This is a genomic window from Acidiphilium sp. AL (assembly GCF_025499445.1).
GTDB classification, from domain to species: domain Bacteria; phylum Pseudomonadota; class Alphaproteobacteria; order Acetobacterales; family Acetobacteraceae; genus Acidiphilium; species Acidiphilium iwatense.
In genome coordinates, this window is sequence record NZ_JAIMBZ010000001.1 from 231,916 (window position 1) to 287,821 (window position 55,906).

Here is a 55,906-nt window from a genome sequence, read left to right on the forward strand (position 1 = left end):
CATACGCGGTGCCGTCGGCGCAGCTCGTTGATGCCGAAATAGGTCAGCGCGAGCGCGGGCAGCACCGCGCCGACAATCGCCACCAACGGCCAGCCGCCGCGCAGCAGCAGGGGGCTGGCCATCGCCGAACCGGCCGCTCCGCCCAGAAAAAACGCCGCCATATAGGCGCCGTTGAGCCGCGCGCGCAGCTCCGGCGCCAGCGCGTAGATCGCCCTCTGGCCGAACACGTTGTTCGCCTGCACGCCGAAATCGAGCGCGACGCCCGCCAGCGCCAGCAGCACCACATTATGCGCCGCCGCGCCGAGCGCGGAGAGCGCGAACGAGGCCAGGATCAGCATGAGCGACACCGCGCTGCCCAGCCTGCCATGCCCGGAATCCGCCAGCCGTCCGGCCAGCGGCGCGGACAGCGCCCCCGCCGCGCCCACCAGCGCGAACACCGCGATGCCGCGCTGGGTATAGTGAAACTCGGAGGCCAGCAGCAGCGGCACGGCGGTCCAGTACAGGCTGAATGCGCCGAACGCCGCGCATTGATAAGCGGCCCGGCGGCGCAGCGTCGGCTCGGTGACATACAGCACGAACAGGCTGGCGATCAGCGACACGTAGGAATGATCCGCCTTCGGGGTCAGGCGCGGCAGCCTTGCCCGCAGCAGCAGCGCCAATCCGGCCATGCCCACCGCCGAGAGGCCGAATACCGCCCGCCAGCCGGCCGCGTAGGCGATCAGGCTCGCGAACGGGCGGGCGAGCAGAATGCCGAACACCAGGCCGCCCATGACATTGCCGACCACCCGGCCACGCACCGCATCCGGCGTGAGCGAAGCCGCCATCGGCACCAATATCTGCACCGCGCTGGAACTGATGCCGATCAGCAGGGCCGCGCCGAGAAACATCGCCCAGCCTGAAGAGACCGCCGCCGCCGCCAGCGCGACCACCGTGGCGCCCACCAGCCGCACGATCAAGGTCCGGTTTTCCAAGAGATCGCCCAACGGCACCAGGAACAGCAGCCCGGTGGCATAGCCGAGCTGGGTGAGGGTGACGAGCAGGCTCGCCGCCGGTTTCGGCAGATGCAGCGCGGGCGCGATCAGCCCGACCAGCGGCTGGGAGTAATAAAGATTTGCGGCGATTGCCCCGGTCGCGGCGGCGAACAGGGTAACCAGCCCGGCGGAGGGCGCCGCGCGCGGGTCCGCCCTATCGATCGTTGTGCATTGCAACATGGCGGGGGATATGATCCCGGCGGCCCGCCGCTTCAATCGCGGATCAGAAAATCCCGAGCAGGCGGTTCAGCAATCCCTTGGATTGCGTGGCGCTCTGATGCGGTGTCGCCCCCTTGGTCGCCGGTTCGCCAAGCGCCGCGTTTTCCTGCAGGCGGCGCTGCTCGGCCGAGGCGTTGACCACGCTGCTGGTCTGGCCCGATCCGCCGAACGACATCAGTGAATGCAGGAAATCCGGACTCCGGCTTTGCAGATTGGCCTGCCGATCGACCTCTGCGCGGATGCCCGCCGGCGGGGTCGGTCCGGCTTCCTGCAACAGGGCCTGCTGGCCGGGACCCATGCTGGTATCGGCATTGGCGAGCGCGGTCTGCGGCGCCAGCACTTCCTCGGCCTGTTGCGAAGCGGAAATCTGCTGCGGCCGCGGCGCGCCCGGCTGGGGCGCCGGCAAGGTGCCGAGTTCCGGCGGTATCGACAGCGGTGCCTCGGTCGCCACCTCATAGGCGTTGGGCGGCGTAACCTCCAGGCCGAAGGTTTTCGCCGCACCGCTGCACCCGGCGAGGCCCAGGGTCGAACCGATCGCGATCACCCCAAGCAGAACCGGGGTCGAGGCGCGCAGGGCAGGGCTGGTCGGCCGGAATTTCAGCATCATGGCGCTTCCTTATCGCCGCGCGCGGCGTCCGGCAAGGGAGATGCGCTGCCCGGATTGTCGCGCCGGACCATGCCCTCGACGATCAGCGCCGTCACCCCGCAGACGATCGCGGCATCCGCCACATTGAACACATACCAGTGCCAGGCGCCGATATGGGCATCGATGAAATCCACCACCGCGCCATAGCGGAGGCGCGAAATCACGTTGCCGATCGCCCCGCCGATGATCGCGCCGATCGCCAGGGTGGTGACCAGATGGGTCGCCCGCCAGAGCCAAACCGCCAGCGCCACGATCGCCGCCGCGGCGATCGCGATCAGCAATATCGTCGCATTATCGCCCGCCAGAATCCCGAAGGTCACGCCATGGTTCCATACCAGCGCGAAATTCAGCACCGGCAGAATCCGCACCACGCCGCGCGAAGGCAGATCGAGCCCGTACAGAATCCAGGCTTTCGATAATTGATCCGCCGCCAGCACGACGATGGCCACGACAAGGCCGGCGAAGCGGCGGCTCACCACGCTCATCGTCCCGCACCGTCATTGCGAGCGAAGCGAAGCAATCCGTCGGGAAACAAAATGGACAGTCGCGTCCACGGCATCGCTTGCGGCGCGCTGGATTGCTTCGCCCGCGTCGCGGCCTCGCAATGACGGTGGAGGGATCGCGCCACCCCGATCATTCGACGTAGTCGCAGCAGCGGCGGCACAATGTCGGATGGGCATGGTTCTCGCCAACCTCCGGTAGCACCTTCCAGCACCGTGCGCATTTGGTGCCTGGGGCGATTTCAACCCGAGGAACCGCGCGTAGCGGCGCCGAGTCGCCCGCACCCGCGGCATCCGACGAGATCAGCGTCTCAGCAGCGGAGGTAATGCAGAGTTCGGCCCAGTCGACGCTTTGCAGCGCATCCGGCGCGTCGATCGCGAGGGTGACGGTCAGCTTCGCCTGTAGGGACGATGCGATATCGCCATTGCGGCGGCTCTCCTCCAGTTGCATCGTCGCGAGCTTGCGGACCGCGCGCATCTCCGCCCATCCCGCATCCAGCCCATCATCGCGCCACTCCACCGGCACATCCGGGAAACTCTCCAAATGCACGCAGGCATCTTCGCCGAATCGCGCGCGCCACGCCTCGTCGGCGGTGAACGGCAGCACCGGCGCCAGCCATGTGGTCAGGCAGCGGTGCAAACTATCGAGCACGGTGCGGCATGCCCGCCGCGTGTCGCTCTGCCGGAGCATCCGCCCTTCGGCATCGAGCGCGACATCGCAATACAGCGCGTCCTTGCGGATGTCGAAGTAGAACGCCGAGAGATCGGTGTTGCAGAATTGGTGAATCGCCGGATACACCCCGGTCCAGTCATGGGTGTCGACTGCGCGCTTCACCATCGCGTCGAGTTCGGCGAGCCTGTGCAGCATCAACCGTTCAAGCTCCGGCATCGCGTCGCGCTCGACCCGCTCGGCGTCCGAAAAACCCTCCAGTCCTCCCAGAATCCAGCGCAGCGTATTCCTGATCCGCCGATAGAGATCGGCCTGCTGCTTCAGGATATCCTTGCCGATCCGTAAATCGTTGTGGATGTCCGAATTCATCACCCACAGGCGCAGAATATCCGCGCCATACTGACCGATCACCTCCTGCGGCGCGGTGACATTGCCAAGCGATTTCGACATTTTCCGGCCCTGCTCATCGAGCACGAATCCATCCGTCACGATCGCCTTGAACGGCGCCACCCCGCGCGTCCCCACCGCCTCTAACAAAGATGCCTGGAACCAGCCGCGATGCTGGTCCGACCCTTCGAGATACAGATCGGCCGGCCATCGCATCCCGCGCGCTTCCAGCACGAACGCATGGGTCGACCCGCTCTCGAACCAGACATCGACGATGTCGTACACCTGCTCGAAATCGTCGGGATTATAATCATTGCCAAGGAAATCCGCCGCCGGCCGCGCATACCACGCATCGGCGCCCTCGGTCGCGAAAATCGCGCGAGTCCGCGCGAACACCGCCGGGTCCCCCAGAACCTGTTTGTCGGATTTGCGCACGAAAATCGCGATCGGCACGCCCCAGGCGCGCTGGCGCGAAATGCACCAGTCCGGCCGGCTTTCCACCATCGAGCGGATGCGGTTGCGCCCGGCTTCGGGCACGAACGCGGTGTTATCGATCGCGTCCAGCGCCTTGGCGCGGATTTGTTCGGCGCCGTCCATGCGGATGAACCAGTTCGGCCGAGCCAGATAGATCAGCGGCGCCTTCGAGCGCCAGGAATGCGGATAGGAGTGCAGAAACTCCTCGCGCTTGAGCAAAGCGCCGGCGTCTTCGAGCGCCTTGCACACCGGATCGGCCGCCTTATACACATGGATGCCGGCAAACAGCGGCACATCCGGCGCATAGACGCCGTCATCCTGGACTGTCTCCGGCACATCGATCCCATGTTCGTGGCAGAGAAAAAAATCGTCCTCGCCATGCGCGGGCGCCATATGAACGAACCCGGTTCCGGCCTCCGTCGTGACGAAATCGCCAAGCAGCATAGGCACGTCGAAATCGTAGCCGCGCCCGCGCAGCGGATGCGCGCAAACCGAACCGGCAAGATCGTGTCCCTTTATCGTTCGCAACGTCGAACGCGCGATGATACCCGCATCGGCGCTAAACGCGTCGAGCAGGGCGGCCGCGACGAACAGTGTGTCGCCGACGCGCGCCAGACTTGCATCCGCGACCGCTTCGACCTTGACGAGGACGTAATCGATCTTCGGTCCCGCCGCGACCGCGCGATTGCCGGGAATCGTCCAGGGCGTCGTCGTCCAGATTACGATCGAACTGCCGGCGAAGTCGCCTAAAACCACCGGAAACCTTACCCAGATCGCGGTATCCGTCTTATCCTGATACTCGACCTCGGCCTCGGCCAGCGCGGTCTTTTCCACCGGGCTCCACAGCACCGGCCGCAACCCGCGATACAGCGCGCGATTCGCCGCGAATTTATGAATCTCCGCCGCGATCGCCGCCTCGGAGGCAAAATCCATCGTCGCATAACGGTTCGCCCAGTCGCCCTCGACCCCGAGGCGCTTGAACTCGGCCGCCTGCACCTCCAGCCAGTGCGCGGCATAGGCGCGGCACTCGGCGCGGAAATCCAGCACCGGAACCTCGTCCTTGTCCTTCCCCGCCTTGCGATATCGCGCCTCGATCATCCATTCGATCGGCAGCCCGTGGCAGTCCCAGCCGGGCACGTAATTGGCGTCGAACCCGGCCATCTGGCGCGCCCGGTTGATCACGTCCTTGTGGATCTTGTTCAGCGCGTGGCCGATATGCAGATTGCCGTTCGCATAGGGCGGCCCGTCATGCAGAATGAACGCCGTCCGCCCGGCCGAGATTTCGCGCAGCCGCTGGAACAGCCCCATCGCCTGCCAGCGCGCCAGCGCCTCGGGCTCGCGCTTGGGCAGATCGCCGCGCATCGGGAATTCGGTGCGCGGCAGAAATACGGTGGCGCGATAATCGCGTTGGGTCGTCTGGGCGTCGTTCATGATAAAAATTCCGGCGGAAGAAACTACAGGCGGGCTGACCCGGCCCCTATATCAGGGCCGGGCGGGTAATTCGCCGGGCGATCGCCCACCGGGAAGCATGATCGGTCATGGTTCCGTCTTATGGGAGTGCCGGGATGCGCCGGTCAAGCGCGGCCCTGCTCGCGCGAATGTGCGCTTGCCGCGGTCTGGATTCAGCGTCCAGATCCGGCCCCGATCGCGTATCGATGGTGAAATCGGACCCGAATTTCTCATGACCGCCGCAACCACAACCCGGCCGCGCCGCCACCCGTCGATCTTCGCTCCGCCCTGGCGCACGCCGGCCGGGCGGTTTTCCTGGCTGAAAACCGTCACGCTGGCGCTCTGCGTCGCCCCCGCGCCGTTCATCCTCTGGCAATGGGATACCGGCGATCTCGGCGGCCGTCCGGTGCATCACGCCATGTTGGAAACCGGCTTCTGGGCAATCCGCTTCCTGATCCTCTGCCTCGCCGTCACCCCGGCGCGCTCCCTGTTCGACTGGCCGCGCGTGATGATGCTGCGCCGGATGCTCGGCCTCACCGCCGCGTTCTACACCTTCGCCCATATCATCCTCTACGCCGCCGACGAAGGTTTTGCCGCGGGCTTCGTGCTCGGCCAGATGGTCACCGTGTTCTACCTGATCCTCGGCACCATCGCGACGATCGGCTTCATCGCCCTGTCGCTGACCTCGACCGACGCGGCGATCGCGCGGCTCGGCCGCAACTGGAAAAGCCTGCACCGGCTGATCTACCCGATCGCCGCCTTGTCGCTCTGGCATTTCTTCCTGACCCAGAAGATCGACATCGGCATCGCCATGGTTCCCGCCGGCCTGTTCGTCTGGCTGATGCTCTGGCGCGCCACCCCCCATGCATTCCGCCGTTCGCTCGCGGGGCTGATCGCGCTCGCGGTCGGTGCCGTGGCGATCACCGCCTTCGGCGAGGCCGGGTGGTATGTGCTGAACTCCGGCATCGACCCGTGGCGCGTGCTCGCCGCCAATCTGTCCACCGCGCGGCCGACCGCGGCCATGTTCGTCGCCGCCGACCTCGCCTTCCTGATCGTCATCGTCGCGGCCCGGCGCACCCAGCAGCGTCTCGCTCGAAGCTGACGCGCATCCTTCCGACTCACGCGCCGCCCTGCTACCACGGGGCATGTCCCGCTCCGGCCTGAGACGACTCCTGACGCTGCCGGTCGCCGCCGCGATCGCGCTGATCGGCGCCTTGGCCTGTGTGGCGTTCATCCTGCTGCATGCGGCCCCCATCACCGTCAGCGTCCCGGATCTCGGGGTCTCCGGCACGGTCGGTTTCGCCATCTTTCCGGCGCGCGCCGCCATTCTGGCGCCGGTGCTGCTCGCCGGTGCCGCATCGCTCCTCGCCGCGATCGACATCGAAACCTCACCAGCCGGACGGGTGGGGCTGATCGTCCTCGTCGCCGTCACGACCCTCGCGATCCTGGCGCGGGACGCCTACGCCACCGCCTTCTTCGCCCTGCTGGCATTGCTGATCGCGGTGCGCGTCCGCGCCGCCGAAAGTTTCGCCCTGGCCGCGATCCCCGCCATCGCGATCGGCCTCGCCATCGCCGATCCGCCGCCCGATCCATTGCTCGTTCTTGCCGGCGCGATCGCCGCGGTGGCCGCGGGCTGGCGCGCCGCGACCACGCTCGACCTCGCCAGACTCGCCCGCGCCGTCGCCCTTGGTTTCACCGGGCTGGGATTCATCGCATTCGGCCTTGGATCGGATGGGGCGGCGCGTCTCTGCCTCGCCGCCAATGCGCTGACCGCCCCGCTTCTGGCGATCGCCGCCGCGATGATCTTCGAGGCTACCGGCACGCGTTCGCTCGACTGGCTGGGCGGGCTCGCGCGCGGCATGCCGCGCTTTTCGCTGCTGCTCCTCGCCGGTCTCGGTTTCGCCGCCCCGCTGCCGCCGGGGCCGGGCTTCGCCGCTTTCCTCGCTGTGCTGCGCCCGGCGATCGCGGGAAACCCGATCGGTGCCGTGAGCGCGGTCGCTCTGGCGCTCTGGTTCGCCCTGATGGGCTTCGCCGCGATCCGTGCCTTCGGCCTCGCCTGCCTTGGCCGCCCGCGCAGCCTGCGCGCCGCCGCCGCCGAAGATGCGCCGCGCGCGACCATCACCGCGATGATAGTTCTCGCGCTGTCCGGGCTCGTCCTGGCGCTATTCGAATCAGCCGAAAATGCCTGGATTTGTCTCGTTCTGCTCGGTCTCGCCGCGCTGATCCGCCGCTTTGCGATCGTCTCCGGCCCGCTGGAGTCCGCCGAATTCGGCGGCGGCTTCGCCAAACCGCCCGCCTGGCTGCCGTTCGGCGACCCGGCGACCCAGATCACCGCCACCGGCTTCGCCGCCGCCTTCCGCACCGCACCGTGCCCCTGGACGGCAAAATTGCACGGCGCCTGGGCCCGGCTGCGCGCCACGATCGCGGCCCGATGATCCTCGCCGCCCAGTTCTTTGCCGCGCTGATCGGCCTCGCCGCGATGCTCGCGATGGCTTTCGCTCTCGAAGCGCTCGCGCGATGGATCGCGGTGCGCCGCGCCGGAATCGCGCCCGCGCCGGCGGCTCAGATCGGTCACGATCTGGTCAAACTGCTGCGCAAGCGGCGGCTGCGTCCCGCCTTCGCCTCGCCGCTCTATTCCACATGGCCGATCCTCGCTTTCGCCGCGACCGGCGCGGCGGCTTGTATCCTTCCCGGTTTTGCCGATCATCTGATCACCCAGCCCTTGGCCCGTCTGCCTCTGCTCGTCGGACTTCTCGCATTGGGACGTGCCGCCCGCGTGCTCGCCGCGCTGGAATCGGGGGGGGGCGCGCGCGGCCGCGCCGCCGCCCAGGCGGCAACCGGCGCCTGCCTCGCCGAAGCCGTCTGGCTGATCGCCATGGCGGCACTCGCCGTCACCGCCCAGAGCCTGTCGATCAGCCGGATCGGTGCCGCCGCGCCGGGCGGGCCGCAAGTGCTGGTTCCCGCCGGGTTCGCAGCCCTGATCGCCGCGCGCGGCTTCCGCGATGACGCCGCCACCGACTATGCCGGGCCGGATCGCGCGATCTTCATCGCCGAGTCCATGCTGCGCCAGGTGGTGCTGCTCGCCGCGCTGATCGATGTGGCCGTCCCCTTCGGCATGGCGGATGCTAGGCTCATCCTGTCCTGGCCGCTCGGTCTCGCCATCTGGATCGCGAAACTGGTTGTTCTGCTCCTTGCCGCGACCCTCGCCGCCGACATCGCGCCGCGCCGGACCGCACGCCTTGCCTTGCCGCTCGCGTTCGTCGCACTGGCGATGGTTTTCGCCGACAACTTCTCCTGGGCCGGCCTGCTGATCGCGATCGGTGGCATCTTCGTCGTATTCGGCGTCGTTCGCCTCTGGCGGCGCGCGCCGCCCCTCGAAGCCGCGAGCTTCACCCAGGCGGGCGCGGCGTTGATCGGCTTCGGGCTCGGCGCTGCCGAGGCCGGGTGGCTGATTCTTGCCGGCATCGTCCTCGCCCGGCTCGCCGGGTTCCTCGCCGAACGCCACAAAACCGCGTTTGGGCGCCGTTGGATCGAGGCGGGATGCATGACGGCCCTGGCCGGTCTGCCGCCGTTCGGCCTGTTCGCCGGGGATTTCGCGGTGCTGCGTGCCGCCTTTGCCGCATCCCTCCCGTTCGGCATCTGTCTCACCCTGGTTCTCGCGATCTCGGCGATCCTGCTGATGGCCCGCCTGTCGCCCGGCGCTGCGCCCCGGCAGCCGAAACATGCGCCCGCCGTGCTCGCGGCGGCGGCGCTGCTGCTCGCACTTCTCGTCGCGCTGGGGGTGGCACCTTCGCTGATCGGCGGTGCCGGATGACCGCCGATTTCGCCAAGCTGATCGACTCCGCCGCCACCGAGCCCGCATCCCCGGTCGCATTGCGCGTGCTGCCCCCCGAATCATGGGCGCGTCTCGCCGCAGGCGACGCCACCGCGCGGTTCCTCGGCCTCTGGATCGCGCGCGATCGCGTCCACGCTTTGTTCGAGCACAATGGTTCTCTACTATTTCTGGCCTCACCTCTGGTCGAAGGGCGCTATGCCGCGCTCTCACCGGGTTGGACTCTCGCCGCCTGGTTCGAGCGCCTCGCCCACGACCTCACCGGCGCGATCGCCGACAACGCCGCCGATACGCGTCCGGCGATCCGCCACGGTGTGGCGGGAACCGATGCCGCGTGGCCACGCTTTATCGAAACACCGGGTGAGGGGTTTTATCAGATCGGCCAGGGCCCGGTCTCCGGCCTGATCGCCACCCCGGCGCATCGCCGCTTCACCCTCGACGGCGCGAGGATCGCCCGGCTGGAGCACCGTCTCGGCTACGCGCATCGCGGCATCCTCGCCTTGATGCGCGGCAAGTCGCCACGCGCCGCCGCCCGCTTCGCCGCGCGCATCGCCGGCGGCGCGACGGTCGCCCACGCGCTCGCCTTCGCCCGTGCCGCCGAGGCGGCGAGCGGCACCACCGCTCCGCCGCGCGCCGAAACGTTGCGCGCGATCATGCTGAATATCGAACGGATTACCTCCGATCTCTCCGCTCTCGCCGCAACCGCCGAGGCTGCCGGCCACCTCCGGCGCGCCACCGTTCTGGGCCGCGTGCGGGCGGAGATCGCGGCGGCGCTGGCATTGGTCTTCGGCCATCGGCTGATGATGGATCTGGTGGTACCGGGCGGTCTCGCCGCTGATGCAAGACCGGACGAATTCCCGCGCCTGACCGCCGCGCTGGCAGCGGCATCGCGCGCGGTTCGCGGCATCGGCTGCGCCTCGGTGCGGCGCGATCTGCGCGGCGCGGCGCCGCTCGCGCTGGCCCGCGCCCGCTCGGCGATCAACCTCGCCGCAACCGCGCGCGACGCATTGGCCGCACTCCCCGAAGGCATCATCGCCCATCCACTGCCGGCGGCGACCGGCATGGCGATCGGCGCCGCGGCAAGTGCCACCGGCATGATCCATCATTGGGTCATGCTCGAAGCCGGCCAGATCGCCGATGTTTTCGTGATCGACCCGGCAACACGGCTGCTGCCCGCGCTGGAGGCCGCTTCGGTGGGTATGAATTTCGATGAATTTGCTTTGTTGTCAGAAATTTATGGGATTTCGTTCGGAGCAGTCGATCTATGAACCCCGATCCCGACCCGGCCACGCCCGACTCGACTGTGCGGGTTCTCGCCGAACGCCTCGCCGCCTCCGGTCAGGCGCTGCTCGGCCGCAGCCTCGCCGTCCGCCACGTCGATGCAGGCAGCTGCGGCGGCTGCGAAATCGAATTGGCGGCGGTGCGCGTGCTGCGCGACGGACTTTCGCGCTCCGGGATCACCTTTACCGACGACCCGCGGGCGGCGGATGTGCTCCTGATCACCGGCGTCGCCACGACCAACCTCGCCGAGGCCGCACAGCGCACCCTGGCGGCGATGGCGCCGCCGCGCTTCGTCGTCGCGATGGGCGATTGCGCGGTGGATGGCGGAGTGTTCAAGGGCTCGGCGCCGGTTCTCGGCGGTGCGGAACGCATCCTGCCGGTCGATCTGCTCATCGCCGGCTGCCCGCCGACGCCGCGTCAGATCATCGCCGGATTGCTCGCACTGCTCGAAGCCAACGCCGCCCCGGTCCGCAGAACGCCTCGACGGATCGAACCGAAAGCGTGATGACTATGCATCAAGCACGCTTTCGATTTGTCTTGACGATCAATTTCATGGCTTCTGGCTGGATTGCTGCGCGATTCAACCAGAAGCCATATTGATCTTATGCCTGACTGCCGCCACGAAACCCGGATCGGCGGCGTGGTCGCCGGGGTGGACGAGGTGGGGCGCGGGCCGCTCGCCGGCCCCGTGGTGGCGGCGGCGGCGATCCTGCCGGACGTGCTGCCTGCAGGACTGGCCGCGCTGATCGACGATTCCAAGAAACTCTCCGCCGCCCAGCGCGTGCGTGCTCTGGCCGCGCTGATCGATTCTGGCGCGTTCGTCGCGCTGGGCGCCGCATCGGTCGCCGAAATCGCCCGCCTCAACATCCTGCACGCGAGCCTGCTCGCGATGCGCCGGGCGGTCTCGCGGCTGAAATGCCGCCCGGATCACGTGCTGATCGACGGCCACATCGCGCCGTCGCTGCCGATGCCCTGCACCACGCTGATCGGCGGCGACGGTATTTCGCTGTCGATCGCGGCGGCTTCGATCGCGGCCAAAATCGCCAGGGACCGGCTGATGACGCGGCTGGATACCCGCTACCCCGGCTATTTCTGGGCGCGCAACGCCGGCTACGGCACGCCGGCACACCGCGCGGCGATCGCCTCGCTCGGCATCACCGTGCATCACCGGCGCGGCTTCGGTCCCTTGCTGACCGAGGGCTTGCCCAGCAAGGCGGAAGCGATCGCGGCAAGCGATGCGGTGGCCAGCAGATAGACCCCGGCGGCCAGCTTGCTGCCGGTCACCCCGATCAGCGCGGTCGCGATCATCGGCGCGGTGCCGCCGCCGAACCCCATGCCGAGATTGAACGCCAGCGAATAGCCCGACAGCCGGTAGCGGGGCGGAAACAGTCCCGAGAGCATGGCGGGCGCCGCGCCCATCACCAGCGCGAGCAGCAGCGCGAACCCGATCTGCACTGCCCAGAGGCCGGATGACGCCGCATCGCGCGCGGCGGCGAAGCCGGGCCAGGCGGTCAGCGCCAGTGCCGCGAAAGCGAGCGCGATCAGAGTCGTGCGTCCGATCAGACGATCGGTGCTCCAGCCGGCGAGGGGAATGACCAGGATGGTCAGCGCCTGGGCGATCGTGTTGATGCCGAGCGCGCGCGCCGCGTCCGTATGGCCGAAACTGGTCGCGAAGGTCGGCAGGAACACCATGGCGAGATAGAAGCTGCCGCCATAGCCGAAGGCGAACAGGGTCGCGAGGCCGAGCCCGCGCGGATTTTCGGCGAAAGCCACCCGCAGCGGAGCGATTCTCTCGTTCGGGTCGGGCCGGTAGGGGCTGTCCTCGATATGACGGCGGAGCAGGAACGCGATCGCGGCGAGCGCGCCGCCGGCGAGAAACGGGATGCGCCAGGCGCCGGCATCGAGGGCATGGGCGCCGCCGACCGCCGCGGTGAGTGCCGCGAGCCCGGCCGCCAGCAGCGAGCCGCCCATCGAGCCGATATTGGCGAAGCTGCCGGCGAAGCCCCGGCGATTTTCGGGCGCGGTCTCGACCAGATAGGTCACCGATCCGGTGAACTCGCCGCCCACCGAAACTCCCTGCAGGATGCGCACCAGGACCAGCAGAACCGGGGCCGCGACCCCGGCCTCTGCATAGGTCGGCAGCAGGCCGACCAGAACCGTGGCGCTGCCCATCATGGTCACCGAAAGCAGCAGGACGAACTGCCTGCCGATCCGATCGCCGAGATAGCCGAAAACGATGCCGCCCAGCGGGCGCATCAGAAAACCGATGGCGAATCCGGCGAACACCCCGAGCAGCGAGGCGATGCGGTCATGCGAGGGGAAGAACAGCCGGCCCAGCGTGGGGGCAAGGAAGCCGTATAGCCCGAAATCATACCATTCGAGCACGTTGCCGATCGCGCCGGCGGCGAGAGGCCGCCAGGCCAGCGCGGCCTCAGCCGTATCTCTGCTCGGGATGGCGCAGATGCCAGAGCCGCTCATGGGCGGCGACCAGGCTTTCGATGCTTTTGCGCCGATTGGTGTCGGGGTTGACGGTGCGCCGGGACAGCATCTTTTCCAGGATCACCAGCAATTGTTCCGCGACGTCGTAATCGTCCTGATCGCAGGCATGGTGAAAGGCGATGAGAATCTTGTCGGACAGGCGTCGGCTGTAGCGCGACTGCGATCGGTCCGGTTTTGCGTTGTCGGTCACTTGGTCGACAGAATCCTCATCCACCACGGTTACACCCAATCTGAAGATGAACGGTTCGTCACCTTACTGATTTTTAGTCGTTGCGCCATCCGAAAATCGTCCGAAAATAGCACCAATTGCAATCAACGCGCGATTTTCCGGCAGGCCTGAGCCGGTCAGGCCCGCCGGCGCGCAGATTTTTGGATAGATTTCCAGGTTATAAAGGCATGGTTCCAAAATTTTTACAAGTTTAGTCGCACAATGATTTTCCCGCGGGATCGGCGCGAATCGGTCGGATTTACGAAACCGAGGCCGGCGTTTCGGACGAAAACACGAAATCGGCGAAGGCATCTTCCCAGGAGCCGGTGGTCGAGGCCTTGCTGTATTCGGTCGCCCGGTTTTCGAAGAAATTCGCGTGCTCCACCGCGTTGAGCATCTCGTCGAGCCAGGGCAGCGGGTTCTTCTCGATATGGAACAGCACGTTGAGGCCGAGCTGCTGCAACCGGCGATCGGCGATGAAGCGGATATAGCGCTTGACATCGGCGGCGGTCAGCCCCTCGACCGCGCCGAACTCGAACGCCAGATCGATGAACGCATCCTCGTGATCGACGATGGTTGCGCACGACAGATAGAGTTCGCGCCGCAGCTCCTCGGTCCAGATCTCCGGGTTTTCCGAAATGAAGGTGCGGAACAGGCGGATCACCGAGATGCAGTGCAGGCTCTCGTCGCGCACCGACCAGGAGATGATCTGGCCCATCCCTTTCATTTTGTTGAAACGCGGAAAATTCAGCAGGATCGCGAAGGAGGCGAACAGTTGCAGCCCTTCGGTGAAGGCGCCGAAGGCCGCCAGCGTCTTGGCGATCTCGTGCTTACTGTCGACCCGGAAGCCGTGCATGTAGTCGTACTTGTCCTTCATTTCCTTGTATTTCATGAAGGCCGAGTATTCGAGTTCCGGCATTCCCACGGTATCGAGCAGATGCGAATAGGCGGCGATATGCACGGTCTCGATATTGGAAAACGCCGACAGCATCATCAGCACTTCGGTCGGTTTGAACACCTGCGAATAGTGCTTCATGTAGCAGTTGTTCACCTCGACATCCGCCTGGGTGAAGAAGCGGAAAATCTGGGTCAGCAGATTGCGCTCGCCGGACGTCAGATTCTTGTGCCAGTCCTTCACGTCGTCGGCCAGCGGCACTTCCTCGGGCAGCCAGTGCACCCGCTGCTGGGTCAGCCACGCCTCATAGGCCCACGGGTAGCGGAACGGCTTATAGACCGGATTTTCGGTCAGCAGGTCGTATTTTTGCGCTGTGGACGGGACGGATGACGGGGCGGAAACGATGGCGGACATACTCTTACCTCAGGCTTTGGGATCGACAGAAAGCTTAGAAATTGAAGGCAATGTTTGAAATAAATTTATTTATACGTTAAATGTATAAATCTTGGATCGCATTTATTAATGCTCAATTGAATTATTATTTTCTACCAAAATTCAACCCATATAAGTCATTGAGTGACGATTGAGCCTGACCGATATAATGATCTCCCGTAATAGTATTTGTTGTAATCGTTTGCGGGCTTACGGATCCACTTACAGCAACCGTAGCGCTTGTGACTAATGGCGGCACATGATTTGTCGAAATATGATGATTTTTCTGATAACCAAAGTCACAATAAGTTCCCATCAGCGCAAGGGGAAGGCCGGCATATAAAATTTTATTACGAATTGAGTATTTCACGGCTTTTCCATTCGACTTGCATTTTGTGGTTCCAATTAAATTTTGGAATTTCTGACTTCTCCTATCTCGCGGTCACTGACACGCCAGGCACTCCTCGTAATTGGTCGGGCTCGCCGCCGCAACCAGCGGCAGGGGCGCCGTATCGTTGGCCGCCTCGTCATGGCTGCGCCGTTCGACCTTTTCGCTCACCGTATCGGCGCGCTGGATCGACAGCGACCGGCAATAATACAGCGACTTCACCCCGCGCTTCCACGCCTGATAATGGATCTGGTGCAGATCCCGCTTATGCACGTCGGCGGGCAGAAACACGTTGACCGACTGGCTCTGGCAGATATACGGCGTCCGATCCGCCGCGTGCTCGACCACCCAGCGCTGATCCAGCTCGAACGCGGTCTTGAACACCGATTTCTCGTCGTCGGTCAGGAAATCGAGATGCTGCACCGACCCCTTGGTGACGGTGATGTTCGACCAGGTCTCGTCGTCGTCGCGGCCTTTGGCGGCCAGCAGTTGCTGCAGGTGGCGGTTGCGGACCGAGAAGCTGCCGGAGAGTGTCTTCTGCAGGAACACATTGGCGGCGATCGGCTCGATTCCGGGGCTCGCATTGCCCGCGATGATCGAGATCGAGGCGGTCGGCGCGATCGCCATCTTGTTGGAAAACCGCTCCATGATCCCGTAATCTGCGGCATCCGGGCACGGCCCGCGTTCGGCGGCCAGCTTGTGCGACGCCGCATCGGCCCCAGACCGAATATGCTTGAAAATCCGTATGTTCCACACCTTCGCCATGGCGCTCTCGAAGGGGATGTTCAGCGCCTGCAGGAAGGAATGGAACCCCATCACCCCAAGCCCCACCGAACGCTCGCGCATCGCCGCATACTTCGCCCGGCTCATGCTGTCCGGCGCGCGGTCGATGAAATCCTGCAGCACATTATCGAGGAAGCGCATCACATCCTCGATGAACTGCGGATTGTCGTGCCACTCGAACCAGGTTTCCAGATTGATCGAGGACAGGCAGCACACCGCGGTCCGCTGCGCGCCGTGCTGGTCGAGCCCGGTCGGCAGGGTGATCTCGGAGCACAGATTCGAGGTCTTCACTTCGAGTCCGGCCAGTTTATGATGCTCCGGCCGCGCGTTGTTCACATGATCGGAGAACACCAGATACGGCTCGCCGGTCTCGATCCGCGCGGTCAGCAGCCGCACCCACAGCGCGCGCGCCGACACGCTGCGCACATGCGCGTTATCCTTGGGCGAGGTGAGGGACCACATCTCGTCGCCCTCGACCGCGCGCATGAACGCGTCCGAAATCAGAATGCCATGATGCAGGTTGAGCGCCTTGCGATTCGGGTCGCCGCCGGTCGGCCGGCGGATCTCGATGAATTCCTCGATTTCCGGGTGCGAAACCGGCAGATACACCGCCGCCGAGCCGCGCCGCAGCGAGCCCTGGGAAATTGCAAGCGTCAGGCTGTCCATCACCCGGATGAACGGCACCACGCCCGAGGTCTTGCCGTTCTGGCCGACCTTTTCGCCGATCGAGCGCAGATTGCCCCAATAGGAGCCGATGCCGCCGCCCTTGCTCGCCAGCCAGACATTCTCGTTCCAGAGATCGACGATCCCCTCCAGACTGTCCGACGCCTCGTTCAGGAAGCAGGAAATCGGCAGCCCGCGCGAGGTGCCGCCATTGGAGAGCACCGGCGTCGCCGGCATGAACCACATCCGGCTGATATAGTCGTAGAGCCGCTGCGCGTGCGCCGTATCGTCGCCATAATAGGAGGCGACACGTGCGAACAGATCCTGATAGCCCTCGCCGGGCAGCAGGTAGCGGTCGTCCAGGGTCGCCCGGCCGAAATCGGTCAGCAGCGAATCGCGCGACCGGTCGACCCGCACCTGATGCCGTCCCGGCATCTGGACGATATCGTCGAGGTCGTCGAGCATCGACGGTTCGGTTCGGGTGATCGCGTTCATCGCTGCTTCGTCTCCGCTCGGGTTCGCGTCCACCATAACAACATATAGAGGGGGGCCCACGCAATGACCTACTACATCGGGTTCCATCACAAAATTCGCTTGCACCGAGTCGGGGTCAAGCCGGGATAAACAGTTCATGATTTGTTCCATTATACTCAGGGCGCAATCCCGGCAAGACGCCCCGACTCGATGACATTCATGTGGTGATTGGCCGTCGCGACAACCAGGCGAACCGCTGGTTGTCGCGTGCATGGCAATGCCACGCTCGCCGCGCCCCAGCCCCAGGGCGCGGTCACCTGTGCTGGTGGATCAGCGCATGTCCTTGCAGAAATTCTGGATCCGGGTGCAGGCGTCGCGCAGCGCCTCGGTGCTGGTCGCGTAGCTGACCCGGAAATAGCCGGGATAGACGAAGGCCGATCCGTGCACGGCGGCGACGCCGTGCTCCTCCAGCAGCGCGGTGACGAACGCCTCGTCATCGGTGATTTTGGTCCCGCCCGCGCTGGTCTTGCCGATGCAGCCATGGATCGAGGGGAATACGTAGAACGCGCCCTCGGGCTTCGCACAGGTCAGGCCGGGTGCCGCGTTCAGCATCTCGACCACCAGATCGCGCCGTTCGCGATAGGCCGCCCGCATCGTCGCGATCGCATCCTCCGGCCCGGTCAGCGCCGCGACCGCCGCCGCCTGCGACACCGACGAGGTGTTCGAGGTGGATTGGCTCTGTAGCTTGTCCATCGCCTTGATGAGTGCCACCGGCGCGCCGCAGAAGCCGATGCGCCAGCCGGTCATCGCATAGGCTTTCGAGCAGCCGTTCATCGTCACCGTGCGGTCGCGCAACCGCGGCTCGACCTCGACGATGGTGGCCGGCCTGAACCCGTCATAGACCAGTTTTTCGTAGATATCGTCGGTGAACACCCAGACATCCGGGTGGCGCAGGAGCATATCGCAGATCGGCCGCAGATCCTCCGCCGAATAGGCCGCCCCGGTCGGGTTGGACGGCGAGTTCAGGATCAGCCATTTGGTGCGCGGCGTGATCGCGGCTTCCAGATCCTCGGCGCGCAGCTTGAACCCGTTGTTCTGGCCGCAGGGAACGAAGACCGGCTTGCCCTCGGCCAGTTGCACGATGTCGGGATAGCTCACCCAGCACGGCGTCGGGATGATCGCCTCGTCGCCCGCCTCGATGGTCGCGAGCATGGCGTTGAAAATCACCTGCTTGCCACCGGTCGAGACGATGATCTCCTCCGGCTTGTAGTCGATTCCGCTGTCGCGCTTGAACTTTTCCGCGACCGCCTTCCGCAGGGTCATGGTGCCGGCGACATCGGTATATTTGGTCTCGCCCGCCTCGATCGCGGCAATCGCGGCGCGCTTGATGTGGTCGGGCGTGTCGAAATCCGGCTCGCCGGCCGAAAGGCTGATGATATCGCGTCCCGCGGCCTTGAGCTGCCGCGCCTTGGTCGAAATCGCGATGGTCTGGCTCGGGCTGATGCGGTTCAAACGCGCGGCGATCAGGTCCATTTCTGTTTCTCCCCGGAAAACGCACGTCATCTAACGTGGATTGCCCTGCTTGAACATCCTTCGAACGCCGCATCTGCCGTGCGGCCCTTGCCGAGCGGCGCGCGACGCCATATCAGACCTTGCGCGCATGGGGTGTAGCCAAGCGGTAAGGCAGCGGATTTTGATTCCGCCATGCGGAGGTTCGAATCCTCCCACCCCAGCCAGATCCGATCAGAAACGATTGCCCAGCAGCCGGTGGTAATAAAGATGCGCCGGCGGCGGCAGGCCGGGCTCGGCGTCGCGCCGGATCAGTTCGTTCTCGATCTGCCGCGCCTCCGAATGCGCGCCGGCCCGGCCCAGGCTCAGCACGCCACGATTCTCATTGCCGAACTCGCCATGGCCGCCCGGCGCATGCCGGCCAAGCCCGACCGGCCCGCCGCCGGTGCCATGCCCCGCCTGCATCGATTGCAGCGCGCCGGAAGCCTGCTGCAATGCTGTGATCGCGGCGCGTTCCGGCGGCACCGCGCCCGCGCGGTCGCCGGCCTTGAGATGCGCTTCCGCGCCTGCCATCGCCCGCTTGCCGTTGCCGAGTTCCGGCATCGCGGGCAGGCCGGCATTCGCCATCGCCTGCCGGATCGCCTGCAGGGCCATTTGCAAGCCTTGCTGTTCCTGGGCGAGCGCCTGACTGCGCGGTCCGGGTTTCTGTCCGGCGGTATTGCCCATCGGCGGCAGGCTGCGCCGTCCGGTGCGGTCCATCAGCCGGGATTCCCGGCGCATCAGGCGCGACAATGCCTGGGCGGCGTTCTGCTCCGCCCGTTGCGCCGCCGCCTGGGCCGCGCTCATCGGCGCGGCGTTCTGCAACTGGTTCAGCATGTGGCGCAGCCGGCGCATGTCGCGCCGCGCCTGCGCTTCTTCTCCGGCAGCCGCTTCATGGGCGATGCGCTGGGCCAGCCGGTCGATCGCCGACATCGACATCGGCTGCGCTTGTTGATTCCGCGCCTGTGCCTGCTGTGCCAGGGCCGAAAGATGCGCTTCGGTGGTCCGGTTCAGCCGATCGAGCAGGGCGCGCAACTGGCGCGCGGTCTCCGGCCGCCCATCCAGCGCGCGCTCGAGGGCCTGTTCCAGCGCGCGCCGCGCGGCGTCGAGCTGCTGCGCCGACCGGTATGCCGCGCCCTGTTCGGCGCGCTGCACCAGGGTCCAGAGCTGCGCCTCGGGATGCGCGGCCTTGCCGCCGCCGGCGGCGAAAGCCGCGGCGAATCGCCGGATCGCCTTGCCGGTTCCCGGCGTCACCGCCCCCGGCGGCGACTGGCCGATCGCGATGAGCGTTTTCGCCAGTGCGGGGCGCAGCGTCGGGGTCAGCGCCAGGGCACGGCGCACGTCTTCCAGCGCCTGCGCCGTGCGATTGACCAGATGCGGTGCCGGTAAGGTGAATTTCGCCTCCGCCGATCGCCCAGTCAGATTGGCCGGATTGATCGCGGCGAGCCGGCCGGACACCGCGAGCCCGGCATAGGGGCTGGCAAGCAGGTCGAGCCGCGCCGCGCCCGACAGGCGTTTGCCGCGAGCGAGCGAGGCGCTTTCCGTGCGCGCATTCGGCGCGGACACCGGAAGGTAGCGCAATGCCAGGGATTTCAGCCCGTAGCGACTCTCGGCCCGCCACGACAGATCGATCCGCCTGCCGTCCGCATCGGGATGCGGTGGGACGGTGAAACCGATGAGCGGCGGTGTGGGTGCCGTCACGTCGATGCGGAACCGTGCCGCGCGATGCCAGAACGGCCCGACAACCACGCGCGTCGAGACCAGGAGCGGCTGCGTCGCCCGGTAGCTGCCCCGGTCGAGCGTGGCGAAGCCGAGAGGTTTCCCGCCGATCCAGGCGGCGGGCGCGCCGCCGCCCGCGCCGGTCACGATCAGCGAGAGCGAGGAACCGGCCAGGGCATGAACGATCCGGTCCCGCGCGCCGATCAGGCGCGGCGCCCCGCGGGTCCAGCGCGGCGGCGTGATCCAGGCCTGCACGGACATGGCGGGGCCGGCGAACAGGCGCGGCGGGGCGAGGAGCCCGGCAAGCCGCGACCCTGCCTGCGGCCCGGCGGCGATCCAGGCGGCGATCAGCCCCAGCAGCAGCAAGGCGCGCAGCGCGAACGGATCGTGCGCCGCGAAATCGGGCGCCGGCACACCCACCTTCGCACCCGCGATCGCCCGGTCCAGCCGCGCGCGATACGCCGCCCATAACGGCGCCTCGGCACCCTCGAGCGGCGCGGGACGGTCCTCGATCGCCGCGATCGGCCGGTGCGCCAGCCCCGAATCGCGCTCGATCCGCCGGTCGATCGCGGCCGGCTCGGGCGCGCGGAAGCGCCGATACGCCTGCCAGACCGTCGCGGCCAGCCCGGCCAGCCCCAGAATGTCGACGATCCAGCCGCCCGCACCGGTCAGGGCGAGGATCAGGAACAGCACAATCACCCCGACCGGCACCATCGCCGCGATCGCCAGCGCCTCGACCCAGAGCACGATGCGCGCCCGCCTGCGCAACCGGGCGAGGCGGGAGACCATCTATCCCAGCCGGTCGGGCACGATCTCGTCGCGCCATAGATCTTCGATGCCTTGCCGCATCCTGATCACATGGGGCGTTCCACGCTCGATCAAGAGCTGCGCGGCGAAGGGCCGTCCATTATAGGTGCTGCTCATCGCCGCCCCATAGGCACCGGCATCGAGGATCGCGACCAGCGCGCCGGGTGCGAGCTCCGGCAGCGCATAATCGCCGAACCGGTCGCTGCTCTCGCACACCGGCCCGACCACCTCGGCGGGATGCGCGACGCCGGCGGCATCCACGGCACTCACCGGCACGATGCCGTGCCGCGCGTCGTACAAGGCCGGGCGCAGCAGATCGTTCATCCCGGCATCGAGCACCACGAAACGTTGTTGCGCCGTGCGCTTGACCAGGGTTACCCGTGCCAGCAGCAGCCCCGCCGGTCCCACCAGCCAGCGGCCTGGTTCGACGATCAGCTCCAACCCCCGGTTGCCCGCCACGCGCCGCACCATCGACGCGTAGGGGGGCAGCGCGAACGCAATGCCGTCGTCATAGGGAATCCCAAATCCGCCGCCGAGGTCGAGCCGGGTGACCGCAACCCCGTCGGCGCGCAGCGCATCGATCAGATCGAGCACGCGCCGGTACGCCGCCTCGAACGGCTCGGGCGAAAAAATCTGGCTGCCGATATGGGTGGAGAACCCGCAAGGCGCGATGCCGGCCAGCGCCGCGGCATGACGATAGAGCGATACCGCATCGCTATAGGCGATACCGAATTTATCGCCCGCCCGCCCGGTGCTGATCTTGTCATGCGCCCCGGCTTCGATATCGGGGTTCACCCGCAGCGAAACCGGCGTCGTCCGTCCCATCGCGGATGCGATTGCCGAAATCATGCCGAGTTCTTCCGCGCTCTCGACGTTGATCTGGCCGATCCCGGCGCCGATCGCCCGTTCGATCTCGTCAGACCGTTTGCCGACGCCCGAGAACACCATCGCTCCCGGCGCGATGCCGGCGGCTTCGGCGCGAGCGAATTCGCCTGTGCTGGTCACATCGGCGCCCGCGCCGTCCATGCGCAGGACCGACAGGATCGCCAGATGGTCGTTCGCCTTCACCGCGTAGCGGATCGCGGGCGCCAGCCCTTCGGCGGCGAAGGCGTCGCGCAAGGTCGCGAGCCGCGCGCGCAGCGTGTCGGCGCCGTAAACCCAGCACGGCGTGCCGTGCTCCGCCGCGATCGCGGCTAGCGGAACATCCTCGAAACCCAGCCCGGCCATTGCGTTCCAGGCCAGACCCGGCCTTGCAGCGATCAGCCGGTGCCATTCCCGATCGCGCGCGAGAGCGTCCATCGTCAGTTCGATGGATACTGGTGCGGATAGGTGATCGCGCTCGCCGGGCCGGGCGGCGAGGGGGCACCCGCCCGACCGCAGGACGCCAGAGCGAGACAGGCGAGCAGGGCAAGCAATAGAACCGGCCTCATGCCAGGGCCTCCAGCCACCGCGCGGCCTCGCGCGCGACATTCTCCGGCGCGGTGCCACCCTGGGCGCTGCGCGCGGCGACCGAAGCCTCGACGGTCAGCACCTCGAACACTTTTTCCGTGATGCGCGGCTCGATCTCCTGCATTGCCGCCAGCGGCAAATCCGCCAGCTCCAGCCCGCGAGCCTCGGCCGCGCTCACGATCCGGCCGGTCGCGTGATGCGCGGTGCGGAACGGCAGACCGAGTTCGCGCACCAGATAATCGGCGAGATCGGTCGCGGTCGCGTAATCCGCCCCCGCCGCCGCGCGCATCCGCGCCGGGTCCGGCTGCATGTCGCGCACCATCCCCGCCATCGCCGCGAGCACCAGTTCGGCGGCATCGGCGGCGTCGAACACCGCCTCCTTGTCCTCCTGCATGTCCTTGGCATAGGCGAGCGGCAGGCCCTTCATCACCGTGAGCAAGCCGGTCAGCGCGCCGAAAATCCGCCCGGTTTTGGCGCGGGCCAGCTCCGCCGCGTCCGGGTTGCGCTTCTGCGGCATGATCGAGGAGCCGGTGGTGAACGCGTCCGACAGCCGCACAAATCGATAGGGTGCGCTGGTCCAGATCACGATTTCCTCGGCGAAGCGCGAGAGATGCATCGCCAGGATCGACAGCGCCGCGAGAAACTCGATCGCGAAATCCCGGTCGGACACCGAATCGAGCGAGTTCGCGGTGGGCCGGTCGAAGCCGAGCGTTCGCGCGGTCATCGCCCGGTCGATCGGGAAGGTGGTGCCGGCCAGCGCGGCCGCCCCCAGCGGGCATTCGTTCAGCCGAACCCGGCAATCGGCGAGCCGGCCCCGGTCACGCGCGAGCATTTCCACATAGGCGAGCAGGTGATGCCCGAACGTCACCGGCTGCGCGGTCTGCAGATGGGTGAAACCGGGCATGATCGTCGCGGCATGTTCCGCCGCGCGCCCGGCCAGGGCGCGCATCAGATCGCGCAACTGGCCGTCCAGCGCATCGACCGCCGCGCGCACCCAGAGCCGGAAATCGGTCGCCACCTGGTCGTTGCGGCTGCGCCCGGTGTGCAGCCGCCGCCCGGCCTCGCCGATATGGCCGACCAGCCAGGCCTCGATATTGGTGTGGATGTCCTCCAGCGCCGGATCGAAGGTGAATTTCTGCTCCGCGATCGCGGCACCGATTTCGCTCAGACCCTGGCGGATCGCCGCTTCGTCGGCCTCGGAAATGATGCCCTGCTTCGCCAGCATCGCCGCATGGGCGAGGCTTCCGGCAATATCCTCGCGCCACAGCCGGTAATCGAAACCGATCGAGGCGTTGATCGCCTGCATGATCGCGGCGGGGCCTTCGGCGAACCGGCCGCCCCATTGCAGATTGGCCCATTGCAGCCGGGCGGATGCCGCGCCAGAGATGGGGGGAGGCATATCGGTTTTCGGAGTTCGGCGGTCCATGGCACTCACATTATCTCGGCGGCATTTCGCGGCAATCGGCGCGGGTCTGGCAGCGCCAGGATTAGCTTCGCTGGCCGGGTTCGGCAAATCCGCCCGTGCTTCGGACCTGCCCGACGCGGCTGGCGCGCTCGGCGAGATCATGCCGGTGCCGCCGCCGCCGTTTCACTTCATGAACGCGGGTGGGCGGCGCCTCACCCTCGCGCATTATCGCGGCGAGGGGCTGGTGGTGAATTTCTGGGCGACCTGGTGCGGCCCCTGCACCCGCGAATTGCCCACGCTCGCCGCGCTGAACAAGGTGCTGCTGCCCGACGGGATCAGGGTTCTGCCGATTTCGGTCGATTCAAGCGGCGCGCGCGCGGTCGAGCCCTATTACGCGAAGCATCATATCGAGGGGTTGCCGGTGCTGGTCGACCCTTCGTCGAGCGCGCTGGCGGCGTTTCATGTCGACGGCATTCCGCTCACCGTTCTGATCGACCGAAAGGGCGACATGGTCGCCCGGCTGGAAGGCGCGGGCGACTGGAACACGCCGGCAACCGCCGCCAAGGTCCGCCGGCTGGTCGGCGGCGCGAAACCGCCGGTCACGCAAACCTGATCCGCGCTTGGCAGAGCGTCAGCCGGCTGATAGGTCGCGTCCCAGCCGAGGAGAATTGTTGCGATGGCCGACAAGAGCGTGAAGAAAGTGGTGCTCGCCTATTCGGGCGGGCTGGATACCAGCGTCATCCTCCGCTGGCTGCAGACCGAATACAACGCCGAGGTGGTCACCTTCACCGCCGATCTCGGCCAGGGCGAGGAACTCGAACCCGCGCGCCGCAAGGCCGAATTGTTCGGCATCAAGGAGATTTTCGTCGAGGATCTCCGCGAAACCTTCACTGCCGACTTCGTGTTCCCGATGTTCCGCGCCAATGCGCTTTACGAGGGCCAGTATCTGCTCGGCACCTCGATCGCGCGACCGTTGATCGCGCAGCGCCAGATCGAAATCGCCGAAGCGGTCGGGGCCGACGCGGTGGCGCACGGCGCGACCGGCAAGGGCAACGATCAGGTGCGCTTCGAACTCGCCTATTACGCGCTCAAGCCTGACGTGAAGGTGATCGCGCCGTGGCGCGAATGGAGCCTGACCAGCCGGACCAGGCTGCTCGAATTCGCCGAGGCCCATCAAATCCCGATCAGCAAGGACAAGCGCGGCGAGGCTCCGTTTTCGGTCGACGCCAACCTGCTGCACTCCTCCTCGGAGGGCAAAATCCTCGAAGATCCGGCCCAGGAACCCGACGAGATCGTCTATCAGCGCACCATCAGCCCGGAAGCCGCGCCCGATATCGCGACCGAGATCAGCATCGATTTTGCCGAAGGCGATCCGGTCGGCCTGAACGGCGAAACCCTGTCGCCGGCAACTTTGCTCACCCGGCTGAACGCGCTCGGGCGCGACAACGGGATCGGCCGGCTCGACCTGGTGGAAAACCGTTTCGTCGGGATGAAATCGCGCGGCGTCTATGAAACCCCCGGCGGCACTATCCTGCTCGCGGCACATCGCGCGATCGAAAGCATCACCCTGGATCGCGAAGCGGCGCATCTCAAGGACAGTCTGATGCCGCGCTACGCCGAGCTGATCTATAACGGGTTCTGGTTCTCCCCGGAGCGCCGGATGCTCCAGGCTTTGATCGACACCAGCCAGCATTCGGTGGCGGGCCGCGTGCGGCTCAAACTCTACAAGGGTAACGTGATCGTCACCGGGCGGGAGAGCCCGAACTCGCTGTATTCGGCCCGCATGGTGACGTTCGAGGACGACCAGGGCGCCTACAACCAGCAGGACGCGGCCGGATTCATCAAGCTGAACGCGCTGCGCCTGCGGCTCGGCGCCGCCGTGGGCCGCCGAGGCGGAGCATTGTAGGGCTACGCCGCCTTGGTCTGCTTCGCCTTCAGCGCGGTGATCACCGCCTGAGCCAGGGGTTCGGAGGATTTCGGGTTCTGCCCGGTCAGCAGATTGCCGTCCTCCATGATGTGCGGGGTGAAATCGGGACCGACCGAGACCTGCGCGCCGAGACCGCGCAGCGTGGTTTCCAGCAGGAACGGCACCTTGTCCTCAAGGTGAACCGCGCGCTCCTCGCTGTCGGAAAAGCAGGTGATCGAGCGGCCCTTGATCAGCGGCGACCCGTCGAGACGGGTCACGCCGATGAACCCGGCCGGCCCGTGACACACCGAGGCGACGATCTTGCCCGCGTCCAGCATGGTGGCGATCAGTGTCGCGAGGACGGGATTGTTCGGAAAATCCCACATCGTGCCATGGCCGCCGGGCAGGAAAATCGCCTCGAAATCACCCGGATCGACACTGGTGGCGGGCTTGCTGTGATGCGCCGCCTCGATCGCGGCGGGATCGTCGTGGAAGCGCCGGACCGGCTCGGGCAGCGGCGTTTCGGCGAGGCTTCTGGCGTCGATCGGCACCTCGCCGCCGCGGATCGAGGCGAGCGCGACCTGGTACCCGGCATCGGCGAAGGCGCAATACGGCGCCGCGAGCTCTTCGTACCACACGCCGGTCGCGTCGTCGGTGCCCGGAATGCTGGTATGCGACGTGGTGACGATAAGAATCTTGCCCATCCTGACCTCCTGACTGCACACTGACCGGAAGGTGGGGACCGGCGGGGCCGATTGCGAGCCGCCATCCCGGACCCGGATTCGGTTCGATGGTCGTCGAATTCGACGGATGCCTTATTTGATGTCAGCGTAATTCGACGATCGCGAAAGGCTTCTCGATGCGCTATCCGGTTTGCCTGGCCTTGATCTGGCTGCTGCTGCCCGCCCTCGCCCTGGCGGATGGCGCGCCGCCGCCCGCGTTGTCCGCCGCCGCGCGACAGGCGATCGCCCGGCAGGCGGCGCAATTGCTCCGCGAGCCGGGCGTCACCCGTGTCGGGTTCTATGAAATGATCGTGAACCGCGCCGGCGCTATCGTCGCGGTCTCCGTCGCCCGGTCCTCGGGCAACACGGCGCTGGACCGGAAAATCCTTGCCCAGCTCCAGAAAGGCCATGTCAGGCAATTGCCGAAGAATTCGCCACCCATGGTCGCCTTCGTGCTGCCGGTCGCGTTCAAGAAGAACGGGCAGGTGACCGGCGCGGTTGCGAACAAAAAACTAAACAAGCCGGATCAGCCGTGATATGAACCCGGCATGGAAACGACCCTGCAGGCCAAGCTCGCACATTACGCGGAAAGCCATCGGGACCGGCGCAACGTCATCATCCATTGCATCTGCGTGCCGGCCATCGTGTTCGCGGTGATCGGGCTGCTGATGGCGCTGAACATCCTCGTCGCCATCGCCGCGATGATCGTCGCGACCGTCTATTACGCCCGGATCGACCCGGATCGCGCGGTGGGCATCCGGGCGGCGGCGACCATGGCGGTGATGATGGTGGCGATGCTCGTCGTCTGGCTCGTGCTGGTGCCGCCGGGCGAGCGGCTCGCGGCGGCGGTGGCGATTTTCGTGCTCGCCTGGATCGGCCAGTTCGTCGGCCATCATCTGGAGGGGCAGAAACCCTCGTTTTTCGACGATCTTCGCTATCTTCTGGTCGGCCCGCTCTTCGTCGCCCATGAATTGACCCCGAGCCGCAAGGCAGCTTGGCGATAGCCGGCCCCGCGGCGTTGCCACATTTCGACCCTGCGCCGGCCATGATTCGTGCCTATCTGATGGGTGGTTCGATGGAGGAGAAGACCATGACCATGAGCATGAACGCACGGCGCGCGCGCCGGATCGGCCTGACCGGAGCGGTGATCGTGACCGCGCTCGGGCTGGCCGGCTGCACCAACCCCTATAGCCCGACCCAAAGGGCGCTCGGCGGCGGTGCGATCGGCGCCGGTGCGGGTGCCGCGATCGGGGCAGCGACCGGCGGCAGCCCGGCGGCCGGCGCGCTGATCGGCGGCGCCGTGGGTGCGCTCGGCGGCGCGCTGACCACGCCGCAACCGCCACCGCCCGGCTATTACAATGGCGGTAACGGCAATCAGGGCGGCTATTACAATAACAACCCGCCTCCGCCGCCGCCCGGCTATTACAATAATAACCCGCCGCCGCCGCCCGGCTATTACAATGGCGGGCCTGGTTACTGATCACCGATTCCGGCGCCCTCACGGTGGACCTGGCCGCGGGGGCGCGGTCTAATCGGCGGATGAACGACATCGCCGAATTCGACGACCCCTATCTCTGGCTTGAGGAGATCGATGGTGACCGCGCTGTCGCCTGGGTCGAGGCGCAGAACCGGCGCACCTGCGAACGGCTCTGCGATGCCGGTTTCGACACCGACAAAGCCGCGCTGACCGCGATTTACGACGCCGACACGCGCATCCCCGCCATCGTCCAGCGCGGCGGACAGGTCTATAATTTCTGGACCGATACCGGCCACAAGCGCGGCGTCTGGCGGCGCACGACGCTCGACGACTACCGGCACGAAACGCCGAATTGGGACATCCTGCTCGATCTCGACGAACTCTGCGACAGGGAGAGCCAAAGCTGGGTCTGGCACGGCGCGCAAACCCTGCCACCCGCCCATGACCGGGCGTTGATCCATCTGTCGGCCGGAGGGTCGGACGCCGGAATGCTGCGCGAATTCGACCTTGCCGCACGGCGTTTCACGAGCGATGGATTTATCGTGCCGGTCGCCAAAACCTCGGCGGTCTGGGACGATCCCGACACGATCCTGATCGCGACAGCCCATGGCGGCGATACCACCGAATCGGGCTATGCCCGCACGGTGCGGCGCTGGCGGCGCGGCACCCGGCTGGAAGACGCGCCCATCGTGTTCGAGGTCGAGCCGACCGACATAGCCGCTTCGGTCTATCGGAGCCATGATCCGGCGCACCGTTTCACGCTGCTCGTCCGAACCATCGAATTCTATCGGGCCGAGTATCATTACCAGCCGGACGGGGGCCCGCGCGTGAAACTCGATCTTCCGATCGATGCCGATATCGATATCGGGCACCGGCGAATGCTGGTCCGCCTCCGGTCGGAATGGATTATCAACGAAAAGACGTTCGCGGCGGGCAGCTTTCTTACCATCACCATCGAAAAATTCCTTGCCGGGTCGCGCGATTTCGCGGTGATATATGCGCCGGGCGCGCGGCGCGCCCTGGAAAGCTGGGTCAATCTCAAATTTTGCATCGTGCTCGCGATTCTCGACAATGTCGCGAGCACGATCGAATTCGCCGATGCGGAAGATGGCTGGCGGATCCGTCCGATCGAAGGTTTGCCGGCGAACAGTGCCGTTCATGTGCGGCAACTCGCACCGGATGACCCCGAGTCCGAGACGCTTCTGTTCGATGTGGGCGGATTTCTCGCGCCCGATGCGCTGATGCTCGGCGGCCCGGACGCGAAGCCGGAGGTGCTGAAGCGCCTGCCGCCGCAGTTCGACGCATCGGGCCTGGAGGTGCGGCAATATGAAGCCACCGCGCGGGACGGCACGGCGATTCCGTATTTCGTCGTCAGCCCCGACGCGCCGCCGCCGGAAGGTGGCTGGCCGGTCTATCTTACCGGCTATGGCGGGTTCGAGGTATCGCTGACGCCCGGTTATCTCGCGGCTCAGGGCGCGCTGTGGTGCGCGAAAGGCGGCGCATTCGTGCAGGCGAACATTCGCGGCGGCGGCGAATTCGGGCCGGATTGGCATAAAGCCGGGATTCGCGAGGGCAAGAAAATCGCTCAGGACGATTTCGCCGCGGTCGCCGCCGATCTTGTCAAACGTGGTCTTACGTGGCCTTCCGGCATTCTCGGCGCCGGCGGCAGCAATGGCGGGCTGCTGGTCGGCAACATGCTGACCAGGCATCCCGAGGCGTTCGGCGCGATTTTCTGCACGGTGCCGCTGCTCGACATGAAGCGCTATACCAAACTTCTCGCCGGGCATTCCTGGATCGCGGAATATGGCGACCCGGACAAACCCGAGGATTGGGCATTTTTGCGGGAAATTTCGCCCTATCAATGCGCGGTGCCGGAGCAAAACTATCCGCCGGCGTTGATCGCCACCACGCGGCGCGACGATCGGGTGCATCCGGGCCATGCGCGCAAGATGGCCGCGACACTGCAGGCCATGGGCTATGACGCGCTCTATTATGAACAGGCGGAAGGCGGTCATGGCGCCGGGGCGGATGCCGCGCAGCGCGCCTTTTTTCATGCGCTCGGTTTCGCCTTCGCCCGCCGGACGGTCGGGGTAGGGATGTCAGGCGATTCGCGCGCGCCGACGCGATGATCCGCGCATCAGCAGCGGAAGGATCAGCCCGACGCCGATACCCCAGCATCCGTTGATCAGGAACGACCGCTCGAACACGCCGGCAGCCAGGTTGTGCGACACCGGCAGCCCCTTGATCAGCGGTACGATGAAAATCCCGGTCAGCGCCGCCGCGACGCCGAGCCCGAGCCCGAGCACCCAGAGCGGCGCGCGCGGCAAGGCGGGCAGCACCAACCCGAACGCCGCACCCCATACGCCGCCCCAGAAGCACATATCGAGAATCGCCGGCACGCCGAACGGCGGCACCGGGCCGGTCGGGTAGGGCGGCGGCATCATGCCGGCCAGATGCAAGGCTTCCCACATGCCTTGATGGAAGACGAGAACCGAGATCACCCCGGCGGCGAAGCCGAGGCAGAGGCGGGCGAAAGCGTTCGGCATGGCGCACTCTCCGTTTTGCGCGATCGGCGCGGCTTGAAGCAGGATAACGCATCTTGCGCCGGATCATCATCGTGTGGGTAAAAATAATGGGATGGCGAATACTCCAGGGGACGCGGATGGTTTCCGCCTGTATGGTCCGGTTGCATCGACCGAGGGACCGGAGCCGCCGCCATGACCGATACCGATCAATCCGCTCGTTCCGGCCCGGCCCTCGCCCGGCTCGCCGATCTGCCCTGGAACCGGTTTCATACCGTTGTGGTGCTGCTGTTCGGCATGGGCTGGGCGATGGATGCGTTCGAGGTCACGCTGATCGGCAATGTACTGGGTGCGTTGCGCAGCCGGTTCCATCTCGGTGCCGACGCGATGTCCGTGATCCTTGCCGCGTGGTTTGCCGGGCTGATGCTCGGCGCTTCCGGGTTCGGCATTCTCTCCGACCGGTATGGCCGCCGCCGCGTGTTTCTCGCGAGCCTGGTTCTCTACGGCATCGCGACGCTCGCCGCCGCCTTTGCCCCGAGCCTCGCGGCGCTTCTCGCCCTGAGATTGCTCGCGGGCATCGGGGTCGGCGCCGAATATGCCGCGATCAACGCGGCGATCACCGAACTGGTGCCGAGCCGCTCGCGCGGCCGCGCCGCCGCGATCGTGCTGAATTTCTGGCCGGTCGGCAGCCTCGCCGCCGCGCTCCTGTCCTGGCTGGTGCTCTCCGCCGTGCCGCCCGATCTCGGCTGGCGTGTGGTGTTCGGTTTCGGCGGGGTGATCGCCCTGTCGGCGGCATGGCTGCGCCGGCATCTGCCTGAAAGCCCGCGCTGGCTGATCGCGGTGGACCGGACGGACGAGGCGCACGCCGTGATCGACGCGATCGAGGCCGGGCTGACCCGGCTGCCCGCGCCCGAGGCGGCGCCGTTCCGCCGGCGGGTCGGCTTTCAGGGCGCCATGCTGGCAACCCTGATCCGCCGCCATCCCGGCCGACTCGCTCTGGGCGCACTGCTCGATTTCGCCGAAGCCTCCGGCTATTACGGGCTGTTCGCCTTTCTGCCCATCGTCGTTCTGCCCGCGCTGCACCTGCCGGCGGCGCGCCTGCCGGTATTCTACCTTGCCGGCAGCCTCGGCGCGCTGGCGGGCGGTTTCGCCGCCGCGGCCCTGCTCGACCGGATCGGCAGGGGTTGGACCGTCGGCGGCTTCTATCTCGCCACCGCGATCGGCACGATCGGCTTTGCCGCCATCACCGGCCTGGGCGCGGGCGCGATCATGGCCGGGTTCGCCCTGGTCAATTGCCTTGCCACCGGAAGTTGGATCGCCGCCTATCCGACCTTTTCCGAACTTTTCCCCACGACGCTGCGCGCCACCGGGATCGGCGCGAGCGTCGCGGTGGGACGGATCGGCGCCATGGCTTCGCCGTTTCTGGTCGCCTATGCCGGGAGTTTCAGCATGAAGGCGGCATTGCTGCTGCTCGCCGGGTTCTGGCTTCTGGGTGCCGCGGTGATCCTGGTCTGGCGGTTTGGCGGCGGGATCGAGGCGCGCGGGCTTGCATTGGAAACCATCGCCGATGCCTGACGCCACCGCGTTCGCGCTTCCGTCCGACATGCCGGTGATTCACGCCGACGAGCCGGTGCTGGCGTTCGGCGGCAGCTACAGCAATCTGCAGGCGACCGAAGCGCTACTCGCAGCCGCCGATCGGCACGGTATTCCGCCCGCGCGCATCATCTGCACCGGGGACGTGATCGCCTATGGCGCCGATCCGAGAGCGACGCTCGACCGGCTGCGCGGTGCCGGTGTGGCGATCGTGATGGGCAATTGCGAGGAGCAGCTCGCGGCTGGCGCGGCGGATTGCGGCTGCGGTTTTGTTTCCGGCAGTGCGTGCGACCGGCTCTCCGCCGCCTGGTTCGATTTCGCGGCGGCGCGGATCACCGACGAGGCGCGGCGGTTCATGGCAATGCTGCCGCGCCGGATCGACCTGATCATCGGCGGCCGGCGGCTCGCCATCGTCCACGGCGCGCCGAGCCGGATCAACCGCTTCCTGTTCGCTTCAGACGATGACGCCGGGTTCGCCGCCGAGATTGCACTTGCCGGCACCGACGGCGTGATCGGCGGGCATTGCGGGCTCGGGTTCACCCGCATCGTCGGCGGGCGGATCTGGCACAATGCCGGCGCGATCGGCCTGCCGGCGAACGACGGCACGTCGCGCGGCTGGTATTCGATACTCACGCCGCGCCGCGATGGTTTTTCGCTCGCGGTCCATCCGCTCGGCTACGATTATCGCGCGGCGGCGGCGGCGATGCGCGCGGCGGGGCTGCCGGAAGACTACGCGGATGCGATCGAGACCGGCATCTGGCCGAGTTTCGACATTCTGCCCATCGCCGAGCAGGCGGCGACCGCGACGCCCCTGAGCCCCGAGCCGATCGCCTGGCCCGAGACGGCGCCGGCCGCTTCCGCCGGATTGTCCGATAGTCCGCCCGCTTCGGTCGAACTCGACGCGCTGGAAACACTCTGGTTCAATACCGGAACCTTGTGCAACATCGCGTGCGAAGGCTGCTATATCGAGAGCAATCCGCGCAACGACCGGCTGATCTATCTTACCCGCGCCGCGTTCGAGACCGTTCTCGATGAGGCGGCGGGACTGTATCCCGGCCTGCGGGAAATCGGCTTTACCGGCGGCGAGCCCTTCATGAATCCCGACATCGTCGCGATGATCGGAACCGCGCTGACACGCGGTTATCGGGCGCTGGTGCTGACCAATGCGATGCGCCCGATGCGGCGCCATGGCGATGCGCTGCGCGCGTTGCGCGCGGCACATGGGCAGCGCCTCGCGATTCGGGTTTCGCTCGACCACTACACGCAGGCTGGCCATGAACGGCTGCGCGGCGATGCGACCTGGACACCGGCGATCGACGGGCTGCGCTGGCTGGCGCGGGAGGGTTTCGCGCTTTCGGTCGCGGCGAGGCTCGATTCCGGCACCGAGGACGAGGCCGCGATGCGCGCGGGGTTCGCGGCGCTTTTCAACGTCCTGGACATCCCGATCGATGCATCCGATCCAGCCGCATTCGTGCTGTTTCCCGAGATGACCGGGACCGGCACGGTACCGATCGTCACCGAGACGGCGTGGCGGGCGATGCGCCGGCGCGGGCGGGATGCGATGTGCCGCACCTCGCGCATGGTGGTGCATCGCAAGGGCAGTGCGATGCCCGAAATCGTCTCCTGCACCTTGCTGCCCTATGAGGAGCGGTTCAGCCTGGGGACGACGCTGCGCGAAGCATCTCGCGCGGTGACGATCGATCACCGGCATTGCGCGCAATTCTGCGTTTTCGGCGGCGCATCCTGCTCGGGCGCACGATGAGCGGATCCATACGTCGATCCTGGTTGCGCTGGTTCGCGGCGGGCGCGATCGCGATCGTCTTCGTCCTGTTCTTCACGCTGGGTGGCGCGCACGTTTTGACCGTTGCCGCGTTGCGCGCGCATCTGGCCCTACTCGGACGGTTCATCGCATTGCATCCGGTCGAGAGTTTTGCGCTGTATTTCGCGCTCTATGTGGTAGCGACCGGCCTGTCGGTGCCCGGTGCGGCCGCATTGACGCTTGGCGCCGGCGCGTTGTTCGGCCTTGCGGAAGGCGTTGTTCTGGTCTCTTTCGCGGCGAGCATCGGCGCTTCGATCGCTTTTCTGGTGTCGCGATTCCTGCTGCGCGATTGGGCGGCATCGCGTTTCCCCGCGATGTTCGAGCGGGTCGATCGCGGCGTCGCGCGCGATGGCGCGTTCTACATTCTGTCGCTGCGCCTGGTACCGGCAGTGCCGTTCGTGCTGATCAACACTCTTGCCGGGCTGACGCGGCTCGATCTCAAGCGGTTCTACTGGGCGAGCCAGCTCGGCATGTTGCCGGGAACGATCATCTATGTGAACGCGGGTGTGGGATTGGCACGGCTTGGCGAGGGCGGGGAAATTCTGCCGCCGCGCCTGCTGATCGGCCTGCTGCTGCTGGCGATCCTGCCGATCGCCGCGACCCGCCTGCGCGATGCGCTGGCGCGCAAACGTATCTATACGCGCTGGCAAAGACCGCGCCGGTTCGACCGCGACGTGGTGGTGATCGGCGCGGGATCGGCCGGGCTTGTCAGTGCCTACGTTGCTAACGCGTTGCGCGCCGAGGTGACATTGATCGAAGCCGGGCACATGGGCGGCGATTGCCTGAATACCGGCTGTGTGCCATCGAAATCGCTGCTGCGGTCGGCGCGCGAGGGGCTGAGCTTCACCGAGGCGCGGATGCGTATCCGTGAAGCGATCACCGCGATCGCACCGCATGATTCGGTCGCGCGCTACGCTTCCATGGGCATCGATGTGCGGCAGGGCAGGGCGATGATCGAAACGCCGTGGTCGGTGCGCGTCGATGGCGAAATCATCACCACGCGCGGCATCATTATCGCGACGGGCGCTGCACCGATCATCCCGCCGATTCCAGGACTTGCCGAGGCGCCCTACGTTACCTCCGAGACGATCTGGGATATGGCGGAATTGCCGCGCCGCCTCGTCGTGCTCGGCGGCGGGCCGATCGGCTGCGAGATGGCGCAAGGGTTTGCCCGGCTCGGCGCCGAAGTGACCTTGGTGGAGTTCGCCGATCGTGTTCTGCTTCGCGAGGATGACGACGTATCGGCGATGATCCGCGACGCGCTGAGCGCCGATGGTGTGCGCGTGCTGACGGGGCATCGCGCCGTGCGAGCTGACCGGGACGATGCCGGTTTTGCCTTGATCGCCGAATCGCAAGGCAACAGCAGCAGAATTGCGTTTGACCGCATTCTGGTTGCCGTCGGACGCAAGCCGCGCGCCGAAGGGTTCGGACTTGAGGCGCTGGAGATTGCGATGGGTGACGCCGGCGTGGTCGAGACCGACGCGTATCTGCGCACGATATTACCGAACATTCTCGCCTGCGGCGACGTGTCCGGCCCGTTCCAGTTCACCCATGCAGGCGGGTATCAGGGCGGTTTCGCGGCGCTCAATGCGCTGTTTGGGGGCATATGGCGGTTCAGGCCGGATTATCGCGCGATGCCCGCGGTCACGTTCACCGCGCCCGAGGTCGCGCGGGTGGGGCTGAACGCAAGCGCCGCACGCGAAGCCGGCATCGTGTTCGAGGAAACGCGCTACGAGCTTGCCGATCTCGATCGCGCGATCATCGAGGGCACGCCACAAGGGTTCGTCTCGGTGCTCACCGTGCCGGGGAAGGATCGCATCCTCGGCGCCACCATCGTCGGCGCGGATGCCGGCGAGATGCTCGCCGGCTTCACCATTGCCATGCAGCACAAGCTCGGTCTGAAAAAACTGCTCGGCGCGATCTATCCTTATCCCACGCGGAGCGAGGCGGTGCGCGCGGTCGCCGGTGCCTGGCGGCAGAAGCACGCCTCCGCGCGGGGACTCGCAATTCTTGAAAAATACCATGCCTGGCGACGGGGGTAAGATCGCGGTCGTCATCCCCGCGCTGAACGAGGCGGAGCACCTGCCCGCGACGCTTGCGTCGTTGCGCGAGGGCGGCGCGTTGATCGGCGAGATCATCGTCGCGGACGGTGGCAGCGACGATGCGACATGCGACATCGCGCGGGCGGCGGGCGCGGTTGTGATCGCCGCACCACGTGGCCGAGGCGCGCAAATTGCCGCCGGGGTCGCGGCGAGCCGGGAACAATGGCTGCTGATTCTGCACGCCGATACCGTGCTGGCGCCGGGCTGGTGCGTGGGCGTTCGACGTGCCATCGCGAGCGGAAAATGTTTCGCTTATTATGGCAGGCTGCGCTTCGCGAGTGCCGATCCGCGTGCCCGCATCGTCGAGAAACTCGCTGACTGGCGCAGCCGGTTTCTGGGCCTGCCCTATGGCGATCAGGCGCTTCTGATCCCGCGCACGCTGCTGGATTTGATCGGCGGCATGCCGTTCCTGCCGCTGATGGAGGATGTCGCGCTTGCGCGCGCGCTTAGGCGAGACCGGCTCGCGCCGATGGACGTGATCGCGATGACCGATGCGTCGGCTTATATGCGCGATGGCTGGTTCATGCGATCCGCGCGCAATATGTGGCGGCTTGCGCGGTTTTTCGCGGGCGCGGACCCGGAGGTTCTTGCCGCGCGATATCGGCGATGAGCCGGCCCGTGGTCATCGTCTTTGCGCGCGCGCCGCGCCTCGGCACGGTCAAGCGGCGGCTGGCGCGGGATATCGGTGTGCGGGAGGCGCTGCGCTTTCATCGGAACGCATTGTCGCGATTGCTGCGCGAATTGCGCGACTTGCGCGGCGTTGACGTGGTGATCGCGATCACGCCGAATCGGGCGCGCGACGATCTCGCTTCGCGATATCGCAGAATAGGGCAAGGACGCGGCGATCTCGGCGCGCGAATGGCGCGTGCGTTCCGAACGTTTCCGCGCCGCCGTGTGGTTCTGATCGGCAGCGACATTCCCGGTATTTGTGCGGCCGATATTCGCGAAGGTTTACGCAAGCTGCGTGGGTGCGACGCGGTATTCGGCCCGGCGATGGATGGCGGCTACTGGCTGATCGGCATGACCGGACGCCGGCCGGCCGCGCCGTTCGGCAATGTACGCTGGTCGAGTTCCCATGCGCTGGACGACACGATCGCCAATTTTGCGGGCCATCGCATCCGCTATCTGCGCCATTTGCGCGATATCGACGATGCCGCCGCGTTCTATTCCACCGTGACCGATTTCGCGAGGTTGCGCGGCTGATCGACATCGGTGCCCTTCAGCATCGCCACGTGATAGGCGAGCAACTGCACCGGAATCGCGTACAGAATCGGTGCCACGAACGGATCGCAATCGGGCAGGATGATCGTGCGTGTGGCGATACCGGCGAGTTTGGCCGCGCCTTCCTTGTCGCTGAACACGATGATATGCCCGCCACGCGCCGCCGCTTCCTGAAGGTTGGACGCGGTTTTTTCGAAGAGCGGGCCGGAGGGGATCGCCGCGATCACCGGCACCGAAGGGTCGATCAGCGCGATCGGTCCGTGCTTCATCTCGCCGGCCGGATAGCCTTCGGCGTGGATATAGCTCAGTTCCTTGAGTTTCAAAGCGCCTTCGAGCGCGATCGGCATCATCGAGCCACGGCCGAAAAACAGCACGTCGCGCGCATCCTGGATCTCGGCGGCCAGCGCGCGGATGATCTCGTCGTCGTTGAGCACCTGTGCGGCCTTGGCCGGCAGTTCCATCAGTGCCGAGACGAGGGCGCCGATCGTCGCATCGTCGCGTGTGCCGCGCGCGCGGGCGAGCGCCAGGGTGAAGCCGGCCAGCACCGTGAGTTGCGCGGTGAAGGCCTTGGTGCTCGCCACGCTGATTTCCGGCCCCGCGATGGTTTCCAGCAAGAGGTCGCTCTCGCGCGCCATCGTGCTTTCCGGCACGTTGACCACCGACATGACCTTGCAGCCAAGCTGCCTCATGTAGCGCAACGCGGCCATGGTATCGGCGGTTTCGCCCGACTGGCTGACCACCAGGCCGAGCTGGTCGCGCGCGAGCGGCGGGGCGCGATAGCGGAATTCGCTGGCGACATCGGCATCGACCGGGATGCGGGCGTATTCCTCCAGCCAGTAACGCGCCGTCAGCCCGGCATAGAAGGCCGAGCCGCAGGCCGAAATGGTGATGCGCGGAATCGCGGCGAGATCGATCGCGAGATCGGGCAGCACCGGCATCCGCGTCGCCGGATCGATCATCCGGTTGAGCGTGTCGCCGATCATCACCGGGTTATCGTGCAGTTCCTTTTCCATGAAGTGACGGAAATTGCCCTTGCCGATCGAGGCGCCGGTCAGGCGCGTCAGCTTGATTTCCCGTTCCACCTTGCGGTCCGCCTCGTCGCGGAATTCCGCGCCGGTGCGGGAAACGATCACCCAATCCCCATCCTGCAAATAGGCGATGCGGCGGGTCAGTGGCGCTAACGCCAGCGCGTCCGAGCCGAGATACATTTCGTCTTCGCCATAACCAACCGCCAGAGGTGCGCCACGCTGCGCGCCGATGATCAACTCCGGGTGATCGGCAAAGATCAAGGCAAGCGCATAGGCGCCTTCGAGTTTGCGGAATGTGGCGGCGGCGGCCTCGATCGGCGCCATGCCGCGCGCGAGATGCAGATCGACCAGTTGCGCCACGGTTTCGGTATCGGTCTCGGTTAGAAAAACCTGGCCTTCGGCTTCAAGTTCGGTGCGCAACGCGGCATGATTCTCGATGATGCCGTTATGCACCACGGCGACCCGATCGGTACCGTGCGGATGCGCGTTGGCCTCGGTGGGGGCGCCGTGCGTCGCCCAGCGCGTGTGGCCGATGCCGGTGGCGCCGTCGAGCTTACGGGCCTCAAGCGCTCCCGCGAGGTTGCGCAATTTGCCCTCGGCGCGGCGCCGGTCGATCTTTCCGTTCACCAGTGTGGCAATTCCGGCACTGTCATAGCCGCGATAGGCGAGGCGGGAGAGGCCATCGAGCAACAAAGGCGCCGCCGCGTCCTTGCCGATAACGCCGACGATGCCGCACATCAGTGTTTTCCTTTTGTTAATCGGATCGTGGCCGCGCGGCCGGATTTCGTGACCTGACGGCCGCGCGCGATGGCCAGCGCATCGGCCTCGACATTCTCGGTGATGACGCTGCCCGCGCCGATGATGGCGCCGTCGCCCACCGAAACCGGTGCCACCAGGGCGACATCGGAGCCGACGAACACATCCGCGCCGATTGTCGTGCGATGTTTCGCATAGCCATCGTAATTGCAGGTGATGGTGCCGGCGCCGATATTGCTGCGCGCGCCAATCTCGGTATCGCCGAGATAGGTGAGATGGTTGGCCTTCACCCCGGCACCGAGCCGCGCCGCTTTCAACTCGACGAAATTGCCGACATGCGCACCATCCCCCACAATGCTTCCCGGCCTGATCCGCGCGTAGGGGCCGATGATCGCGCCCGGCCCGATCGTGCAGCCTTCGAGATGCGAAAAGGCGCGGATCGTCGCCCCTTCCTCGATCAGCACGCCGGGTCCGAACACCACATGCGGCTCGACCACGACATCCGGGGCGAATGCGGTATCGGCGGAGCAGAAGACGGTTTCCGGTGCGGTCATGGTCACGCCGGCGGCGAGTGCCGTCGCGCGCAACCGCGCCTGCATCGTTGCCTCGGCGGCGGCAAGTTCGGCACGGGAATTCACCCCCCGGCATTCGTCCCACGGCGCCTCGATCACCGCGACGCGCGCACCCTCCGCATGGGCGACGGCGACCAGATCGGTGAGGTAGAATTCGCCCTTCGCATTGGCGTCGCCGATCTTGCCCAGCCAGCGGCGCAGATTATCGGCACGGGCGGAAAACCCGCCGACATTGCAGAGCGGGATGGCACGCTCGGCCTCGGTCGCCTCGGCGTATTCGACAATGCGCGTCGCGAAACCGGGATCGCCCACGATACGGCCATACGCGCCGGGTTCGGGCGGGCGGGTGCCGAGCAGGGCCATCGCCGCGTCGCCATCGGCCAGCCGCGCGCGAAGCCGGCCGAGCGTGGCGCCGGTGACGAGCGCGTTGTCGCCATAGATGATCGTCACCACGCCGTCGCCGAAGCGGCCGGCGGCGGCGCGAGCGGCATCGGCGGTGCCGCGGCGCTCGTGTTGGACGATGACCTCGTGCGGGGCGGCGGCCTCGGCAACCGTCTTCATGTCCGGGCCGGTGACCACCACGATCCGGTCGAATTTCGGCTCCGCCGCGCGGATGAGGTGCGACAGCATCGGCACCCCCGCGATCCGGTGCAGCACTTTCGGCAGTTTCGACTTCATGCGGGTGCCGAGGCCGGCGGCGAGGATCACGGCGACGTGTTGCATGCGCGAAGCGGTAGCCCCGCGCGCCGGCCTGTGTCAAAGGGTTGGCGTGTCACATCGGGTTTCGGAGTATGTCATGAATGATGCCAGGGCGGTGGTGTTCGATCTGGACGGCACGCTGATCGACAGCCTGCCGGACCTCGCGGCGGCGCTCAACCGCTCGCTCGCGCGCCATAATACCGGACCGATCGCGCGCGCCGATGTCGCCCCCATGGTGGGCGATGGTGCCAGGATGCTGCTCAAACGCGGCTATGCCGCCCGCAGCCTCGAACCGGGCGAGGATGACGAGGCGGAATTTCTCGCCGATTACGAGGCGCATGTGACCGATCTGACCGAGCCCTATCCGGGCATCCCGGAAGCGGTCGCGTCCCTGGCATCGCTCGGCTACCGGCTCGGCCTGTGCACCAACAAACCGGAGGCTTCGGCGCGAAAAGTGCTGTCGGCGCTCGGTCTGGAGCGATTTTTCGGCGTGGTGATCGGCGGCGACGCAACACCTTATCGCAAGCCCGATCCGCGCCATCTGGCCGCCGTGCTGGACGGACTGGGCGCACCGAAACACCACGCCGTGATGGTGGGCGATCATCCCAACGATCTGGCGACCGCCGCCGGCCTTGAGGTGCCGGCGATTTTCGTCACCTGGGGCTACGGCCGCGCCGAAGCGCCGATCATGATCGACGACGCGGCTGCGCTGGTGCCGGCGGTCCGGCGGATTCTCGAACCGGCGGCGGGCGGGCAGGCCTGATTCAACCAAATCAAGGGTCGAATCGGCCTTGACGGACGCGCTGCGATGGCCCATTTCGGAAACAGGACCGGGTTTGTCCGCAATCGAGTGAGCCATGTTGAGATTATCGCGCCTGACAGACTATGCGGTGGTGGTGCTGGTGCGGCTCGCGCAGGCCGATAAGGTCGAGACCGCGCCGAGCATCGCCGCTTCCACCGGGATACCCGAACCCACCGTCGCCAAGGTTCTCAAGAGCTTGGCGCAGAGCGGCCTCGTTGCATCCCAGCGCGGGGCGCATGGCGGCTATCGGCTGATCCGGTCGCTCGCCGCCATCCCGGTCGCGGACGTGATCGTGGCGATCGATGGCCCGATCGCGATGACCGCCTGCGTCGAAGGGGCGGGGCTGTCGTGCGAAAGCCAGCCGCTTTGCCCGATGGCGGGGCGCTGGGGCGTGGTGAATGACGCGATCAGCGAGGCGCTGGCAAGCATCACGCTCGCCGACATGCAGAGCGCTTCGCTTCCCAGGGCATTGCGCTTCGAGGCCGGCGCGGAACCGACGCCGCTTGCGACTTCAATCGTCGAATAGAGGATATCATGCCCGCGGTTACTGAAACGATCGAAACCATCGACCGGCTCGCCGGTGGCGGCTATAAATTCGGTTTCGAGACGAATATCGAGATGGAATTCGCGCCGAAAGGGCTGAACGAGGATATCGTGCGGCTGATTTCGGCGAAAAAAGGCGAGCCGGAATGGCTGCTCGAATGGCGGCTGAAAGCCTATCGCGCATGGCTGACGATGGAAGACCCGCATTGGGCGCGCATCCATCATCCGAAAATCGACTATCAGGATCTGCATTATTACGCGGCGCCGAAGCGTCCGGCGCCGAAATCGCTCGACGATGTCGATCCCGAACTGATCAGCATGTACGACAAGCTCGGCATTCCGCTGAACGAGCGGGCGGCACTCGCCGGCGTTGCCGTGGATGCCGTGTTCGACAGCGTTTCGGTGGCGACCACCTTCCGCGAAAGCCTCGCCAAAGTGGGCGTGATCTTCTGTTCGATCAGCGAGGCGGTGCGCGAGCATCCCGACCTTGTGCGCAAATATCTCGGCAGCGTGGTGCCGGCGGGCGACAACTATTTCGCAGCGCTGAACAGTGCCGTGTTTTCCGATGGCAGTTTCGTGTTCATTCCGCGCGGCGTGCGCTGCCCGATGGAGCTTTCCACCTATTTCCGCATCAATGCGCGCAATACCGGCCAGTTCGAGCGGACGCTGATCATCGCCGAGGAAGGTGCGAGCGTTTCCTATCTCGAAGGCTGCACCGCACCGATGCGCGACGAAAACCAGTTGCACGCGGCGGTGGTTGAGCTGGTGGCCCTCGACGAGGCCTCGATCAAATACAGCACGGTGCAGAACTGGTATCCGGGCGATGCGCAGGGGCGCGGCGGGATCTATAATTTCGTCACCAAGCGCGGCGCGTGCCGGGGGCGGAATTCGAAAATCTCCTGGACCCAGGTGGAAACCGGCTCGGCGATCACCTGGAAATACCCGTCTTGCATCCTGCAGGGCGAGGGCTCGACCGGCGAGTTCTACTCGGTCGCGCTGACCAACAATTTCCAGCAGGCCGATACCGGCACCAAGATGATTCACCTTGCTCCCAATACGACCAGCACGATCATCTCGAAAGGCATTTCGGCAGGCCACTCCAACAACACCTATCGCGGCCTGGTGCGGATCATGCCGCGTGCCCATGGCGCGCGGAACTTCACCCAGTGCGACAGCCTGTTGATCGGCGATCAGTGCGGCGCGCATACGGTGCCGTATATCGAAAGCCGCAATCAGAGCGCGAAGGTGGAACACGAAGCGACGACCTCGAAAATCGCCGAGGATCAGTTGTTCTATTGCCGCTCGCGCGGTCTGTCTGAAGAGGATGCGGTGGGGTTGATCGTCAACGGCTTCTGCCGCGATGTGTTGAAGGAATTGCCGATGGAGTTCGCGGTGGAAGCGCAGAAGCTGCTTGCCGTGTCGCTCGAAGGCTCGGTGGGTTGAGGAACGGATATGCTTGAAATCAAGGGACTGACCGCGACGATCGACGACAAGGAAATCCTGCGCGGGATCGATCTGACCGTGCCGGATGGCGAGATTCACGCGATCATGGGGCCGAACGGCGCGGGAAAATCCACTTTGTCCTACGTGCTTTCGGGGCGCGAGGGCTATGAAGTCACCGGCGGCAGCGTGACCTTCAATGGCCGCGATCTTCTGGCGATCGAGCCGGAGGAGCGTGCCGCTGCCGGCCTGTTTCTCGCCTTCCAATATCCGGTCGAATTGCCGGGCGTGGGCAATGCGAATTTCATCCGCACGGCGCTGAACGCGGTGCGCCGCGCGCGCGGCGAGAAGGAACTGGATGCGGTGGCGTTCCTCAAGGAGGCGCGGGCCGCGATCAAGCTGCTGCACATGCCGGACGACATGCTCAAGCGCAACGTCAATGTCGGGTTTTCCGGCGGCGAGAAGAAGCGCAACGAGATCCTGCAAATGGCGCTGCTGAAACCTTCCCTGGCGCTGCTCGACGAGACCGATTCCGGCCTCGATATCGATGCGCTGAAAATCGTCGCCGACGGGGTGAACGCGCTGCGCGGGCCGGATTTCTCGGCACTCGTCATCACCCATTACCAGCGCCTGCTCGATCATATCGTGCCGGACCGGGTTCATGTTCTCGCCGCCGGGCGCATCGTACGGTCGGGCGGCCCGGAACTCGCGCTCGAACTCGAAGCCCGCGGCTATGCCGGGCTGGAGGCGGCATGAACGCCGGCGATTTTCTCGATCGGATCGATCTGGCGGCGCTACCGGGAGCCGTTTCCCGGCGCGCACGGGCGGCCGCGCGGTTTCGTGCCACGGGCTGGCCGACTCGCGCCGACGAGGCGTGGCACTACACCGATCTGAATGCGCGGCTGAAGAGTTTCGATCTCGCCTTGCCGGCGGAAGCCGGTTCGGTCGCGGGACTGATCCCGGAAACCGATCTGCCGCGCATCGTGTTCGTCAATGGGCGTTTCGCGGAAGATCTGTCCACGAAAATGCCCGGCCTCGGCTGCTATGCCAGCGATGCGGCGCTGACCGAAGGGCGCGATCAGCCGATGGTCGCGCTGAACGCGGCACTCGCGCAGGATGGCGCGGTGCTCGATATCGCCGAATCCGTCGATGCCGGCACGGTGCTTCTGGTCTCGATCGCGCACGCGGCGCACCAGGCTGCGATCGCGCCGCGCCATCGCATCAGGCTTGGTGCCGGCGCTGCGCTGACGCTGATCGAGATCGCGCGCGGCGAGGGCGAATATCTGCATAATCCGGTGGTCGAGATCGCTTTGGGCGAAGGTGCGGTGCTGCGTCATTACCGGCTGCAGGACGAGGCGATGGCGGCGGTTCATGTCGCGACGATCTTCGCCGATCTTGCGTCCGGCGCGCGCTATGATTCGTTCACGCTCAACTGCGGCGCTCGGCTCAGCCGCAACGAAACCCACGCGACGCTGGCCGGCGCCAAGGCCGATGTTCACCTGAACGCGGCACAGCTTCTGACCGGCTCGCAGCATGGCGACATCACTACCATCGTCGCCCATGACGCGCCGAACTGCGCGTCGCGCCAGACGGTGAAATCGGTGCTGTCGGGTGCCGCGCGCGGGGTGTTCCAGGGGCGGATCGAGGTTGCGCGGATCGCCCAGAAAACCGACGGCTATCAGATGAATCAGGCGCTGCTGCTTTCGCCCGACGCCGAGATCGACAGCAAGCCCGAGCTTGAGATTTTCGCCGACGACGTGAAGTGCAGCCACGGGGCCACCATCGGCGCGCTCGATCCCGAACAGGTATTCTATCTGCGCAGCCGCGGAATTCCCGAGGCGGAAGCGCGGGCGATGCTGATCCGCGCGTTTCTCGACGAGGCGCTGGAGCCGGTGACCGACGCGACGGCGCATCGTCTTTTCGAAGACGCCATCGACGCCTGGTGGCGAAAGGGTGTCTTATGAGCGTCGCCATCGAACGGATCGGTTTCGACGTCGAACGAATCCGCGCGGATTTCCCGATCCTCGCGGAGCGCGTTCACGGCAGGAAGCTGGTGTTTCTCGACAGCGCCGCTTCGGCGCAGAAGCCGCGCGCGGTGATCGATGCGATGGTGCGCACGATGGAGACGCGCTACGCCAATGTCCATCGCGGCCTGCACTGGATGAGCGAACGCTGCTCCGACGATTACGAAGGCGCACGCGACAAGGTTGCCGCTTTCCTGAACGCCGCGCGTGAGGAGATCGTGTTCGTGCGCAATGCGACTGAGGCGATCAACCTCGTCGCGCACAGCTATGGCCGCACCGTGCTCCAGCCCGGCGATGCCGTCGTGGTCAGCGAGATGGAGCACCACGCCAATCTGGTACCCTGGCAGATGCTGCGTGATTCTCATGGCATCGAGCTCCGCATCGCCAAGATCACCGAAGCCGGCGAACTGGACTTTCACGATCTGGAGCGGAATTTCGCCGATGGCCGGGTGCGGCTGCTGGCGATAACCCATATGTCGAACGTGCTCGGCACCTATACCCCGGTGGAACGGCTCGCCGCCTTCGCGCACGCCTATGGCGCCAGGATCCTGCTCGACGGCGCGCAGGCGGCGGTGCATCGCGCGGTCGACGTGCGTGCGATCGATGCGGATTTCTATGTATTTTCCGGCCACAAGCTCTACGGGCCGAGCGGGATCGGCGTGCTCTACGGCAAGCGCGAATTGCTGGAGGCGATGCCGCCGTTCCTCGGCGGCGGCGACATGATCCGCAGCGTTTCCTACGAAAAATCGAGCTGGGCCGAGCCGCCCTATCGGTTCGAGGCGGGCACGCCCGCGATTATCGAAACCATCGGCCTTGGTGCCGCGATCGACTATGTGAATGCGATCGGCTTCGAGGCGATCGCGGCGCATGAACGCAGCCTGACCGATCACGCGCTTGCCGTTCTGTCCGATATCGACGGGCTGCACGTGCTTGGCCGCGCGCAGGATCGCGGCGGGGTGGTGGCGTTCACGCTGGACGGCGTGCATGCGCATGACGTGGCGACCTTGCTCGACAAGCAGGGCATCGCGGTGCGCGCGGGGCACCATTGCGCCGAGCCGCTGACACGCCGTCTGGGGCAGGACAGCACGGCGCGCGCCTCGTTCGGCGTCTATACCACGCATGGCGAAATCGATGCGCTCGTTTCAGGGCTGCGCCGGGTCAAGCAGGTATTCGGTTGATGCAGGACGTTGCCAGCATCGAGGATCTTTACCAGAACCTCATCATGGAGCGCGCCCGCGCGCCGTGCCATGCCGGGTCGCTCGCGGCGTTCGACGCCGAGGCGGAGGGTGACAACCCGATGTGCGGCGATCGCGTGCATGTCCGCATCAGGCGCGACCGGAACCGGATCGGCGCGTTGAGCCACGAGACGCGCGGCTGCGCGATCTGCATCTCGGCCGCCGATTTGATGGGCGATGCGGTGATCGGGAAAAGTCAGGATGAAATCGGCGAACTCGCCGACGCGTTCGAGACGATGATCGCGACCGGCAATACGCCCGACCGGCCCGATTTCGCCGACTTGCGCGCGCTATCCGGCGTGCACACATATCGGTCGCGGCATCGCTGCGCGACCCTGCCGTGGCAGGCGCTGCGCGCCGCACTCGGCAAGACGGAGCATCGTCATGGATGACAATCTCATGAAATCCGAGCCGGTGACGACCTGGACGCCGGATGGCGAGACCGCGCCGGTGGTGACCGAAGACGCGGTGATCGCCGCGATCGCGACGGTGTACGATCCTGAAATTCCGGTCAATATCTTCGAACTTGGCTTGATCTATGCGATCGAGATCGAGCAGGGCCGGGTGAAGGTGGAAATGACGCTGACGGCGCCGGCATGCCCGAGCGCGCAGGAACTGCCCGAGGCGGTGCGCCTTGCCGTCGGCACCGTGCCGGGGGTTGCCGAGGTCGATGTCGAAACCGTGTGGGACCCGCCCTGGGACCCATCGCGGATGAGCGACGAAGCGCGGCTAGCGCTCAACATGTATTGAACGGTGTGACGATGAGCACGACACAAACGGATATCAAACCGGCGAAGCGCAGCCTGCCGCCGCTGATGCAACTGACCGATGAAGCGGCGGAACGGCTGAGCGCGCTTTATGCGAAGGCGGAGACGGGCAAGAAATTGCGCATCGGCGTGAGCACCAAGGGGTGTTCCGGCATGTCCTATCAGATGGATTGGGTCGATGACGCGGCGCCGACCGACGAGGTGGTGACCGACAAAGGGGTGACCGTGCTGATCGACCGCAAGGCGACGCTGTTCCTGATCGGCACCGTGATGGATTATAAGACGGATAAGTTTACCTCTGGATTTACCTTCGAGAACCCGAACGAGAAGGGCCGCTGCGGCTGCGGCGAAAGCTTTCACGTCTGAGGGTGTCGTCCGTCATCTGGATTGCTTCGACGCTTTGCGTCTCGCAATGACGTGTCCTGTTTTATGCGATCTCGCCGTTTGAATTGACGCTTCGATAGAAACAGTTGCGCGCGCCGGTATGACAGGCGGGGCCGGTCTGATCGACCAGAAGCAGGATCGTGTCGCCGTCGCAATCGATGCGCATTTGCACGAGACGCTGCGTGTTTCCCGAGGTTTCGCCCTTGTACCATAGTTTTTGCCGGCTCCGGCTGTAGTAGCAGACCTGGCCGGTACGCAATGTTTCCGCGATCGAGTCCCGGTTCATCCAGGCCAGCATGAGCACGTCGCCGGTGTCGTGCTGCTGCGCGATCGCCGGGATCAGGCCGGCCTCGTTGAACCGCGCCAGTTCGGCGACCGTATCGGTCATCGCGCCTGCTCTTCGCGATAGAGATCCTGGATCTCGTCGGCGAGGCAGGGCGACGATGCGCAGACGATCCGCTTCTGGCCGCGCAGCACGGCAAGTCCCGCGTCGATATCGGCGATCAGATCGTCGAGATGTTCAAGCCCGATCTGCAACCGCAGCATTTCGCCGCCGAACGTGCCGGTGCCTTCGCTGCGCGTGATGGTGAAGCTCGTCGGCAGGGCCAGGCTTTCATAGCCGCCCCATGATGCGCCGATGCCGAACAGGCGCAGCGAATCGACCATGGCGGTGACCGCTTCGTAATCGTATTCGGACTGGAACACGATGCCGAACAGCCCGCAGGCGCCGGTGAAGTCGCGTTTCCAGAATTCGTGGCCGGGACAGGAGGGCAGGGCCGGGTGCAGCACGCGCCGCACTTCCGGGCGGCCGGCGAGCCATTGCGCGATCGCGAGCGCGTTTGCCGCCTGCTGATCGAGCCGCACGCCGAGCGTGCGCGCGCCGCGCAAGGCCAGCCAGCAATCGTCCGGCGAGGCGTATTGGCCGAGATCGAGCGCGCCGTTGCGCAGCCATTCCCAGTCCGCGTCGGTCGCGACGGTGACGGCGCCGAGCACGATATCCGAATGGCCGCCGACATACTTGGTCAGCGCCTGGATCGACACGTCGACGCCGTGGCGGAACGGCTGGAACGTGCGGATGCCCCAGGTATTGTCCATGAACAGTTTGGCGCCATGCGCGCGGGCGACGCGCGCGAGCATCGGTACGTCCTGTACCTCGAAAGTGTGGCTGCCGGGACTTTCGGCGAACAGCACGCGGGTTTCCGGGCGCATCAGCGCGCGCAGCGCGGCTTCCTCGATCAGCGGATCGTAATACTGTGTCTCGATGCCGTAGCGCTTGAGCGTGCCGTTGCAGAACTGCCGCGTCGGGCCATAGACCGAATCCGGCATCAGCACGTGATCGCCCGCTTTTAGATAGGCGAGCAGCGGCACGGTGACGGCGGCGAGGCCGGAGGAGACGATCTGGCAGTGGGTTCCGCCCTCGATTTCGGCGACCATCGACTGGAGCGCGAAATGGGTTTCCGTACCGTACAGCCCGTAGATTTCTTCCTGCTCCAGCCGGCGCTTGCCGATCGCGCGGCGTTCGGCGCAATCCGAATAGAGCACGGTCGAGCCGCGCACCAGCTTCGGGTTGACGAAGCCGTGGGATTTGACCGGCCGGCGCGCGGCGAGTGCCAGTTTCGTCTCGAATCGATCGGTCTTCATGCTGTCGTCTCGATCGGCGTATCCGCCGCACCGCCCCATTCCGCCCATGATCCGTCATAGAGTGCGCCCATCGGCAGTCCCGCGCAAACCAGTCCGAGGGTGAGCACCGCCGCAGTCACGCCCGAGCCGCACATGGTCACCGGGCGGCTTTCCGGGCCGATGCCGCGCTGCTCGAAGGCGGCGCGCAGGGCGGCTTGCGGTTTCAGCGTGAAGTCGGCTCCGAGAAGGTCGGTAAAGGGCAGCGATCGGGCGCCCGGCACATGGCCGCCGCGCATGCCGGGGCGCGGCTCCGGCACGGCGCCGGAGAATCGTCCCGCCGCGCGGGCGTCGAGCAGGGTTTCCGCCTGTGCCGCGAGATTCGCCGCGATCGCGGCGCGATCGCGCAACAGATCGGGCCGCAGGCGCGGCGTGAAACGTCCGCGCGGTCTGGCGGTTGCTTCTCCCGTTGCCAATGCCCGGCCTTCGGCCCGCCATTTCGGCAAGCCGCCGTTGAGTACCCGCACCGCATCGTGGCCGAACAGCCTGAACATCCACCATGCCCGTGCGGCCGAGAACAGGCCGCGCTGATCGTAGACCACCACGCGGCTGGCGTTCGAGATGCCGAAGCCTTCGGCCGCTTCGGCGAAGTCGGCCGCGCGCGGCACCATATGCGGCAAGGACGAGGCGCGATCGGCGATGGTTTCGATGTCGAAGAACGTCGCACCCGGAATATGCGCTTCGGCGAACAGCGCCCGGGCGTTCTGCGTCTCGGCGGGCAGGTAGAACGATGCGTCGAGCAGGATCAGCGCCGGATCGGCGCGGTCATGGTCGAGCTGTTCGGTCGAAATCAGGTGATCCATGGGCGCGGTGTAGCGCGCGGAGGAAAACTTGTCTCCCCGCGTGCCGGATGAGGGAAGGAACGCTTGCTCAGGCCGGAATGGCGGCCAGCAGGGCGTGAATCTGCTTCGCCGCCGCCGGGCCCTTGACCGCGTCGCGCCAGGTGGCTTCGGCGATGCGCTGATGGGTCATCACCGCATCCTCGGCGCTGGTGATCATTGCAACCCCGGTCTGCGCGTTCGGCGCGGCGTCGGTCGCGAACGGGTTGATCGCGAGCGAAGCGCGCTCCGGGGTGCGCAGCAGCATGAACGGGCCGTTGGGTTCCGCACCGGAGACCAGCCCGAATTGCAGCCCGATCGGCTCGCTTTCCATCAGGTCGGCCATCCGCTCGATCTCGTGCCGCGCGGCATCGCGCCCGAGCGCGCGCAGGCGATCGGACAGCGGCAGGGTGCCGGCGACACCGTCTTCGACGAATTTCTGGATCGCGCCGGAGGTGAAGATCGCGATCACCGAGGGGCGGCGGGCGAGAAACATCCGCTTGCGCGCGGTAAGCGCGCTCATCACCTGCTCGGCGGCCGTGCGTGCGAGAGTGCGGTCGCCGCCGGTCTGGTCGGCCTGTTCCTCGAAGATCTGCGCGAGCACCGAGTCGTATTCGTCGGAGGTCGTCAGATAGCAGATCGGGCCGAAAAACTGGAGGATCTGGTCGGCGGTTTCCTCGATCTGCCTGATCCGCTCCAGATAGCCGATCGGGCGGCTATAATATTCGACGCCGATTCCTAAAAGAGTGAGCGGCGAAATTTTGAGAAGTTCCGCAAGACGCTTGACGGTGTCCAGCTTAATCACCTCGCCTTTCTCATAGCGATAGAGCGCGGCGCGCGAAACGCCGAGCCGCGCGGCGATTTCCTCGGCCTTCAGGCCCGATTCCATCCGATAGGCCCGCAATTGCTGACCTATTTCGTTAAAGTGCATCATGTGCATTCCCACACCCGTTTGCCCGGCATACCCCGGAGTTACAGTTTATTAACAACAAAGTCAGTAAAAACGCCAAAATTGGGATATTCGATTTAAAGTCACAGTTGCTCTAAAAATAGCGAAACTCCCCTAGACATACTCATACATTGTGGCGGAGGCAACAGCTTGTTAAGCAAAATCTAATTTTTAATCGCACGCAATGCGTGATTCAACTGCAAGATGATTTTCCGAAATGGTGCGCGGCGACGCAGGGTTGTGCTAACAAGGCAACGAAGTGGCAGTAACAAGAAAAATGAACTTGACATTACCTGGTCTTCAGAAATCGGCGCAGCGCCGCCGTGCCGAACTGTGCGGACGCGATGCCGAATCGATCGCAGCCTCCTGGTACGAAGAACGCGGCTTTGCGATTCTCGCGCGCAGATTGAGAACAGGCGGCGGCGAGCTGGATTTGGTTGTTGCCAGCCGCACGCTGGTGATTTTCGTCGAGGTCAAGGCGAGGCGCCATGTGCGCGCGGCGGCCGAGTCGGTTTCGCGCCGCCAGCAAAAGCGGCTGGCCGCCGCAGCGGAGATCGCCCTTGCCGAGAATCCCGCCTGGTGGCGCGACGGGGCACGATTCGACGTGGTTCTCGTGGTCGGCGATGCGGTGATCCCGATCGAGGATGCGTTTCGGCCCGGCGATTGGGCGGGATGAGAGCATGGATGGCGGGTTTGTACATCTGTTTTATAAAAGGCACGCATGAGAGACCGATCTGACGATGCCGGTGCGCCGGCGCTTCGCTCGCGCGGCCGGGTCGCCGCCGATATCCGAACCCGGTTCCGGCGCGATGTCGCGTTCTGGCCGCTGCGGGGACGACCTTGGACGATCGGGCCGTGCGGGCGGGCGTTTTCGGTCGGTCCGGCCGGTGCCGTCGTGCTCGATGAGCGTCTCGATGAGACCGGTTTGCTGATCGCGGCCAGGCTCGCCGGCGAATGGGGCCGGCTGATCGAAGCCGGGGCGCCGATAGGTTTGGCCGGGTTGGCGGCCGCGCGCGCCGCCGCCCAGTTCGCCCTGGCCGAGCGGCTTGGGCCGGCGCAATTCGGCTGGATCGAAACCATGGCGGGCGATCTGCCGCCGTCGGCCGAGCGCCTTGCGGCGATCTGGCGCGAGCTGGCGGCGCATTGCGCCGGTGCGTCCGGTGTCCTGCCGCCCGATGCCGCCGTGCGGATCGTTTCGCTGTGGCCGGTGCTCGGCACCGCCGAGGCGATCATGGAAACCGGCGGCGATATCCGCCTGCTGCGCGACCCGCAGACCGACCTCAACGGCTATGGGTGCAGCCACCGGCCTCGGCCCTGGGCGATCACCTTCGCGTCCTCGACCGCGTCGTCGGTCTCCGAGCGTGGCTACGAGGCGGCCGACCGGGCGCGGCTGCGCCTGACCGCGGCGATGCTCGCGACCGGTGATCGGACCGCGGTGCAGGTGGAAGCGGCGGCGGTGCGCCGCGCGATCGGCCGGGCCTTCGGGGTTCCGCGCGGCGGTGCGGTGGTGCTGGCGGCGTCCGGCACCGACAGCGAATTGCTCGCCCTGGCGCTCGGCCATTTGCCGGACGCGGGCAAGCCGATCACCACGATTCTGCTGGCGCCGGAGGAAACCGGCAGCGGCGTGCCGATGGCGGCGATCGGGCGGCATTTCGCGATCGATACGGCGAACGGGCACGACGTGTCGCGTGCCGCGCCGATCGAGGGGTTCAGGGCCGACACGGTTCTGGTTTCGATTCCGCTGCGCGACGCCGCCGGGACGATCCGGCCGCAGGACGATATCCATGCCGACATCGTCGCGGCCGTTGCCAATGCGACCGGCGCCGGGCGGCTTGCGATCCTGCATGCACTCGATTTGTCGAAAACCGGGCTGCTCGCGCCGTCGATGGAACTGCTGCGCGCGTTGCGGGAGCGGTTCGGCGCGGTGCTCGACATCGTGGTCGATGCCTGCCAGCTTCGCATCGCGCCCGCGTACATCCGGGCCTATCTCGACCTCGGCGCGGTGGTGCAGATCACCGGCTCGAAATTCCTCACCGGACCGCCGTTCGCCGGTGCGGCGCTGCTGCCGCCGGCGCTCGCGAAGCGCCTGTCGTCAGGCGCGCTGCCGGCAGGGCTCGATGCCTATTTCGGCCGTGCCGAGTGGCCGCAAGGCGCGCGCGCCGCACGATTGCTGCCGCCGACCGCCAATTACGGGCTTGTGCTCCGCTGGCGGGCGGCGCTGGCGGAATATCGCGCCTTCGCGAAGGTGAGCGATATGCGCAAGATCGCGGTGCTCGAGCGGTTCGCGGCGACGGTGCGGGAGGCGATCCGCGGCCATTCCATTTTCGTGCTCCAGAACGTGACCGCCCCGTGCCGCGACGGCGACGGATGGGACGGGCTGCGCAGCGTGTTCGGCTTCGCCGTGCGCTCGCCGGATGAGTCGGGACGGCTGCTCGATCCCGCCGCGATGCGCAAGCTCTATCAATGGCTGAATGCCGATTGTTCCGCGCTGTTCGATACCGCTGACGAGCGCCGCCTTGCCGCCCGGATCTGCCATATCGGTCAGCCGGTGGCATTGCCGGACGGCGATGGCGGGCAGGTCGGCTGGCTGCGGGTGTCGGCGGGGGCGCGGCTGATTTCGGGCGAACCATCGCATCGCGGACTTGCCGCAGCGCGCCGGCTCGACCGGGAAATGATGGATCTGGCCGCCGTGTTCGACAAGATCGCGCTGCTGCACGCGCACTGGACGCGGATCGAGGCGGCGAATCCCTTGCCGCGCTATCGTTAGCTGAAATAAATTGACATTTTTGTCACTATCTGGTTGTCTCCCCCGGCAAAAAAACAAAGATGGAGGGAAATCGCGATGAATGTCGGCAGCAGGATCACGCTGGGACCCGGTTCCGCCACCCCGGCGCTGAGCATCGAAGACGTGTTCGAGCGCCAGCGGACGCGCGCGATCGCCCTTCGCGTTTCCACCGCCGATGAGCGGATCGCGACGTTGCGCCGCCTGGAAAAAGCCATTCTCGGCCGGCGTGCCGCGATTTATGCCGCACTCGCCGCCGATCTGCACAAACCGGAAGCGGAAGCCGATCTGTCCGAGATCATGCCGATCCTGTCGGAAATCCGTCACACGTGCCGGCACCTGAAATCCTGGATGGCGCCGAGGCGGGTGCCCGCCACGCTCGCGATGCTCGGTACCAAAGCGGCGATCCGTCACGAGCCGAAAGGCGTGTCGCTGATCATTTCGCCCTGGAATTACCCGTTCAATCTGACCTTCGGGCCGCTGGCCTCGGCGATCGGCGCCGGGTGTACCGCGATCATCAAGCCCTCCGAACTCACGCCGCACAGCGCCGCGCTGATGGCCGAAATCGTGCGCGACACGTTTGCGCCTGACGATGTCGCTCTGTTCGAGGGCGACGCCTCGGTCGCGACCGCTCTGCTCGATCTGCCGTTCGACCATATTTTCTTCACCGGCAGCCCGGCGGTCGGCAAGGTCGTGATGGCGGCGGCGGCGAAGCATCTCGCCTCGGTCACGCTGGAGCTTGGCGGCAAATCGCCGGTGATCGTCGACGAGACCGCCGATCTGAAGAAATCCGCGCGCAGCATCGTCTGGGGCAAATTCGCCAATAACGGCCAGACCTGCATCGCTCCCGACTATGCCTATGTTCATGAAAGCCGGATGCCGCAATTCATCGACGCGGCGCGCGGCGCGATCGCCGCTATGTATGGCGACGCGGCGGCAAGCCCGGATTATTGCCGCATCGTCAATGCGCGGCATTTCGCGCGCGTGCGGAATCTGATCGACGACGCGACGACGCGCGGGGCGACGATCCATGCCGGCGGCACGGCCGATGCCGGGCAGAATTTCGTCGCGCCCACATTGCTATCGAACGTTTCGGCCGATTCATTGATCATGCAGGAGGAGATTTTCGGGCCGGTTCTGCCGATCCTGCCCTACGGCGATCTCGCCATGCCGGTGCGCGAGATCAATGCGCGGCCGAAGCCGCTCGCCCTGTATGTCTATACCAAGGACAAGGCGATCGCGGATCGGGTTATCACTGAAACCTCGGCCGGCGGCTCCTGCGTGAACGCCTCGATGGCGCATTTCCTTCACGCCAACCTGCCCTTCGGCGGGGTGAACAATTCGGGCATCGGCAACGCCCACGGGTTCTACGGGTTTCGCGCCTTCTCGCATGAGCGGGCCGTGCTCTCGGACAAGTTCAGCGCGACCCCGATGCTGTTCCCGCCCTATTCAGGGCGGGTGAAGCAGATGATCAAGATGACGGTGAAGTTCTTTACCTGATCTTCATGCGGCGAGGGCTTGTTCCAGCGCGAGGAGGCCCTCGTCGAGCACCGCGTCGCTCACGGTGAGCGGCACGAGCAGGCGGACCGTGTTGTAGTTCACGCCGCAGGACAGCAGGATCAGCCCGTGCTCGCGTGCTTTGGCGAGAACCTGTTTGGTCCTTTCCGCATCCGGCTCGTAGCCGCCGCGCTCCTTGACCACATCGAACGCGATCATCGCACCAGGTCCCCTGATCGCCGCGATCGGGGCCACGTCGTTGCGCGCGGCGATTTTGTGCAGGCGGGACGTGATGGCGGCGCCGATCGCATTGGCCCGGTCGACGAGTTTTTCCTCCTCGATCACGTCCAGCACCGCGAGCGCCGCCGCACAGGCGAGCGGGTTGCCTGCATAGGTGCCGCCGAGGCCGCCGGGCTCCGGCGCGTCCATCACCGCGGCGCGGCCGATCACGCCCGATAGCGGAAATCCGCCGGCGAGCGATTTCGCCACCGCGATCAGGTCGGGCTTCACCCCGGAATGCTCGACGGCGAACATCCTGCCGGTGCGCCCGAAGCCGGTCTGCACCTCGTCGACGATCAGCAGGATGCCGTGCTGGTCGCAGAGTTTGCGCAGCGCCTGGAGCAGTTCGGTCGGGGCGGGGATGAATCCGCCTTCGCCCTGCACCGGCTCGATCGCGATGGCCGCGACGCGCGACGGTTCGATATCGGCGCGGAAGATCGTCTCGATCGCGCGCAGGGAATCGGCGACGGTGACACCGAACGGCTCGAACGGGAAGGGCGCGTGATAGACCTCCGCCGGCATCGGCGCGAAAT

At 66.1% G+C, this 55,906-nt stretch carries 53 protein-coding genes and 1 tRNA gene (3 of these 54 only partly in view); 31 read left to right on the forward strand and 23 right to left on the reverse strand.

The window, feature by feature from the left end; translation table 11 throughout:
- On the forward strand, positions 1-31 hold the end of the coding sequence (locus AiwAL_RS00960; RefSeq protein WP_262311928.1) for an alpha/beta hydrolase. Its footprint begins 866 nt before the window's first position; only the last 31 of its 897 coding nucleotides appear in the window; the start codon falls outside the window, past its left edge; the stop codon is at positions 29-31.
- Here AiwAL_RS00960 and AiwAL_RS00965 read toward each other — a convergent pair.
- From AiwAL_RS00965 to ileS, 4 genes are all read right to left on the reverse strand, one after another.
- A protein-coding gene (locus AiwAL_RS00965) for an MFS transporter (protein WP_262311929.1) crosses the window boundary here: on the reverse strand, positions 1-1,211 show its 5' portion. It extends 1 nt beyond the left edge of the window; only the first 1,211 of its 1,212 coding nucleotides appear in the window; its start codon is at positions 1,209-1,211; its stop codon straddles the left edge of the window (only 2 of its three bases are visible, at positions 1-2). The genes AiwAL_RS00960 and AiwAL_RS00965 overlap by 32 nt on opposite strands.
- A gap of 43 nt (positions 1,212-1,254) precedes the next feature.
- Positions 1,255-1,857 carry a DUF3035 domain-containing protein gene (locus tag AiwAL_RS00970; RefSeq protein ID WP_235703943.1) on the reverse strand — a complete coding sequence of 201 codons (603 nt, stop codon included), beginning with the start codon at positions 1,855-1,857 and terminating at the stop codon, positions 1,255-1,257.
- Entirely contained in the window at positions 1,854-2,381 is a 528-nt protein-coding gene (gene lspA / locus AiwAL_RS00975) for a signal peptidase II (protein WP_235703944.1), read from the reverse strand. The genes AiwAL_RS00970 and lspA overlap by 4 nt, the downstream gene beginning before the upstream one ends.
- A 148-nt stretch (positions 2,382-2,529) precedes the next feature.
- Positions 2,530-5,358 (reverse strand): isoleucine--tRNA ligase, encoded by a 2,829-nt coding sequence (gene ileS / locus AiwAL_RS00980; RefSeq protein ID WP_262311930.1) that lies wholly within the window; start codon positions 5,356-5,358, stop codon positions 2,530-2,532.
- Positions 5,359-5,608: 250 nt separating this feature from the next.
- On the opposite strand from ileS, the gene AiwAL_RS00985 reads away from it, so the two are divergent.
- The 6 genes from AiwAL_RS00985 (at position 5,609) to AiwAL_RS01010 (ending at position 11,744) form a co-directional block, all read left to right on the forward strand.
- Entirely contained in the window at positions 5,609-6,478 is an 870-nt protein-coding gene (locus AiwAL_RS00985; RefSeq protein ID WP_262311931.1) for a sulfite oxidase heme-binding subunit YedZ, read from the forward strand.
- 43 nt (positions 6,479-6,521) lie between these two features.
- Complete coding sequence (locus AiwAL_RS00990; RefSeq protein WP_262311932.1) at positions 6,522-7,811, forward strand: hypothetical protein; 1,290 nt, start codon at positions 6,522-6,524, stop codon at positions 7,809-7,811.
- On the forward strand, positions 7,808-9,190 hold the full coding sequence (locus tag AiwAL_RS00995; protein WP_262311933.1) for a hypothetical protein: 1,383 nt from the start codon (positions 7,808-7,810) through the stop codon (positions 9,188-9,190). Before AiwAL_RS00990 ends, AiwAL_RS00995 begins: the two co-directional genes overlap by 4 nt.
- Positions 9,187-10,476 carry a nickel-dependent hydrogenase large subunit gene (locus AiwAL_RS01000; RefSeq protein ID WP_262311934.1) on the forward strand — a complete coding sequence of 430 codons (1,290 nt, stop codon included), beginning with the start codon at positions 9,187-9,189 and terminating at the stop codon, positions 10,474-10,476. Before AiwAL_RS00995 ends, AiwAL_RS01000 begins: the two co-directional genes overlap by 4 nt.
- Entirely contained in the window at positions 10,473-10,994 is a 522-nt protein-coding gene (locus tag AiwAL_RS01005) for an NADH-quinone oxidoreductase subunit B family protein (protein ID WP_235703950.1), read from the forward strand. Before AiwAL_RS01000 ends, AiwAL_RS01005 begins: the two co-directional genes overlap by 4 nt.
- 99 nt (positions 10,995-11,093) lie before the next feature.
- A complete protein-coding gene (locus tag AiwAL_RS01010; protein WP_235703951.1) occupies positions 11,094-11,744 on the forward strand; it encodes a ribonuclease HII in 651 nt (216 codons plus the stop codon).
- Here the strand turns inward: AiwAL_RS01010 and AiwAL_RS01015 are convergent.
- The 6 genes from AiwAL_RS01015 to AiwAL_RS01040 form a co-directional block, all read right to left on the reverse strand.
- On the reverse strand, positions 11,654-12,967 hold the full coding sequence (locus tag AiwAL_RS01015) for an MFS transporter (RefSeq protein ID WP_235703952.1): 1,314 nt from the start codon (positions 12,965-12,967) through the stop codon (positions 11,654-11,656). The genes AiwAL_RS01010 and AiwAL_RS01015 overlap by 91 nt on opposite strands.
- Complete coding sequence (locus AiwAL_RS01020) at positions 12,921-13,178, reverse strand: hypothetical protein (protein WP_235703953.1); 258 nt, start codon at positions 13,176-13,178, stop codon at positions 12,921-12,923. The genes AiwAL_RS01015 and AiwAL_RS01020 overlap by 47 nt, the downstream gene beginning before the upstream one ends.
- 277 nt (positions 13,179-13,455) lie before the next feature.
- Complete coding sequence (locus AiwAL_RS01025; protein WP_235703954.1) at positions 13,456-14,505, reverse strand: ribonucleotide-diphosphate reductase subunit beta; 1,050 nt, start codon at positions 14,503-14,505, stop codon at positions 13,456-13,458.
- Positions 14,506-14,629: 124 nt separating this feature from the next.
- Positions 14,630-14,893 (reverse strand): hypothetical protein, encoded by a 264-nt coding sequence (locus tag AiwAL_RS01030; RefSeq protein ID WP_262311935.1) that lies wholly within the window; start codon positions 14,891-14,893, stop codon positions 14,630-14,632.
- Positions 14,894-14,965: 72 nt separating this feature from the next.
- Entirely contained in the window at positions 14,966-16,852 is a 1,887-nt protein-coding gene (locus AiwAL_RS01035; protein WP_235703955.1) for a ribonucleoside-diphosphate reductase subunit alpha, read from the reverse strand.
- A gap of 309 nt (positions 16,853-17,161) precedes the next feature.
- On the reverse strand, positions 17,162-18,364 hold the full coding sequence (locus AiwAL_RS01040) for a pyridoxal phosphate-dependent aminotransferase (protein ID WP_235703956.1): 1,203 nt from the start codon (positions 18,362-18,364) through the stop codon (positions 17,162-17,164).
- Positions 18,365-18,492: 128 nt separating this feature from the next.
- On the opposite strand from AiwAL_RS01040, the gene AiwAL_RS01045 reads away from it, so the two are divergent.
- Positions 18,493-18,567: transfer RNA gene (locus AiwAL_RS01045), tRNA-Gln, on the forward strand.
- A gap of 7 nt (positions 18,568-18,574) precedes the next feature.
- Here the strand turns inward: AiwAL_RS01045 and AiwAL_RS01050 are convergent.
- The 4 genes from AiwAL_RS01050 to argH are packed head-to-tail and all read right to left on the reverse strand — an operon-like array spanning position 18,575 to position 23,753.
- Positions 18,575-20,887 carry a DUF4175 domain-containing protein gene (locus AiwAL_RS01050; protein WP_262311936.1) on the reverse strand — a complete coding sequence of 771 codons (2,313 nt, stop codon included), beginning with the start codon at positions 20,885-20,887 and terminating at the stop codon, positions 18,575-18,577.
- A complete protein-coding gene (gene lysA, locus AiwAL_RS01055) occupies positions 20,888-22,204 on the reverse strand; it encodes a diaminopimelate decarboxylase (protein WP_235703958.1) in 1,317 nt (438 codons plus the stop codon).
- Between the two features lie 2 nt (positions 22,205-22,206).
- On the reverse strand, positions 22,207-22,335 hold the full coding sequence (locus AiwAL_RS01060; RefSeq protein ID WP_262311937.1) for a hypothetical protein: 129 nt from the start codon (positions 22,333-22,335) through the stop codon (positions 22,207-22,209).
- Complete coding sequence (argH, locus tag AiwAL_RS01065; protein ID WP_235703959.1) at positions 22,332-23,753, reverse strand: argininosuccinate lyase; 1,422 nt, start codon at positions 23,751-23,753, stop codon at positions 22,332-22,334. Before argH ends, AiwAL_RS01060 begins: the two co-directional genes overlap by 4 nt.
- A 25-nt stretch (positions 23,754-23,778) precedes the next feature.
- Here argH and AiwAL_RS01070 point away from each other — a divergent pair, with 25 nt between their 5' ends.
- Together AiwAL_RS01070 and AiwAL_RS01075 are read left to right on the forward strand one after the other, a co-directional pair.
- Positions 23,779-24,372 (forward strand): TlpA disulfide reductase family protein, encoded by a 594-nt coding sequence (locus AiwAL_RS01070; RefSeq protein WP_235703960.1) that lies wholly within the window; start codon positions 23,779-23,781, stop codon positions 24,370-24,372.
- Positions 24,373-24,435: 63 nt separating this feature from the next.
- Positions 24,436-25,665, forward strand: a complete 1,230-nt coding sequence (locus AiwAL_RS01075; protein ID WP_235703961.1) for an argininosuccinate synthase — start codon at positions 24,436-24,438, stop codon at positions 25,663-25,665.
- 2 nt (positions 25,666-25,667) lie between these two features.
- On the opposite strand, the gene AiwAL_RS01080 is transcribed toward AiwAL_RS01075, so the two are convergent.
- Positions 25,668-26,369: a type 1 glutamine amidotransferase domain-containing protein gene (locus AiwAL_RS01080; protein ID WP_262311938.1), complete on the reverse strand. Its 702-nt coding sequence runs from the start codon at positions 26,367-26,369 to the stop codon at positions 25,668-25,670.
- A gap of 155 nt (positions 26,370-26,524) precedes the next feature.
- Here AiwAL_RS01080 and AiwAL_RS01085 point away from each other — a divergent pair, with 155 nt between their 5' ends.
- The 4 genes from AiwAL_RS01085 to AiwAL_RS01100 all read left to right on the forward strand — a co-directional run bounded on the left by AiwAL_RS01085 (position 26,525) and on the right by AiwAL_RS01100 (position 29,993).
- Positions 26,525-26,923 (forward strand): energy transducer TonB, encoded by a 399-nt coding sequence (locus tag AiwAL_RS01085; protein ID WP_235703963.1) that lies wholly within the window; start codon positions 26,525-26,527, stop codon positions 26,921-26,923.
- 12 nt (positions 26,924-26,935) lie between these two features.
- Positions 26,936-27,391: a DUF962 domain-containing protein gene (locus tag AiwAL_RS01090; protein ID WP_262311939.1), complete on the forward strand. Its 456-nt coding sequence runs from the start codon at positions 26,936-26,938 to the stop codon at positions 27,389-27,391.
- An 86-nt stretch (positions 27,392-27,477) separates the two neighbouring features.
- Positions 27,478-27,867 (forward strand): hypothetical protein, encoded by a 390-nt coding sequence (locus AiwAL_RS01095; RefSeq protein ID WP_262311940.1) that lies wholly within the window; start codon positions 27,478-27,480, stop codon positions 27,865-27,867.
- Between the two features lie 23 nt (positions 27,868-27,890).
- Entirely contained in the window at positions 27,891-29,993 is a 2,103-nt protein-coding gene (locus AiwAL_RS01100) for a prolyl oligopeptidase family protein (RefSeq protein WP_262311941.1), read from the forward strand.
- On the opposite strand, the gene AiwAL_RS01105 is transcribed toward AiwAL_RS01100, so the two are convergent.
- Entirely contained in the window at positions 29,964-30,410 is a 447-nt protein-coding gene (locus AiwAL_RS01105) for a hypothetical protein (protein ID WP_235703967.1), read from the reverse strand. The genes AiwAL_RS01100 and AiwAL_RS01105 overlap by 30 nt on opposite strands.
- A gap of 171 nt (positions 30,411-30,581) precedes the next feature.
- Here AiwAL_RS01105 and AiwAL_RS01110 point away from each other — a divergent pair, with 171 nt between their 5' ends.
- The 5 genes from AiwAL_RS01110 to AiwAL_RS01130 are packed head-to-tail and all read left to right on the forward strand — an operon-like array spanning position 30,582 to position 37,103.
- Complete coding sequence (locus AiwAL_RS01110; RefSeq protein WP_262311942.1) at positions 30,582-31,961, forward strand: MFS transporter; 1,380 nt, start codon at positions 30,582-30,584, stop codon at positions 31,959-31,961.
- The gene (locus AiwAL_RS01115; RefSeq protein WP_262311943.1) at positions 31,954-33,741 is read left to right on the forward strand and encodes a radical SAM protein; all 1,788 of its coding nucleotides are present in this window, start codon (positions 31,954-31,956) and stop codon (positions 33,739-33,741) included. The genes AiwAL_RS01110 and AiwAL_RS01115 overlap by 8 nt, the downstream gene beginning before the upstream one ends.
- Positions 33,738-35,840 carry an FAD-dependent oxidoreductase gene (locus AiwAL_RS01120; protein WP_262311944.1) on the forward strand — a complete coding sequence of 701 codons (2,103 nt, stop codon included), beginning with the start codon at positions 33,738-33,740 and terminating at the stop codon, positions 35,838-35,840. Before AiwAL_RS01115 ends, AiwAL_RS01120 begins: the two co-directional genes overlap by 4 nt.
- Complete coding sequence (locus tag AiwAL_RS01125; RefSeq protein ID WP_262311945.1) at positions 35,821-36,510, forward strand: glycosyltransferase; 690 nt, start codon at positions 35,821-35,823, stop codon at positions 36,508-36,510. Before AiwAL_RS01120 ends, AiwAL_RS01125 begins: the two co-directional genes overlap by 20 nt.
- Positions 36,507-37,103 (forward strand): TIGR04282 family arsenosugar biosynthesis glycosyltransferase, encoded by a 597-nt coding sequence (locus AiwAL_RS01130; protein ID WP_262311946.1) that lies wholly within the window; start codon positions 36,507-36,509, stop codon positions 37,101-37,103. The genes AiwAL_RS01125 and AiwAL_RS01130 overlap by 4 nt, the downstream gene beginning before the upstream one ends.
- Here AiwAL_RS01130 and glmS read toward each other — a convergent pair.
- Together glmS and glmU are read right to left on the reverse strand one after the other, a co-directional pair.
- Positions 37,064-38,887: a glutamine--fructose-6-phosphate transaminase (isomerizing) gene (glmS, locus tag AiwAL_RS01135; protein WP_235703973.1), complete on the reverse strand. Its 1,824-nt coding sequence runs from the start codon at positions 38,885-38,887 to the stop codon at positions 37,064-37,066. The two genes, AiwAL_RS01130 and glmS, sit on opposite strands and share 40 nt — an antisense overlap.
- Positions 38,887-40,200 (reverse strand): bifunctional UDP-N-acetylglucosamine diphosphorylase/glucosamine-1-phosphate N-acetyltransferase GlmU, encoded by a 1,314-nt coding sequence (glmU, locus tag AiwAL_RS01140; protein WP_262311947.1) that lies wholly within the window; start codon positions 40,198-40,200, stop codon positions 38,887-38,889. Before glmU ends, glmS begins: the two co-directional genes overlap by 1 nt.
- Positions 40,201-40,273: 73 nt before the next feature.
- Here glmU and AiwAL_RS01145 point away from each other — a divergent pair, with 73 nt between their 5' ends.
- From AiwAL_RS01145 to AiwAL_RS01185, 9 genes are all read left to right on the forward strand, one after another.
- A complete protein-coding gene (locus AiwAL_RS01145; RefSeq protein ID WP_235703975.1) occupies positions 40,274-40,939 on the forward strand; it encodes an HAD family hydrolase in 666 nt (221 codons plus the stop codon).
- Between the two features lie 94 nt (positions 40,940-41,033).
- On the forward strand, positions 41,034-41,504 hold the full coding sequence (locus AiwAL_RS01150; RefSeq protein WP_235703976.1) for an SUF system Fe-S cluster assembly regulator: 471 nt from the start codon (positions 41,034-41,036) through the stop codon (positions 41,502-41,504).
- A gap of 8 nt (positions 41,505-41,512) precedes the next feature.
- Positions 41,513-42,964 carry a Fe-S cluster assembly protein SufB gene (gene sufB, locus AiwAL_RS01155; protein ID WP_235703977.1) on the forward strand — a complete coding sequence of 484 codons (1,452 nt, stop codon included), beginning with the start codon at positions 41,513-41,515 and terminating at the stop codon, positions 42,962-42,964.
- A gap of 9 nt (positions 42,965-42,973) precedes the next feature.
- The gene (gene sufC / locus AiwAL_RS01160; RefSeq protein WP_235703978.1) at positions 42,974-43,717 is read left to right on the forward strand and encodes a Fe-S cluster assembly ATPase SufC; all 744 of its coding nucleotides are present in this window, start codon (positions 42,974-42,976) and stop codon (positions 43,715-43,717) included.
- On the forward strand, positions 43,714-44,925 hold the full coding sequence (gene sufD / locus AiwAL_RS01165; protein WP_235703979.1) for a Fe-S cluster assembly protein SufD: 1,212 nt from the start codon (positions 43,714-43,716) through the stop codon (positions 44,923-44,925). The genes sufC and sufD overlap by 4 nt, the downstream gene beginning before the upstream one ends.
- The gene (locus AiwAL_RS01170) at positions 44,922-46,163 is read left to right on the forward strand and encodes an aminotransferase class V-fold PLP-dependent enzyme (RefSeq protein ID WP_235703980.1); all 1,242 of its coding nucleotides are present in this window, start codon (positions 44,922-44,924) and stop codon (positions 46,161-46,163) included. Before sufD ends, AiwAL_RS01170 begins: the two co-directional genes overlap by 4 nt.
- Positions 46,163-46,612: a Fe-S cluster assembly sulfur transfer protein SufU gene (gene sufU, locus AiwAL_RS01175; protein WP_235703981.1), complete on the forward strand. Its 450-nt coding sequence runs from the start codon at positions 46,163-46,165 to the stop codon at positions 46,610-46,612. The genes AiwAL_RS01170 and sufU overlap by 1 nt, the downstream gene beginning before the upstream one ends.
- Positions 46,605-46,970 (forward strand): SUF system Fe-S cluster assembly protein, encoded by a 366-nt coding sequence (locus AiwAL_RS01180; protein WP_235703982.1) that lies wholly within the window; start codon positions 46,605-46,607, stop codon positions 46,968-46,970. Before sufU ends, AiwAL_RS01180 begins: the two co-directional genes overlap by 8 nt.
- 11 nt (positions 46,971-46,981) lie before the next feature.
- The gene (locus tag AiwAL_RS01185) at positions 46,982-47,353 is read left to right on the forward strand and encodes an iron-sulfur cluster assembly accessory protein (protein WP_235703983.1); all 372 of its coding nucleotides are present in this window, start codon (positions 46,982-46,984) and stop codon (positions 47,351-47,353) included.
- Positions 47,354-47,414: 61 nt separating this feature from the next.
- On the opposite strand, the gene hisI is transcribed toward AiwAL_RS01185, so the two are convergent.
- The 4 genes from hisI to AiwAL_RS01205 form a co-directional block, all read right to left on the reverse strand.
- The gene (hisI, locus tag AiwAL_RS01190) at positions 47,415-47,759 is read right to left on the reverse strand and encodes a phosphoribosyl-AMP cyclohydrolase (RefSeq protein WP_235703984.1); all 345 of its coding nucleotides are present in this window, start codon (positions 47,757-47,759) and stop codon (positions 47,415-47,417) included.
- Positions 47,756-49,012, reverse strand: coding sequence for a cystathionine beta-lyase (gene metC, locus AiwAL_RS01195; protein ID WP_235703985.1), 1,257 nt, complete (start codon positions 49,010-49,012; stop codon positions 47,756-47,758). The genes hisI and metC overlap by 4 nt, the downstream gene beginning before the upstream one ends.
- The gene (locus tag AiwAL_RS01200) at positions 49,009-49,851 is read right to left on the reverse strand and encodes a sulfurtransferase (RefSeq protein WP_235703986.1); all 843 of its coding nucleotides are present in this window, start codon (positions 49,849-49,851) and stop codon (positions 49,009-49,011) included. The genes metC and AiwAL_RS01200 overlap by 4 nt, the downstream gene beginning before the upstream one ends.
- Positions 49,852-49,918: 67 nt before the next feature.
- Positions 49,919-50,797, reverse strand: a complete 879-nt coding sequence (locus tag AiwAL_RS01205) for a helix-turn-helix domain-containing protein (protein WP_235704023.1) — start codon at positions 50,795-50,797, stop codon at positions 49,919-49,921.
- A 301-nt stretch (positions 50,798-51,098) separates the two neighbouring features.
- On the opposite strand from AiwAL_RS01205, the gene AiwAL_RS01210 reads away from it, so the two are divergent.
- The 3 genes from AiwAL_RS01210 to AiwAL_RS01220 all read left to right on the forward strand — a co-directional run bounded on the left by AiwAL_RS01210 (position 51,099) and on the right by AiwAL_RS01220 (position 55,097).
- Entirely contained in the window at positions 51,099-51,491 is a 393-nt protein-coding gene (locus AiwAL_RS01210) for a YraN family protein (protein WP_262311948.1), read from the forward strand.
- 45 nt (positions 51,492-51,536) lie between these two features.
- Positions 51,537-53,582 carry a hypothetical protein gene (locus AiwAL_RS01215; protein WP_235703988.1) on the forward strand — a complete coding sequence of 682 codons (2,046 nt, stop codon included), beginning with the start codon at positions 51,537-51,539 and terminating at the stop codon, positions 53,580-53,582.
- A 75-nt stretch (positions 53,583-53,657) separates the two neighbouring features.
- Positions 53,658-55,097 (forward strand): aldehyde dehydrogenase family protein, encoded by a 1,440-nt coding sequence (locus tag AiwAL_RS01220; RefSeq protein WP_235703989.1) that lies wholly within the window; start codon positions 53,658-53,660, stop codon positions 55,095-55,097.
- Positions 55,098-55,100: 3 nt separating this feature from the next.
- Here the strand turns inward: AiwAL_RS01220 and gabT are convergent, their stop codons facing one another.
- Positions 55,101-55,906, reverse strand: partial view of a 4-aminobutyrate--2-oxoglutarate transaminase gene (gene gabT / locus AiwAL_RS01225; protein WP_235703990.1) — the 3' portion only. 472 nt of this gene lie beyond the right edge of the window; only the last 806 of its 1,278 coding nucleotides appear in the window; the start codon falls outside the window, past its right edge — the gene reads right to left on this strand; the stop codon is at positions 55,101-55,103.

What these genes read in the sequence shown, in the direction of transcription:
- AiwAL_RS01125 (WP_262311945.1), top strand. Translation starts at nt 35,821, where the DNA reads ATGCCTGGCGACGGGGGTAAGATCGCGGTCGTCATCCCCGCGCTGAAC.
- AiwAL_RS01105 (WP_235703967.1), bottom strand. Translation starts at nt 30,410, where the DNA reads ATGCCGAACGCTTTCGCCCGCCTCTGCCTCGGCTTCGCCGCCGGGGTG.
- sufC (WP_235703978.1), top strand. Translation starts at nt 42,974, where the DNA reads ATGCTTGAAATCAAGGGACTGACCGCGACGATCGACGACAAGGAAATC.
- AiwAL_RS01080 (WP_262311938.1), bottom strand. Translation starts at nt 26,369, where the DNA reads ATGGGCAAGATTCTTATCGTCACCACGTCGCATACCAGCATTCCGGGC.
- sufD (WP_235703979.1), top strand. Translation starts at nt 43,714, where the DNA reads ATGAACGCCGGCGATTTTCTCGATCGGATCGATCTGGCGGCGCTACCG.
- ileS (WP_262311930.1), bottom strand. Translation starts at nt 5,358, where the DNA reads ATGAACGACGCCCAGACGACCCAACGCGATTATCGCGCCACCGTATTT.
- AiwAL_RS01110 (WP_262311942.1), top strand. Translation starts at nt 30,582, where the DNA reads ATGACCGATACCGATCAATCCGCTCGTTCCGGCCCGGCCCTCGCCCGG.
- sufU (WP_235703981.1), top strand. Translation starts at nt 46,163, where the DNA reads ATGCAGGACGTTGCCAGCATCGAGGATCTTTACCAGAACCTCATCATG.
- lysA (WP_235703958.1), bottom strand. Translation starts at nt 22,204, where the DNA reads ATGGACGCTCTCGCGCGCGATCGGGAATGGCACCGGCTGATCGCTGCA.
- argH (WP_235703959.1), bottom strand. Translation starts at nt 23,753, where the DNA reads ATGCCTCCCCCCATCTCTGGCGCGGCATCCGCCCGGCTGCAATGGGCC.
- AiwAL_RS01150 (WP_235703976.1), top strand. Translation starts at nt 41,034, where the DNA reads ATGTTGAGATTATCGCGCCTGACAGACTATGCGGTGGTGGTGCTGGTG.
- AiwAL_RS01050 (WP_262311936.1), bottom strand. Translation starts at nt 20,887, where the DNA reads ATGGTCTCCCGCCTCGCCCGGTTGCGCAGGCGGGCGCGCATCGTGCTC.
- AiwAL_RS01115 (WP_262311943.1), top strand. Translation starts at nt 31,954, where the DNA reads ATGCCTGACGCCACCGCGTTCGCGCTTCCGTCCGACATGCCGGTGATT.
- hisI (WP_235703984.1), bottom strand. Translation starts at nt 47,759, where the DNA reads ATGACCGATACGGTCGCCGAACTGGCGCGGTTCAACGAGGCCGGCCTG.
- AiwAL_RS00995 (WP_262311933.1), top strand. Translation starts at nt 7,808, where the DNA reads ATGATCCTCGCCGCCCAGTTCTTTGCCGCGCTGATCGGCCTCGCCGCG.
- AiwAL_RS01085 (WP_235703963.1), top strand. Translation starts at nt 26,525, where the DNA reads ATGCGCTATCCGGTTTGCCTGGCCTTGATCTGGCTGCTGCTGCCCGCC.
- AiwAL_RS01060 (WP_262311937.1), bottom strand. Translation starts at nt 22,335, where the DNA reads ATGAGGCCGGTTCTATTGCTTGCCCTGCTCGCCTGTCTCGCTCTGGCG.
- AiwAL_RS01075 (WP_235703961.1), top strand. Translation starts at nt 24,436, where the DNA reads ATGGCCGACAAGAGCGTGAAGAAAGTGGTGCTCGCCTATTCGGGCGGG.
- metC (WP_235703985.1), bottom strand. Translation starts at nt 49,012, where the DNA reads ATGAAGACCGATCGATTCGAGACGAAACTGGCACTCGCCGCGCGCCGG.
- AiwAL_RS01005 (WP_235703950.1), top strand. Translation starts at nt 10,473, where the DNA reads ATGAACCCCGATCCCGACCCGGCCACGCCCGACTCGACTGTGCGGGTT.
- AiwAL_RS01025 (WP_235703954.1), bottom strand. Translation starts at nt 14,505, where the DNA reads ATGTCCGCCATCGTTTCCGCCCCGTCATCCGTCCCGTCCACAGCGCAA.
- AiwAL_RS01070 (WP_235703960.1), top strand. Translation starts at nt 23,779, where the DNA reads ATGGCACTCACATTATCTCGGCGGCATTTCGCGGCAATCGGCGCGGGT.
- AiwAL_RS01180 (WP_235703982.1), top strand. Translation starts at nt 46,605, where the DNA reads ATGGATGACAATCTCATGAAATCCGAGCCGGTGACGACCTGGACGCCG.
- sufB (WP_235703977.1), top strand. Translation starts at nt 41,513, where the DNA reads ATGCCCGCGGTTACTGAAACGATCGAAACCATCGACCGGCTCGCCGGT.
- lspA (WP_235703944.1), bottom strand. Translation starts at nt 2,381, where the DNA reads ATGAGCGTGGTGAGCCGCCGCTTCGCCGGCCTTGTCGTGGCCATCGTC.
- AiwAL_RS00990 (WP_262311932.1), top strand. Translation starts at nt 6,522, where the DNA reads ATGTCCCGCTCCGGCCTGAGACGACTCCTGACGCTGCCGGTCGCCGCC.
- AiwAL_RS01120 (WP_262311944.1), top strand. Translation starts at nt 33,738, where the DNA reads ATGAGCGGATCCATACGTCGATCCTGGTTGCGCTGGTTCGCGGCGGGC.
- AiwAL_RS01200 (WP_235703986.1), bottom strand. Translation starts at nt 49,851, where the DNA reads ATGGATCACCTGATTTCGACCGAACAGCTCGACCATGACCGCGCCGAT.
- AiwAL_RS01015 (WP_235703952.1), bottom strand. Translation starts at nt 12,967, where the DNA reads ATGAGCGGCTCTGGCATCTGCGCCATCCCGAGCAGAGATACGGCTGAG.
- AiwAL_RS01170 (WP_235703980.1), top strand. Translation starts at nt 44,922, where the DNA reads ATGAGCGTCGCCATCGAACGGATCGGTTTCGACGTCGAACGAATCCGC.
- AiwAL_RS01000 (WP_262311934.1), top strand. Translation starts at nt 9,187, where the DNA reads ATGACCGCCGATTTCGCCAAGCTGATCGACTCCGCCGCCACCGAGCCC.
- AiwAL_RS01145 (WP_235703975.1), top strand. Translation starts at nt 40,274, where the DNA reads ATGAATGATGCCAGGGCGGTGGTGTTCGATCTGGACGGCACGCTGATC.
- AiwAL_RS01185 (WP_235703983.1), top strand. Translation starts at nt 46,982, where the DNA reads ATGAGCACGACACAAACGGATATCAAACCGGCGAAGCGCAGCCTGCCG.
- AiwAL_RS01010 (WP_235703951.1), top strand. Translation starts at nt 11,094, where the DNA reads ATGCCTGACTGCCGCCACGAAACCCGGATCGGCGGCGTGGTCGCCGGG.
- AiwAL_RS01205 (WP_235704023.1), bottom strand. Translation starts at nt 50,797, where the DNA reads ATGCACTTTAACGAAATAGGTCAGCAATTGCGGGCCTATCGGATGGAA.
- AiwAL_RS01040 (WP_235703956.1), bottom strand. Translation starts at nt 18,364, where the DNA reads ATGGACCTGATCGCCGCGCGTTTGAACCGCATCAGCCCGAGCCAGACC.
- AiwAL_RS01130 (WP_262311946.1), top strand. Translation starts at nt 36,507, where the DNA reads ATGAGCCGGCCCGTGGTCATCGTCTTTGCGCGCGCGCCGCGCCTCGGC.
- AiwAL_RS01215 (WP_235703988.1), top strand. Translation starts at nt 51,537, where the DNA reads ATGAGAGACCGATCTGACGATGCCGGTGCGCCGGCGCTTCGCTCGCGC.
- AiwAL_RS01095 (WP_262311940.1), top strand. Translation starts at nt 27,478, where the DNA reads ATGACCATGAGCATGAACGCACGGCGCGCGCGCCGGATCGGCCTGACC.
- AiwAL_RS00970 (WP_235703943.1), bottom strand. Translation starts at nt 1,857, where the DNA reads ATGATGCTGAAATTCCGGCCGACCAGCCCTGCCCTGCGCGCCTCGACC.
- AiwAL_RS01035 (WP_235703955.1), bottom strand. Translation starts at nt 16,852, where the DNA reads ATGAACGCGATCACCCGAACCGAACCGTCGATGCTCGACGACCTCGAC.
- AiwAL_RS01090 (WP_262311939.1), top strand. Translation starts at nt 26,936, where the DNA reads ATGGAAACGACCCTGCAGGCCAAGCTCGCACATTACGCGGAAAGCCAT.
- glmU (WP_262311947.1), bottom strand. Translation starts at nt 40,200, where the DNA reads ATGCAACACGTCGCCGTGATCCTCGCCGCCGGCCTCGGCACCCGCATG.
- AiwAL_RS00985 (WP_262311931.1), top strand. Translation starts at nt 5,609, where the DNA reads ATGACCGCCGCAACCACAACCCGGCCGCGCCGCCACCCGTCGATCTTC.
- glmS (WP_235703973.1), bottom strand. Translation starts at nt 38,887, where the DNA reads ATGTGCGGCATCGTCGGCGTTATCGGCAAGGACGCGGCGGCGCCTTTG.
- AiwAL_RS01220 (WP_235703989.1), top strand. Translation starts at nt 53,658, where the DNA reads ATGAATGTCGGCAGCAGGATCACGCTGGGACCCGGTTCCGCCACCCCG.